General features: G+C 65.6%; 51 protein-coding genes and 1 pseudogene. 36 read left to right on the top strand and 16 right to left on the bottom strand.

All coding sequences use genetic code 11. The features are described from left to right. The first annotated feature begins 151 nt into the window (after positions 1–151). From H0X90_RS27635 to groL, 11 genes are all read left to right on the top strand, one after another. Positions 152–928: an ABC transporter substrate-binding protein gene (locus H0X90_RS27635; protein ID WP_077189936.1), complete on the top strand. Its 777-nt coding sequence runs from the start codon at positions 152–154 to the stop codon at positions 926–928. A 67-nt stretch (positions 929–995) separates the two neighbouring features. Then, positions 996–2,240, top strand: a complete 1,245-nt coding sequence (locus H0X90_RS27630; protein ID WP_062884060.1) for an FAD-binding oxidoreductase — start codon at positions 996–998, stop codon at positions 2,238–2,240. 512 nt (positions 2,241–2,752) lie between these two features. Continuing rightward, positions 2,753–5,695, top strand: coding sequence for a hypothetical protein (locus H0X90_RS27625; RefSeq protein ID WP_077215604.1), 2,943 nt, complete (start codon positions 2,753–2,755; stop codon positions 5,693–5,695). 322 nt (positions 5,696–6,017) lie between these two features. Further along, positions 6,018–6,377 carry a hypothetical protein gene (locus H0X90_RS27620; protein WP_077190971.1) on the top strand — a complete coding sequence of 120 codons (360 nt, stop codon included), beginning with the start codon at positions 6,018–6,020 and terminating at the stop codon, positions 6,375–6,377. Between the two features lie 27 nt (positions 6,378–6,404). Further along, positions 6,405–6,920 carry a sigma-70 family RNA polymerase sigma factor gene (locus H0X90_RS27615; protein ID WP_006496678.1) on the top strand — a complete coding sequence of 172 codons (516 nt, stop codon included), beginning with the start codon at positions 6,405–6,407 and terminating at the stop codon, positions 6,918–6,920. Then, a complete protein-coding gene (locus H0X90_RS27610) occupies positions 6,917–7,699 on the top strand; it encodes an anti-sigma factor (protein WP_060213797.1) in 783 nt (260 codons plus the stop codon). Before H0X90_RS27615 ends, H0X90_RS27610 begins: the two co-directional genes overlap by 4 nt. Before the next feature lie 26 nt (positions 7,700–7,725). Next, positions 7,726–8,148 carry a quinol oxidase gene (locus tag H0X90_RS27605; protein WP_077190970.1) on the top strand — a complete coding sequence of 141 codons (423 nt, stop codon included), beginning with the start codon at positions 7,726–7,728 and terminating at the stop codon, positions 8,146–8,148. After that, the gene (locus H0X90_RS27600) at positions 8,145–8,777 is read left to right on the top strand and encodes a DUF1571 domain-containing protein (RefSeq protein ID WP_069352989.1); all 633 of its coding nucleotides are present in this window, start codon (positions 8,145–8,147) and stop codon (positions 8,775–8,777) included. Before H0X90_RS27605 ends, H0X90_RS27600 begins: the two co-directional genes overlap by 4 nt. Before the next feature lie 42 nt (positions 8,778–8,819). Further along, positions 8,820–9,335 (top strand): SRPBCC family protein, encoded by a 516-nt coding sequence (locus tag H0X90_RS27595; protein WP_077190969.1) that lies wholly within the window; start codon positions 8,820–8,822, stop codon positions 9,333–9,335. 394 nt (positions 9,336–9,729) lie between these two features. Then, the gene (gene groES, locus H0X90_RS27590) at positions 9,730–10,023 is read left to right on the top strand and encodes a co-chaperone GroES (RefSeq protein WP_004186661.1); all 294 of its coding nucleotides are present in this window, start codon (positions 9,730–9,732) and stop codon (positions 10,021–10,023) included. A 46-nt stretch (positions 10,024–10,069) separates the two neighbouring features. Next, entirely contained in the window at positions 10,070–11,710 is a 1,641-nt protein-coding gene (groL, locus tag H0X90_RS27585; RefSeq protein WP_006485462.1) for a chaperonin GroEL, read from the top strand. A 190-nt stretch (positions 11,711–11,900) separates the two neighbouring features. On the opposite strand, the gene H0X90_RS27580 is transcribed toward groL, so the two are convergent. Beyond that, positions 11,901–12,767, bottom strand: coding sequence for a hydroxymethylpyrimidine/phosphomethylpyrimidine kinase (locus H0X90_RS27580; RefSeq protein ID WP_012492910.1), 867 nt, complete (start codon positions 12,765–12,767; stop codon positions 11,901–11,903). Between the two features lie 255 nt (positions 12,768–13,022). On the opposite strand from H0X90_RS27580, the gene H0X90_RS27575 reads away from it, so the two are divergent. The 8 genes from H0X90_RS27575 to H0X90_RS27540 all read left to right on the top strand — a co-directional run bounded on the left by H0X90_RS27575 (position 13,023) and on the right by H0X90_RS27540 (position 19,638). Continuing rightward, entirely contained in the window at positions 13,023–13,193 is a 171-nt protein-coding gene (locus tag H0X90_RS27575; protein ID WP_004186709.1) for a rubredoxin, read from the top strand. Positions 13,194–13,297: 104 nt separating this feature from the next. Further along, entirely contained in the window at positions 13,298–14,599 is a 1,302-nt protein-coding gene (locus H0X90_RS27570) for a hypothetical protein (RefSeq protein ID WP_058901972.1), read from the top strand. Positions 14,600–14,781: 182 nt separating this feature from the next. Beyond that, the gene (locus H0X90_RS27565) at positions 14,782–15,360 is read left to right on the top strand and encodes a YqgE/AlgH family protein (RefSeq protein WP_006491354.1); all 579 of its coding nucleotides are present in this window, start codon (positions 14,782–14,784) and stop codon (positions 15,358–15,360) included. After that, positions 15,357–15,806 (top strand): Holliday junction resolvase RuvX, encoded by a 450-nt coding sequence (gene ruvX, locus H0X90_RS27560; protein ID WP_006476737.1) that lies wholly within the window; start codon positions 15,357–15,359, stop codon positions 15,804–15,806. The genes H0X90_RS27565 and ruvX overlap by 4 nt, the downstream gene beginning before the upstream one ends. Beyond that, on the top strand, positions 15,793–16,317 hold the full coding sequence (pyrR, locus tag H0X90_RS27555) for a bifunctional pyr operon transcriptional regulator/uracil phosphoribosyltransferase PyrR (protein WP_006493013.1): 525 nt from the start codon (positions 15,793–15,795) through the stop codon (positions 16,315–16,317). The genes ruvX and pyrR overlap by 14 nt, the downstream gene beginning before the upstream one ends. Positions 16,318–16,390: 73 nt before the next feature. Beyond that, positions 16,391–17,422 carry an aspartate carbamoyltransferase catalytic subunit gene (locus tag H0X90_RS27550; RefSeq protein WP_006476735.1) on the top strand — a complete coding sequence of 344 codons (1,032 nt, stop codon included), beginning with the start codon at positions 16,391–16,393 and terminating at the stop codon, positions 17,420–17,422. Between the two features lie 61 nt (positions 17,423–17,483). Beyond that, the gene (locus H0X90_RS27545; protein WP_006485101.1) at positions 17,484–18,761 is read left to right on the top strand and encodes a dihydroorotase; all 1,278 of its coding nucleotides are present in this window, start codon (positions 17,484–17,486) and stop codon (positions 18,759–18,761) included. 19 nt (positions 18,762–18,780) lie between these two features. Then, on the top strand, positions 18,781–19,638 hold the full coding sequence (locus H0X90_RS27540; RefSeq protein ID WP_006485105.1) for a 1-acyl-sn-glycerol-3-phosphate acyltransferase: 858 nt from the start codon (positions 18,781–18,783) through the stop codon (positions 19,636–19,638). 37 nt (positions 19,639–19,675) lie between these two features. Here H0X90_RS27540 and H0X90_RS27535 read toward each other — a convergent pair whose 3' ends face one another. Further along, positions 19,676–20,515, bottom strand: coding sequence for a symmetrical bis(5'-nucleosyl)-tetraphosphatase (locus H0X90_RS27535; RefSeq protein ID WP_006496669.1), 840 nt, complete (start codon positions 20,513–20,515; stop codon positions 19,676–19,678). 352 nt (positions 20,516–20,867) lie between these two features. Between H0X90_RS27535 and rfbB the strand changes: the two genes are divergently transcribed. The 13 genes from rfbB to H0X90_RS27470 all read left to right on the top strand — a co-directional run bounded on the left by rfbB (position 20,868) and on the right by H0X90_RS27470 (position 34,892). After that, the gene (gene rfbB / locus H0X90_RS27530) at positions 20,868–21,929 is read left to right on the top strand and encodes a dTDP-glucose 4,6-dehydratase (RefSeq protein ID WP_077190968.1); all 1,062 of its coding nucleotides are present in this window, start codon (positions 20,868–20,870) and stop codon (positions 21,927–21,929) included. Between the two features lie 11 nt (positions 21,930–21,940). Beyond that, positions 21,941–22,834, top strand: a complete 894-nt coding sequence (gene rfbA, locus H0X90_RS27525; RefSeq protein WP_006496667.1) for a glucose-1-phosphate thymidylyltransferase RfbA — start codon at positions 21,941–21,943, stop codon at positions 22,832–22,834. Next, positions 22,819–23,370 (top strand): dTDP-4-dehydrorhamnose 3,5-epimerase, encoded by a 552-nt coding sequence (gene rfbC, locus H0X90_RS27520; RefSeq protein ID WP_059721600.1) that lies wholly within the window; start codon positions 22,819–22,821, stop codon positions 23,368–23,370. The genes rfbA and rfbC overlap by 16 nt, the downstream gene beginning before the upstream one ends. Positions 23,371–23,384: 14 nt before the next feature. Then, positions 23,385–24,311 (top strand): dTDP-4-dehydrorhamnose reductase, encoded by a 927-nt coding sequence (gene rfbD, locus H0X90_RS27515; protein ID WP_077190967.1) that lies wholly within the window; start codon positions 23,385–23,387, stop codon positions 24,309–24,311. Positions 24,312–24,394: 83 nt separating this feature from the next. Beyond that, a complete protein-coding gene (locus H0X90_RS27510) occupies positions 24,395–25,810 on the top strand; it encodes a mannose-1-phosphate guanylyltransferase/mannose-6-phosphate isomerase (RefSeq protein ID WP_006496664.1) in 1,416 nt (471 codons plus the stop codon). A gap of 3 nt (positions 25,811–25,813) precedes the next feature. Then, positions 25,814–26,632: an ABC transporter permease gene (locus H0X90_RS27505; protein WP_006496663.1), complete on the top strand. Its 819-nt coding sequence runs from the start codon at positions 25,814–25,816 to the stop codon at positions 26,630–26,632. A gap of 4 nt (positions 26,633–26,636) precedes the next feature. After that, positions 26,637–27,443, top strand: a complete 807-nt coding sequence (locus H0X90_RS27500; protein WP_006496662.1) for an ABC transporter ATP-binding protein — start codon at positions 26,637–26,639, stop codon at positions 27,441–27,443. A 106-nt stretch (positions 27,444–27,549) separates the two neighbouring features. Beyond that, on the top strand, positions 27,550–28,920 hold the full coding sequence (locus tag H0X90_RS27495) for a phenylacetate--CoA ligase family protein (RefSeq protein ID WP_006496661.1): 1,371 nt from the start codon (positions 27,550–27,552) through the stop codon (positions 28,918–28,920). Further along, positions 28,917–30,488 carry a polysaccharide deacetylase family protein gene (locus tag H0X90_RS27490; protein ID WP_006496660.1) on the top strand — a complete coding sequence of 524 codons (1,572 nt, stop codon included), beginning with the start codon at positions 28,917–28,919 and terminating at the stop codon, positions 30,486–30,488. Before H0X90_RS27495 ends, H0X90_RS27490 begins: the two co-directional genes overlap by 4 nt. Further along, a complete protein-coding gene (gene wecB / locus H0X90_RS27485; protein ID WP_006496659.1) occupies positions 30,485–31,606 on the top strand; it encodes a non-hydrolyzing UDP-N-acetylglucosamine 2-epimerase in 1,122 nt (373 codons plus the stop codon). The genes H0X90_RS27490 and wecB overlap by 4 nt, the downstream gene beginning before the upstream one ends. Beyond that, positions 31,599–32,831: a glycosyltransferase gene (locus H0X90_RS27480; protein ID WP_006496658.1), complete on the top strand. Its 1,233-nt coding sequence runs from the start codon at positions 31,599–31,601 to the stop codon at positions 32,829–32,831. Before wecB ends, H0X90_RS27480 begins: the two co-directional genes overlap by 8 nt. Next, positions 32,828–33,952, top strand: coding sequence for a glycosyltransferase (locus H0X90_RS27475; protein ID WP_006496657.1), 1,125 nt, complete (start codon positions 32,828–32,830; stop codon positions 33,950–33,952). Before H0X90_RS27480 ends, H0X90_RS27475 begins: the two co-directional genes overlap by 4 nt. Before the next feature lie 7 nt (positions 33,953–33,959). Next, positions 33,960–34,892, top strand: coding sequence for a hypothetical protein (locus H0X90_RS27470; RefSeq protein ID WP_306172366.1), 933 nt, complete (start codon positions 33,960–33,962; stop codon positions 34,890–34,892). A gap of 54 nt (positions 34,893–34,946) precedes the next feature. Here the strand turns inward: H0X90_RS27470 and H0X90_RS27465 are convergent, their stop codons facing one another. From H0X90_RS27465 to H0X90_RS27425, 9 genes are all read right to left on the bottom strand, one after another. Then, positions 34,947–36,020, bottom strand: a complete 1,074-nt coding sequence (locus H0X90_RS27465) for a phytanoyl-CoA dioxygenase family protein (protein WP_006496655.1) — start codon at positions 36,018–36,020, stop codon at positions 34,947–34,949. 172 nt (positions 36,021–36,192) lie between these two features. Further along, complete coding sequence (locus H0X90_RS27460) at positions 36,193–37,068, bottom strand: hypothetical protein (protein WP_006496654.1); 876 nt, start codon at positions 37,066–37,068, stop codon at positions 36,193–36,195. Continuing rightward, positions 37,065–37,655: a histidine phosphatase family protein gene (locus tag H0X90_RS27455; RefSeq protein ID WP_006496653.1), complete on the bottom strand. Its 591-nt coding sequence runs from the start codon at positions 37,653–37,655 to the stop codon at positions 37,065–37,067. Before H0X90_RS27455 ends, H0X90_RS27460 begins: the two co-directional genes overlap by 4 nt. A gap of 27 nt (positions 37,656–37,682) precedes the next feature. After that, positions 37,683–38,732 carry a glycosyltransferase gene (locus H0X90_RS27450; protein ID WP_006496652.1) on the bottom strand — a complete coding sequence of 350 codons (1,050 nt, stop codon included), beginning with the start codon at positions 38,730–38,732 and terminating at the stop codon, positions 37,683–37,685. 1 nt (position 38,733) lies between these two features. Beyond that, on the bottom strand, positions 38,734–39,717 hold the full coding sequence (locus tag H0X90_RS27445; RefSeq protein ID WP_043205450.1) for a glycosyltransferase: 984 nt from the start codon (positions 39,715–39,717) through the stop codon (positions 38,734–38,736). Between the two features lie 100 nt (positions 39,718–39,817). Then, on the bottom strand, positions 39,818–40,885 hold the full coding sequence (locus tag H0X90_RS27440; RefSeq protein WP_006496650.1) for a glycosyltransferase family 4 protein: 1,068 nt from the start codon (positions 40,883–40,885) through the stop codon (positions 39,818–39,820). Next, positions 40,882–43,437 (bottom strand): glycosyltransferase family 4 protein, encoded by a 2,556-nt coding sequence (locus tag H0X90_RS27435; protein WP_102898758.1) that lies wholly within the window; start codon positions 43,435–43,437, stop codon positions 40,882–40,884. The genes H0X90_RS27440 and H0X90_RS27435 overlap by 4 nt, the downstream gene beginning before the upstream one ends. Beyond that, positions 43,427–45,583, bottom strand: a complete 2,157-nt coding sequence (locus H0X90_RS27430; protein ID WP_043205449.1) for a glycosyltransferase family 2 protein — start codon at positions 45,581–45,583, stop codon at positions 43,427–43,429. Before H0X90_RS27430 ends, H0X90_RS27435 begins: the two co-directional genes overlap by 11 nt. A gap of 124 nt (positions 45,584–45,707) precedes the next feature. Further along, positions 45,708–46,676 (bottom strand): glycosyltransferase, encoded by a 969-nt coding sequence (locus H0X90_RS27425; RefSeq protein WP_006496647.1) that lies wholly within the window; start codon positions 46,674–46,676, stop codon positions 45,708–45,710. 489 nt (positions 46,677–47,165) lie between these two features. On the opposite strand from H0X90_RS27425, the gene H0X90_RS27420 reads away from it, so the two are divergent. From H0X90_RS27420 to H0X90_RS27410, 3 genes are read left to right on the top strand one after another with little or no spacing between them, the layout of a single operon-like run. Then, on the top strand, positions 47,166–48,137 hold the full coding sequence (locus tag H0X90_RS27420; protein WP_006496646.1) for an SDR family oxidoreductase: 972 nt from the start codon (positions 47,166–47,168) through the stop codon (positions 48,135–48,137). A gap of 5 nt (positions 48,138–48,142) precedes the next feature. After that, entirely contained in the window at positions 48,143–49,159 is a 1,017-nt protein-coding gene (locus H0X90_RS27415) for a glycosyltransferase family 4 protein (protein ID WP_043205448.1), read from the top strand. A gap of 12 nt (positions 49,160–49,171) precedes the next feature. Continuing rightward, positions 49,172–51,055, top strand: coding sequence for a nucleoside-diphosphate sugar epimerase/dehydratase (locus H0X90_RS27410; protein ID WP_077190966.1), 1,884 nt, complete (start codon positions 49,172–49,174; stop codon positions 51,053–51,055). Positions 51,056–51,133: 78 nt separating this feature from the next. Here the strand turns inward: H0X90_RS27410 and H0X90_RS27405 are convergent, their stop codons facing one another. From H0X90_RS27405 to H0X90_RS27385, 5 genes are read right to left on the bottom strand one after another with little or no spacing between them, the layout of a single operon-like run. Then, on the bottom strand, positions 51,134–52,240 hold the full coding sequence (locus H0X90_RS27405) for a glycosyltransferase (RefSeq protein ID WP_077190965.1): 1,107 nt from the start codon (positions 52,238–52,240) through the stop codon (positions 51,134–51,136). A gap of 27 nt (positions 52,241–52,267) precedes the next feature. Further along, positions 52,268–53,290 carry a UDP-glucose 4-epimerase GalE gene (gene galE / locus H0X90_RS27400; protein WP_034200914.1) on the bottom strand — a complete coding sequence of 341 codons (1,023 nt, stop codon included), beginning with the start codon at positions 53,288–53,290 and terminating at the stop codon, positions 52,268–52,270. Positions 53,291–53,305: 15 nt separating this feature from the next. Continuing rightward, positions 53,306–54,442, bottom strand: a complete 1,137-nt coding sequence (locus tag H0X90_RS27395; RefSeq protein ID WP_059721586.1) for a glycosyltransferase family 4 protein — start codon at positions 54,440–54,442, stop codon at positions 53,306–53,308. A gap of 51 nt (positions 54,443–54,493) precedes the next feature. Continuing rightward, a complete protein-coding gene (locus H0X90_RS27390) occupies positions 54,494–55,318 on the bottom strand; it encodes a glycosyltransferase (protein WP_077190964.1) in 825 nt (274 codons plus the stop codon). After that, positions 55,315–56,571: a lipopolysaccharide biosynthesis protein gene (locus H0X90_RS27385; protein WP_006485120.1), complete on the bottom strand. Its 1,257-nt coding sequence runs from the start codon at positions 56,569–56,571 to the stop codon at positions 55,315–55,317. The genes H0X90_RS27390 and H0X90_RS27385 overlap by 4 nt, the downstream gene beginning before the upstream one ends. Positions 56,572–56,815: 244 nt before the next feature. Between H0X90_RS27385 and H0X90_RS27380 the strand changes: the two are divergent. Continuing rightward, positions 56,816–57,473, top strand: a pseudogene (locus H0X90_RS27380) (phosphomannomutase/phosphoglucomutase); the annotation flags it as partial.

The following is a 57,473-nucleotide window of genomic DNA, read 5'->3' as shown; positions in this document are numbered from 1 at the left end:
TCTATAGTAGACTTTAAGTCTATATTTCTGCGTGCGGGACCCGACACGTCGCCATGCGGCGGCCACCTGCGTCGAATGCCGACCCGGCGCCCGACCCGGCGCGCCGTACGACCCGATCTTCATCGCCACACTCCAGAACAGAAGGACCGTCATGAACTGGAAACTTTCCCTCTGCGCCGCTGCGGCGCTCGCGTGCGCGGCCGTCACGGCCCATGCGGAAACCACGTTGCGCTTCGGGATCGAAGCCGCCTATCCGCCGTTCGAGAGCAAGACGCCGGCCGGCCAGTTGCAGGGTTTCGACGTCGACGTCGGCAACGCGGTGTGCGCGAAGCTGAGCATGAAGTGCGTGTGGGTCGAGAATTCATTCGACGGGCTGATCCCGGCGCTGCAGGCGCGCAAGTTCGACGCGATCAACTCGGCGATGAACATCACCGCGAAGCGCAAGCAGAGCATCGATTTCACGCCGGCGATCTACGTGGTGCCGATCGTGATGGTCGCGAAGCACGGCTCGCCGCTGAAGCCCGACGTCGCGAGCCTGCGCGGCAAGCACATCGGCGTGCTGCAGGGCTCGTCGCAGGAGGATTTCCTGAAGGCGCACTGGGCCAATGCGGGCGTGGCCGTCGTGTCGTACCAGGATCAGGACCAGATCTATGCCGATCTCGTCGCGGGGCGTCTCGACGCGGCCGTGCAGGAAGCGCAGACCGCGCAGGACGGGTTCCTCGACAAGCCGGCCGGCCGCGACTACCAGATCGTCGGCGAGCCGCTGAAGGATCCGGCGACGCTCGGCGAAGGCACCGGCTTCGGGATGCGCAAGAACGACAAGGCGCTGCAGGCGAAGATCGTCGGCGCGCTCGACGCGCTGAAGAAGGACGGCACGCTGAGCGCACTGTCGCAGAAGTACTTCAAGCGCGACATCATCGCGAAGTAAGCGCCGCCGCGTGCCGGCCGCGGGGCCGGCGCACGGCGCATCCCATCTCGACGCAGTGCGGGGAACCATGGATTTCGACGTGATCGTTCTGGGGGCCGGCATCGTCGGCGTGTCGTCGGCGCTGCATCTGCAGGATCGCGGGCTGCGCGTCGCGCTCGTCGACCGGCGCGCGCCCGGCGAGGAAACCAGCCACGGCAATGCGGGACTGATCGAGCGCTCGTCGGTCGTGCCGTATGCGTTTCCGCGCCGGCTCGGCACGCTGCTGCGCTATGCGCGCAACCGCTCCGTCGATCTCTATTGGGACTACCGCGCGCTGCCCGCGTATGCGGGCTGGCTCGCGCGCTTCTGGCGCGAATCGTCGCCGCAGCGGCTCGCGGCCGCCGCGCGCGACCTGCTGCCGCTCGTCGCGGCGAGCGTCGTCGAGCACGATGCGCTGCTCGCGCGCACCGACGCGCAGCCGCTCGTGCACGACGGCGGCTGGATCGAGGCGTTTCGTTCGCCCGCGTTGTTCGACGCGGAAGCGCGCGCGCAGCAGCGCGTGGCCGACGCGCACGGGCTGCGGATGACCGTGCTCGACGCGCATGCGCTGCGCGCGCGCGAGCCCGGTATCGGCGACGCCTTCTGCGGCGCGTTTCACTGGCAGGACCCGAAGACCGTGTCGAGCCCGGGCGGGCTGACCAAGGCCTATGCGCGGCTGTTCGAGCGTGACGGCGGCACGTTCGTGCGCGGCGACGCGACGACGCTCGTGCAGGTGGATGACGGCTGGCAGGTCCGGACCGAACACGGGCCGCTCGTGGCACGCTCGGCCGTGGTCGCGCTGGGCCCGTGGTCCGATCAGGTGTTCGCGCCGCTCGGTTACCGGATTCCGCTGCGCGCGAAGCGCGGCTATCACATGCATTACCGGCCGACGCGCACGCCGCTGAACGTGCCCGTGTGCGATACCGAGGCAGGCTTCGTCGTCGCGCCGATGGAGGGCGGCCGCCTGCGGCTCACGACGGGCGTCGAGATCGCGCCGCGCGACGCGCCGCCGACCGGCGTGCAGCTTGCGCGCGCCGAGCCGCTGGCGCGCGACGCGTTCGGCATCGGCGAGCGGCTCGACCCGGAGCCGTGGCTCGGGATGCGGCCGTGCACGCCCGACATGCGCCCGGTGATCGGGCCCGCGCCGCGCCACCGGCATTTGTGGTTCGCGTTCGGTCATTGCCATCACGGACTCACGCTCGGGCCCGCGACCGGCCGCCTGCTCGCCGAAATGATGACGGGCGCGCCGACCTATATCGATCCCCATCCGTACCGGCCCGCACGCTTCGGCTGAGCCTGCGGCGTGCAGATGCGGCTTCGGCCGCCGGCACGCGCCGGTGGCCATGCGCACGCTTCACAATTTTTCATTCTGCTATCCGGGTTATCGAAATCCACGCAATCGTAAATGATCTGCGTAATCGATAAGAAAGAAAATCGCGCGATAAAAAGAAAATCAGCAAATTCGCGATTTATCAATGCATTTTCATATTGCTGAAATGCGTAATGGGCAGTCCGTCATGGCGGTATGGGGTCTCATCGTGCCCGCGTGTTTCGACGTTACGCGGCATGTACCGGAACACGTTACTACGGGGCTCGCAAACGTTACGTTACATCCGCGCTCCGGCAACCTTTTTCATCAGACGATTCGGGCTCCGCAATTCAGGAATTTCGCCTGAAATCGATTAAAAAACGTTATTACAGGTCATTAGGCAGACGAATCAATCCCGTTTTTGGAATTGGCACGCTTCGTGCAATCCGTCCCCATGCTTTGTCAACGTAGTGCCAACCGAGATGGGGAAAATAAAGATGGGACAGAATTTTAAATTGACGGGTGTGGCGCTGTCGGTCGCGACGGTGTTCGGGGTGCTGGCTTCGGGTTCCGCGATGGCGGGGGCGCTCGACTCGCTGCCGATCCCGCAAGTGATCGTCAATCCGCCGACGAACAGCGTGTCGGTCGGGCTGGTCGCGACGGGCACGTCGCCGCTGGGCTCGGTCACCGTGACGGCGGGCGGGTCGGGGGCGATTCAGACGTCGCTCGGTGATCCGGGACACGTGCTGTCCGGCGCCGTGGGGGCGGTGACGGGCGCACTCGGCGGTGGCGGCGGGGTGCAGCCGCTGGCGCCGGTGCAAGGCGTGGTGAATCAGGTGACCGGGGCGCTCGGCGGTGGCAACCCGGCAGGCGCGCTGACCGGGGCGCTGAATACGGCGACGGGCGCGCTGAGCAATGCGGTTGGCACGGCCACGGGTGCGCTGGGCGGTATCGGCGGCGGTGCGAATCCGCTGGCGCCGGTTCAGGGTGTGGTGAATCAAGTAACGGGTGCGTTGAGCGGCGGCAACCCGGCCGGTGCATTGACCGGCGCGCTGAATACGGCAACCGGCACGCTGAGCAACGCGCTCGGCACCGCAACGGGCGCACTGGGCGGCATCGGTGGCGGCTCGAACCCGCTGGCGCCGGTTCAGGGTGTGGTGAATCAAGTAACGGGTGCGTTGAGCGGCGGCAACCCGGCTGGCGCGCTGACCGGCGCGCTGAACACGGCAACCGGTACGTTGAGCAACGCGCTCGGTACGGCAACGGGTGCGCTGGGCGGCATCGGTGGCGGCGCGAACCCGCTGGCGCCGGTTCAGGGTGTGGTGAATCAAGTAACGGGTGCCCTGAGCGGCGACAACCCGGCCGGTGCATTGACCGGCGCGGTGAATACGGCAGCCGGCACGCTGAGCAACGCGCTCGGCACCGCAACGGGCGCGCTGGGCGGCATCGGCGGCGGCTCGAACCCGCTGGCACCGGTTCAGGGTGTCGTGAACGGGCTCACGGGCACGATCGGCGGTGGCGATCCGGCCGGTGCGCTGACTGGCGCCGTGGGCACGGTCACCGGGGCGTTGGGCAACCTTGGCGGCGGCTCGAACCCGCTGGCGCCGGTGCAAGGCGTAGTGAACGGCGTGACGGGTGCACTTGGCGGCAGCAATCCCGCAGGCGCACTGACCGGCGCGCTCGGCACGGTGACGGGCGCGTTGGGTGGCGTTGGCGGCGGCAATCCGGCCGGCGCCTTGACCGGTGCCCTCGGTACGGTAACCGGCGCATTGGGCGGTGTTGGCGGCGGCAATCCGGCAGGCGCCTTGACCGGTGCCCTCGGTACGGTAACCGGCGCACTGGGCGGTATTGGCGGCGGCAATCCGGCCGGCGCCTTGACCGGTGCCCTCGGTACGGTAGCCGGTGCACTGGGCGGCGTTGGCGGCGGCAATCCGGCAGGCGCGTTGACCGGTGCCCTCGGTACGGTAACCGGCGCACTGGGCGGTGTTGGCGGCGGCAATCCAGCAGGCGCCTTGACCGGTGTCCTCGGTACGGTAACCGGCGCACTGGGCGGCGTTGGCGGCGGTAATCCGGCAGGCGCCTTGACCGGTGCCCTCGGCACGGTCACCGGCGCACTGGGTGGCGTCGGCGGCGGCAACCCGGCAGGCGCACTGACCGGTGCCCTCGGCACGGTAGCCGGCGCACTGGGCGGCATCGGCGGCGGCGCAAACCCGATCACCCCGATCCAGAACGTCGTGAACCAGGTCACGGGCACGCTCGGCAGCGGCAACCCGGCCGGCGCACTGAGCAACGCGGTCAACACGATCACGGGCACGCTTGGCAACGTCGGCGGCGCCGGGAGCCCGCTCGCGCCGGTGCAAGGTGCCGTCACGCAGCTCGCCGGCACGCTCGGCAACGGCGATCCTGCCGGTGCGCTGACGAACGCGCTGAACTCGGTGACGGGCGCGCTCAGCGGCGCGAACCCGCTGGCGCCGGTGCAGGGTGTCGTCAACCAGGTCGTCGGCACGCTGTCCGGTGCGGGCGGCGGCAGCCCGATCACGCCGATCACGAACCTCGTCAACGGTCTGCAGAATGTGCTGCCGGGCGGTAATCCGGCCGGCGCGCTGACCGGCGCACTCGGTTCAGTGACGGGCGCGCTCGGCAATCTCGGCGGCTCCAACCCGCTGGCGCCGGTGCAAGGCGTCGTGAACCAGGTCGTCGGCACGCTGGGCGGCAGCAACCCGGCCGGCACGCTGAGCAACGCGATCGGCACGGCCACGGGCGCCCTCGGCAACGCGGTCGGCTCGGCGGCGGGCGCGCTCGGCGCACTGGGTGGCACGAACCCGCTGGCGCCGGTGCAGGGTGTCGTGAACCAGGTCGTCGGCACGCTCGGCGGCGGCAATCCGGCCGGTGCACTGACGGGCGCGCTGAACTCGGTGACGGGTGCCCTCGGCAATCTCGGCGGCTCCAACCCGCTGGCGCCGGTGCAAGGCGTCGTGAACCAGGTGGTCGGCACGCTGTCCGGCACCGCGGGCAACAGCCCGATCGCGCCGATCACGAACCTCGTGAGCGGCCTGACGGGCGGCGGCAACCCGGCCGGCGCACTGACCGGCGCGCTCGGTTCGGTGACGGGCGCACTCGGATCCGGCCCGGCGGCACTCGGCCAGGCGGCCGGCGCGCTGTCGGGGGCGGCCGGTTCGACGGCAGCGGCGGGCGGCAGCCTGCTCGGCGCGGGCGCGAACGCGGCCGGCGGTACGGCCGGCGCGGTCGGTTCGCTGCTGACGACGGGGGCCAACTCGACGGCGACGGTCGTCAACGCGGTCGGCACGTCGGTGGGCACGGCGCTCGGTTCCGCGCCGAGCCTGTCGGTGACGCCGCATTCGGGCAACAGCTCGCCGAACAACCCGCTCGCACCGGTGACGACGCTGCTCCAGTCGCTGACCGGCGCACTGCCGAGGTAAGCGGCCGAAACCGGCCGAACCTGCACGACGGCGCTGCATCGGCCGTCGTGCGAAACGGACGTGCAATACGGGCCGTGCGATACGGTCGCGCAACGCGGCATGACAGCGATGTCATGCCGCGTTGTCGTTTGCGGGCTCCCGCTTTCTTTCGTCGCATGAACGATCGTCGCCGCTCGTCGCGCTGCCGGATGGAATAACCGGCCGTCGCCGTCCGTTTACATACCGAGTTCCGGCACCGCCGGCCGGCGGGATAATGATCGCGACGCAGCCGATCGTTCCGTCCGGCGGCACCGTGTCGCGACACGACGCCAAGGAGAACGGAATGAAACGGATGATCTTCGCTGCCGCGCTGACGGCGGCGATCGTGCGGCCGGCGGCCGCCGAACCGCCACAGACCGGCGACGGGAAACTGGTCGACGAAGCGCACATGACGCTGTACGTATTCGATCGCGATGCGCCGGGCAAGAGCATGTGCGACGGCACGTGCGCGGCCAACTGGCCGCCCGCGCTCGCCGACGCGTACGACAAGGCGTCGGGCGCGCTGAGCCTCGTCGCCCGCGACGACGGCAAAAAGCAGTGGGCGTACCGCGGCCGCCCGCTGTATCGCTGGAAGATGGACCACAAGGCCGGGGACGCGGGCGGCGACGGAATCGGCGGCATGTGGCACGTCGCGCGGCCATGACCGCGCGGCGACGCGCGAGGCATCCCGATGAGCTATGAGTCGGACCTGCTGGTGTGGCTCCCGCATCTCACGCGCTATGCGCGTGCGCTGACGGGCGAGCGCGCATGGGCCGACGACCTCGTGCAGGACACGCTCGAGCGTGCGCTGAACCGGCCGCCGCGCGACGGCGGCCACCTGCGCGCATGGCTGCTGACGCTGTTGCGGCACCGCTTCATCGACCAGTTGCGCGCGCGGCACGAGATCGCGGTCGACGACGCGACGGCGCCGTGGCAGACGATGGCCGCGCCTGCGGGCGCGGTCGGCGGGCTGGAGTTGCGCGACGTGCAGCGCGCGCTGTACCGGCTGCCGGTCGAACAGCGCGAGGTGCTGCTGCTGGTCGCGCTCGAGGAGTTGAGCTATCGCGATGCCGCGCAGGTGCTCGGCGTGCCGGTCGGCACGGTGATGTCGCGGCTCGCACGGGCGCGCGCGCAGATGCGCGCATTGCTGTCGGACGCGCCGCCGGCGCACGGCACGGCCACGTTACGGGTGATCGGGAAGCCATGATGGACGATCCGCGCAAGCCTTCGAACCAGCAGGACGACGATGCGTCGGCGCAACTGCTGTCCGCGTTGCTGGACGGCGAATTGTCCGGGCACGAACGCCGCGAGATGCTCGAGCGCCTGCAGTCCGATCCGCAGGAAGCCGAACGATTTGCGCATTACCGTGCGCAGCGCGATGCGCTGAAGGCGCTGTTCCCGTTGCCGGGTGCCGCGCCCGCGTTGTTCGTGCAGCGCCGCGCGCCGCGCTGGCGCGCCGTCGCGCATGCATTCGCGGGGCTGGCGGCCGGCCTGCTGATCGGCGTCGCGCTGCATGCGGGCTGGGCGGCATTCGGCCGCGCACCGGCGTTCGCCGCGCGCGCCGATGTCGCGTACGCCGTGTACGCCGCCGACCGCGAGCATCCGGTGGAGGTGGGTGCGGCCGATCCCGCCCGTCTCGCCGCGTGGCTGTCGGCGCGCATCGGCCGGCCGGTGCGCGCGCCGTCGCTCGACGAATACGGTTACGCGCTGCTGGGCGGCCGGTTGCTGCCCGGCGACGCGGGGCCGGCCGCGCAGCTCATGTACCAGCGCGCGGACGGCGCGCGCGTGACGCTGTACATGACCGCATACGACGCGCGCCGCCTCGCGCCGCGGGCGATGTCGGCCGACGGTCGCTACACGTATTTCTGGTCGGATCGCGGCATGGGTTATGCGCTGTCCGGTCGCGGCGACGAACGGCGTCTGCGCGAACTCGCGATCGACGCATGCGGTGCGCTGGGCGGCCCGACCGACGCGTGGAAGGGATGACGCGCGGCGCCCGCAGGGAGCAGGCAATGAAGACGGCGACGATGAAGGGGCTCGTGCTGGCGGCGTGCGTCGCGGGCACGATGCTTGCGCGAGCGCAGGGCGATGCGCCGGTGCGCGTGCCGGTCGATGCCGATGGCGTGCAGCGGGTGACGATCGTCGGCGGCAGCTATTTCTTCCGGCCCAACGACGTGATCGTCCGCGCGCACGTGCCGGTCGAGCTGACCGTATCGGCCGAACCCGGCGTCGTGCCGCACAGCTTCGAGATCGACGCGCCGCCGCAGGCGGGCATCGCGGTGCATACCGAACTCGGCACGACGCCGAGAACGTTTCGTTTCACGCCGCAGCAGCCGGGGCGGTTCGCCTACTATTGCACGCACCGGCTGCTGTTTTTCGGCAGCCATCGCGCGCGCGGAATGGAAGGCGTGCTCGATGTCGAGGCGGCGCCATGATCGCCGCGTTGCTGGCCGCGAGCCTGATAGGAGCGAGCATGACAGCCGATCCCGTGGCCGTCGCGCAGGCGCATTTCGACCACGTGCGCTCGTACCGCGCGACGATCCGCTCGTCGGCGCGCGACGGCGAGCACACCGAAATCCGCTACGCGTACCTGAAACCGGGCTTCGTCCGGATGGATTTCGTGTCGCCGCATCGCGGCGCGGTGCTCGCGTACGATCCCGGCGACGGCAAGGTGCGGCTGCGCCCGTTCGGTACGCATGCGCCGCCCGCGCTGACGCTGTCGCCGTCCAATCCGCTCGTGCGCGACCGCACCGGCCACCGGGTCGACCGCTCGGACGTCGGCGAACTGCTGCGCAACGTGCATGCGCTGCAGCAGGGCGGCGCGACGGTGACCGAAGGCGAGGAGGCCGTCGGCGGCCGGACCGCGCTGCGCGTGCTGGTCACGGGCGCGCCCGCGCACGCGGTCGACGGCGTGCATCGCTACCGGCTGTGGCTCGACGCCGCGGACGGTTTTCCGCTGAAGGTCATCAGCTACGCGAACGATGACGACACGCCGCTCGAAACCGTGACGCTCGACGACGTGGAGATCGACGTCGCGTTTCCCGAGCGTTTCTTCGCGCCCTGACGGCGCGCCATCCGCGTTCCTGACGCGCATGCCGGAGGCTGCATGGCGGAGTATCGGTTTTCGACGACCTGGCGGGTGGACGCGCCGCTCGCGGCGGTCTGGGACGCGATCTACCAGGTCGACCGCTGGCCCGACTGGTGGAAGGGCGCCGTGCGTACCGTCGAGCTCGAGCCCGGCGACGCGCGCGGCGTCGGCGCGCTGCACCGGTATACCTGGAAGGGCGCGCTGCCGTACCGGCTGACCTTCGACATGCGCGTGCGGCGCGTCGAGCGGCCGTATGCGCTCGAAGGCCATGCGAGCGGCGCGATCGAGGGCGACGGCCGCTGGTCGTTCGTCGCCGACGGCGCGCGCACCGTCGTGCGCTACGACTGGCACATCCGCACGCACGCGCGCTGGATGAACTGGCTGGAACCGCTCGCGCGGCCGCTGTTCCGGTGGAATCACGACGTCGTGATGCGCGAAGGCGCGAAAGGGCTCGCACGGCGGCTCGGTGCGGCCGTCGAGACGGACGGCCGGACCTTTCGGCCGCTGTCGGGCGCGGACTGCGCCGATGCGTGAGGATCGGCCCGGCGAAGCCGACTGACGGACGCGTCGCGACGGACGAAATCGGCGTCCGCGCGGTTTTTTCGATGCGATGTCAGCGGTCTCGGGAACTCCGGGCTTACCCGGTGTCCAAACGGGGCTGGATGAGATGCGCGGGCCGCACGAGCCCGCCGGCGGAGCTGGATGTGTTCGGTTTGTCTTTGTTTTAAAAGGGTTTTTTGTCGCTTTTGTCTGTTTTCCCCGCTGCGCCGCCGCCCCGAAAATTCCTCCGGTTCTCCTTCTTGAATTTGTCAAAACCCGTCCATATAATTAGCACTCGCTGCACGAGAGTGCTAACAATTCTCTGCCGGGCGATGAGCCGGGCAGATTCCCTAAGCGTTCTTCAATCTCAGTCAAGAGAGGAGTGAATATGAACCTTCGTCCTTTGCACGATCGCGTGATCGTCAAGCGCCTGGATCAGGAAACCAAGACCGCCTCGGGCATCGTGATCCCCGACGCCGCTGCTGAAAAGCCGGATCAGGGCGAAGTCCTGGCCATCGGCCCGGGCAAGCGCGACGACAAGGGTGCGCCGATCGCGCTCGACGTGAAGGTCGGCGATCGCGTCCTGTTCGGCAAGTACGCAGGCCAGACCGTGAAGGTCGACGGCCAGGAACTGCTGGTCATGCGCGAAGAAGACATCATGGCCGTGGTCAACGCCAAGTAAGCGTCATCCGACGGTACATATTCCCAAGAATTCAAGGAGTTAGAAGATGGCAGCTAAAGACGTCGTATTCGGCGATTCCGCCCGTTCGAAGATGGTCGAAGGCGTGAACATTCTCGCCAACGCAGTCAAGGTCACGCTGGGTCCGAAGGGCCGCAACGTCGTGCTCGAGCGCAGCTTCGGCGGCCCGACGGTCACCAAGGACGGTGTGTCGGTCGCGAAGGAAATCGAGCTGAAGGACAAGCTCCAGAACATGGGCGCGCAAATGGTCAAGGAAGTCGCTTCCAAGACCAGCGACAACGCAGGCGACGGCACGACGACGGCAACCGTCCTCGCGCAATCGATCGTTCGCGAAGGCATGAAGTACGTCGCATCGGGCATGAACCCGATGGACCTGAAGCGCGGCATCGACAAGGCAGTCGCAGCGGCTGTCGAAGAGCTGAAGAAGATCAGCAAGCCGTGCACGACCAACAAGGAAATCGCACAGGTCGGCTCGATCTCGGCGAACAGCGATTCGTCGATCGGCGATCGCATCGCTGAAGCGATGGACAAGGTCGGCAAGGAAGGCGTCATCACCGTCGAAGACGGCAAGTCGCTGGCCGACGAACTCGACGTCGTCGAAGGCATGCAATTCGACCGCGGCTACCTGTCGCCGTACTTCATCAACAACCCGGACAAGCAAGTCGCCGTCCTCGACAACCCGTTCGTGCTGCTGCACGACAAGAAGGTGTCGAACATCCGTGATCTGCTGCCGGTGCTCGAGCAAGTCGCGAAGGCTGGCCGTCCGCTGCTGATCATCGCAGAAGACGTCGAAGGCGAAGCGCTCGCGACGCTGGTCGTCAACAACATCCGCGGCATCCTGAAGACCGTTGCGGTCAAGGCGCCGGGCTTCGGCGATCGTCGCAAGGCGATGCTGGAAGACATCGCGATCCTGACCGGCGGTCAAGTCATTGCGGAAGAAACCGGCCTGACGCTCGAGAAGGCAACGCTGGCAGAACTGGGCCAGGCGAAGCGCATCGAAGTGGGCAAGGAAAACACGACGATCATCGACGGCGCAGGCGAAGCTGCAAGCATCGAAGCACGCGTGAAGCAAGTGCGCGCGCAAATCGAGGAAGCGACGTCGGACTACGACCGTGAAAAGCTGCAAGAGCGCGTGGCCAAGCTGGCAGGCGGCGTTGCAGTGATCAAGGTCGGTGCTGCGACCGAAGTCGAAATGAAGGAAAAGAAGGCACGTGTCGAAGACGCACTGCACGCAACCCGCGCAGCTGTGGAAGAGGGCATCGTGGCCGGTGGCGGCGTTGCGCTGATCCGTGCACGCACCGCGATCGCAGGCCTGACCGGCGCGAACGCCGACCAGAACGCCGGCATCAAGATCGTGCTGCGCGCGATGGAAGAGCCGCTGCGCCAGATCGTCACGAACGGTGGCGAAGAAGCGAGCGTCGTGGTGGCGGCAGTTGCAGCAGGCAAGGGCAACTACGGCTACAACGCAGCAACGGGCGAGTACGTCGACATGGTGGAAGCCGGCGTCGTCGACCCGACCAAGGTCACGCGTACCGCGCTGCAGAACGCAGCTTCGGTGGCAGGCCTGCTGCTGACGACCGACGCAGCTGTCGCAGAACTGCCGAAGGAAGACGCACCGATGCCGGGCGGCATGCCGGGCGGCATGGGCGGCATGGGCATGGACATGTAATCGACTTCGGTCGACGGTGCCCGGGACGCGCAGCGATGCGCGTTCCAGCCAAAAGAAAAGACCCGCAGCGATGCGGGTCTTTTTTTATGTGCGCGCGGTTTTCGATGCGTACGCGAGGCGGCCGGATACGCCACGCCTCAAAGCGTCGAGGCGCGGCATGCGACGGCGGGGTCTGCCCGCCGCGCGCGACTCAATGCCGGTGCGACGTCCTCGGCGCCGGGTCGGCCTTCACGGCCGGCGGCGTATCCGAATCGTCGTTGCTGCGCGCCCAGAAGAACCGGTCGGGCAGGTACGCGCCCATGCCGGGCCGGAACGCGTCGCGCACGGCCTGGTACAGGTATTCCTGCGCCTCGCGCACGGCTTCGGGCGGCTCCTGGCCGTTCGCGAGCAGCGCCGCGATGGCCGCGCCGAGCGTGTCGGTGATGCCCATCAGCCGGTGCGGCGAGCGATCCCACATGTCTTCGCGCAGCTGGCCTTCTTCGCCGTACAGCGTATTGACGAGCCGGTGCGAGCCGGTTTCCGACGACAGGATGTATTCGCAGCCCTGCGACAGCAGGTGCGACACGGCCGCGTCGAGATTCGGCGCTTCGGCATCGCCGTCCGGCTGGGCGAGCGCGATCAGCGTCGCGTGGTCGGCGACCAGCAGGGTGGTTTGCGGCGCCAGCAGGTCGGCGATCGATTCGCGCAGGTCGTCGGCGGCGAGCACGTGCTCGTCGTCGAGCGTGAAGTCCGGGGCGAGCACGAGCGGCACGCCGTCGTAGTCGGCGACGACTTCGGCGATCGCGCTCACGACTTCCGCACGCGTCGCCGCGCCGATCTTGAACGCGGCAACCGGCATGTCTTCGAGCAGCATGCGCGCCTGCGCGGCGACGACGTCGGGATCGAGGCCCGTGACTTCATCGCAGGCGGCCGAGTCGCGCACGGTATAGCCGGTCAGGACGGACACGCCGTGACAGCCCATGCTCGCCAGGGTCATCAGATCGGCTTGGAGGCCGGAGCCGCCGGTGGGATCGGACAGGCCGAAGGTGAGGACGATCGGAGGGGCGTTGCTGGACATGTAAAAATGGGGCAAGAGAAAAACGGACAAGCGACGGAAATGCGGACGGCGAGGCGAATGGGCTTTTTTTGCCCTGTGTTGCCCGGCAGGCCGCACTTTTCAACCATTATGCGGTGGAATCCGGCCGGTACGACGGAATTTTTAGCGCAGCGCAACGTAGTTGCCGTCCTCCAGCGCGATTGCTAGGCAGTCCGGCCCCGACACGGTACCATCATGGCTCCCGAATTTACCGACTTTTCCCCGACGCGGCTTAAGATGGAATACAAGAGTTGGATGTGCCTGATTTGTGGCTGGATTTACGACGAAGAAGCCGGGCTGCCGGAAGAGGGCATCGCCCCGGGCACGCGCTGGGAAGACGTCCCGATCAATTGGACGTGTCCCGAATGCGGCGCCCGCAAGGAAGACTTCGAGATGGTCCAGATCTGACCGGGCCGCTGGCCCACGGACACTCCGCTCAGGCCTCGCACCGGCCCGGCGCTCGCGCGCCGCGGTTCGCGCGAGCGACTTGACGATGACAGGCGCGCGTGTCCATGACGTCCGATCCGGCGAACGTTCCCCACCCTGACGCATTGCCCAACCCGCGTGGCGGAGCCGTGCGCGCGGCCGACGCGTGGCTGGCGGCGGCCGCCGACGCATTCGAGCGGCGCGATGACGCAGCGGCGCCGCTTTCCGCGGCCGCGGCCGTGCTGGCGGAAGCCGGCTGGTTGCCGGCCGCACGGTTTGCCGGGCAACTGTCGGCCGCCGTGCCGCTCGTCGCCACCGAGCCGACCTCGGCCGGCTGGCGTGCCGCGCTGCGCGATTTTCGTGCGGCCGTCGGACGCCACAACCTGCGCGAGCTCGCGTGCTCGCCCGTTCTCTTCGAGCATTTCCGTGCGTTGCGCGCGCAAAGCGCCGCCGACCTGCGCACGCACACGCCGCCGGATGCGCTCGCGCTGGTCGGTCGCGCGGTGCCGCCTGCCACGCTGCGCGCGTTGCCCGGCGCATTCGCGCCCCGGATTCGCGCCCGTTACGAGCAGGCGCTGCTCGGCGTACTGCGGGCCGAACACGGCGCCCCGGGCGCCGCACTCGACGAACTCGACGCGCTGCTCGCCGCGCTCACCGACGACGGGCCGTACGATTTCTGGCGGCTCGCGGCCGCGTGTACGCGCGCGCTGCGCGCAAGCGGCGCGCCGGAGCTGAAGCGCTTTCTCGCGCGGACCAACCTGCTGCTCGGCGAACACGCGCAGGGCCGACGCAGCGCGCCGCCCGAATTGGTGCGCGAGACGGTGGCGCTGCTGTGGCGCGATTTCGCGCTGTTCGGCGCCGCGGCCGAGGACGTCGCGCTCGTCGACGTATTGCACGACTACGGATTGACGGTCGACTGGCACGTCGCCGGCACGCCCGCGTCCGAAGCGTTGTGGGAGGCCGATGCCGCGCGGGCCGAGCGCGATGCGGTCGCGGCCGCGCCCACTCGCGCGCTCGGCGTCGTGACCGTCAACGCGCATGCCTATGAGGATTTCCTGCAGACCGCCGATGCGTCGATGGCCGATCTGGCGGCCGACCCGGCCACGGCCGACGCCGGCGCCGCGTGGCACGCGTCCGGCGCGGCCTATCGGGTCGGCACGGCCGCATGCGCGCTCGGGCTCGGCCACGCGGCGCTGCTCGCCGACACGCTCGGCCTGGCGTGGCGCCGCGCGGCGCACGGCGTGCCGCTCGCCGACGGCGGCCTCGACGCGCACCGCCACGCGTCCGACATGCTGCGCGCGGCGCTCCTGAAGATCGCGGCCGGGGTCGCGCCGCCGGATCTCACCGCGGCGTCCGCAGCGCTCGGTACGGCGCTCGGCCGGAGCTGACGAACAAGGGGACGGACACGCGACGGCGGCCCTTGTCGCGCGGGCCTGCAACACGCTGCCGACAGCGCCCGCGCGCGTGTTAGAGTGCCGTGTGATCCGCGCGCGCCGTTGCCAGCGTGGCGCGGCGTTGCTTGTTGATCGCGGCCCGGTCAGGTCGCGGCGTCTTTGCTAAAATTCAAACCATGTCAAAGCCTTCCGATCGCATCAATCTCACCAACCAGTTCCTGATCGCCATGCCCAACATGGCCGATCCGACGTTCTCGGGAACGGTGGTCTATCTTTGCGATCACAGCGAGCGCGGTGCGCTCGGCCTCGTCATCAATCGTCCTACCGACATCGACCTCGAATCGCTGTTCAACCGCATCGACCTGAAGCTCGACATCGAGCCGCTGCTGCACATTCCCGTGTACTTCGGCGGCCCGGTCCAGACCGAGCGCGGCTTCGTGCTGCACGAGCCGGTCGAGGGCGCGAGCTACAACTCGTCGATGTCCGTCGACGGCGGGCTCGAGATGACGACGTCGAAGGACGTGCTCGAGGCGGTCGCGACGGGCACCGGCCCGAAGCGCTTCCTGCTGACGCTCGGCCATGCAGGCTGGGGGGCAGGGCAGCTCGAGGAAGAAATTTCCCGCAACGGCTGGCTGACGGTCGCCGCCGATCCGCGCATCGTGTTCGACACGCCGGCCGAAGAGCGCTTCGAAGCCGCGCTCGGCCTGCTCGGCGTCAGCTCGTCGATGCTGTCCGGCGAAGCAGGGCACGCATGAGTGGCGCGAGCGCGCGCGATGCGACGCTCCTGGCGTTCGACTACGGCGAAAAACGGATCGGCGTCGCGATCGGCAACGCACTGACGCGCTCGGCCCGCGCGCTCGTCGTGATCCAGAATTTGAACCGCGAGCACCGCTTCAAGGCGGTCGGCGACCTGCTGGCCGAATGGCGGCCGGACGCGCTCGTCGTGGGCCTGCCGATGCATCCGGACGGCACGCCGCACGACATGACGCAGCAGGCGAAGCGCTTCGGCAACCAGCTGAACGGCCGCTTCGGGCTGCCCGTCACGTGGGTCGACGAGCGCTATTCGTCGGTCGAGGCCGAGGCCGGACTGCGCGAGCGCAACGTGCGCGGCCGCGCACGCACCGACATGCTCGATGCCGAAGCCGCGCGCGTCATCCTTCAACAGTATCTCGATCAATTGTCCGACCATGAGCACCATTGACGCCGAGGCGCTTTACCGCGTCCTGCTCGACCAGATCCGCGCCGCGTACGGCACGACGTTCGCCGCACCGGGCGGCCCGCGGCTCGCCGGCATTCACAGCGGCGGCGCATGGCTCGCCGAGCGCCTCGCACGCGATCTCGGCGCACCGGCGTTCGGCGTCGTCAACGTCGCGCTGCATCGCGACGACTACGCGAAGAAGGGGCTGCACAGCCAGGCCAGCCCGACGTCGCTGCCGTTCGAGATCGACGGCGCGCGCATCGTGCTCGTCGACGACGTGCTGTACACCGGGCGCACCGTGCGCGCGGCGCTCAACGAGCTGTTCGACTACGGCCGTCCGGCCGCGGTCGAGCTCGCGGTGCTGGCCGATCGCGGCGGTCGCGAGCTGCCGGTCGCTGCGCGCTTCGCGGGCGGCGCGCTCGACGTGCCGGCTGACGCGACGCTCGTGCTCGCGCGCGACGATGCGCGATTCACGCTGCGTATCGAGGCCCAGAGCGAGTCGCACGGCGCCTGAACGACACGCGAACCGTATCCCGGGCCGCTGGTTTGCACCGCGGCCCGTTTGCATAGTTGGAATCACGCACACCATGACCACCGACACCACTGGCCGCACCGGCAATCCCGCGGCGGCCGCGAGCCCCGACCGGTTTCGCTACGGGTTCCTGAAGGGCAACCCGCAGCTCACGAAAAACGGCGAGCTGAAGCATCTGCTGTCGATCGAGGGCCTGCCGCGCTCGATCGTCAATCACATCCTCGATACGGCCGAGCAGTTCGTCAGCGTGACGGACCGCGAGGTGAAGAAGGTGCCGCTGCTGCGCGGCAAGTCCGTGTTCAACCTGTTCTTCGAGAACTCGACGCGTACGCGCACGACCTTCGAGATCGCCGCGACGCGCCTGTCGGCCGACGTGCTGAACCTGAACATCAACGCGTCGTCGACGAGCAAGGGCGAATCGCTGCTCGACACGATCAACAACCTGTCGGCGATGCATGCCGACCTGTTCGTCGTGCGCCACGCATCGAGCGGCGCGCCGTACCTGATCGCCGAGCACTGCGCGCCGCACGTGCACGTGATCAACGCGGGCGACGGCCGCCACGCGCACCCGACGCAGGGCCTGCTCGACATGTACACGATCCGTCACTACAAGCGCGACTTCACGAAGCTGCGCGTGGCGATCGTCGGCGACATCCTGCATTCGCGCGTCGCGCGCTCCGACATCCACGCGCTGACCACGCTCGGCGTGCCGGAAGTGCGCGCGATCGGCCCGCGCACGCTGCTGCCGGGCGGCCTCGAACAGATGGGCGTGAAGGTGTTCCACAACCTCGACGAGGGGCTGAAGGGCGTCGACGTGATCATCATGCTGCGCCTGCAGAACGAACGGATGAGCGGCGCGCTGCTGCCGTCCGCGCAGGAGTATTTCAAGACGTGGGGCCTGACGCCCGAGCGCCTCGCGCTCGCCGCGCCCGACGCGATCGTGATGCACCCGGGGCCGATGAACCGCGGCGTCGAGATCGATTCGCAGGTCGCCGACGGGCCGCAGTCGGTGATCCTCAACCAGGTCACGTTCGGCATCGCGGTGCGGATGGCGGTGATGGGCATCGTCGCCGGCAACAGCGACTGAGCCCGCTTTCGCGCCTCCTCGTTCAGGCATTCAACGCAATCAACGCATTCACAGACAGCGCATGAAGATTCATATCAAAGGCGGCACGCTGATCGACCCGGTCGCCGGTACCGAAGGGCAGGCCGACGTATTCGTCGCGGACGGCAAGATCGCCGCGCTGGGCAGCGCGCCCGCCGGTTTCAACGCGGACAAGACGATCGACGCGTCGGGCCTGGTCGTCGCGCCCGGCCTCGTCGACCTGTGCGCGCGGCTGCGCGAGCCCGGCTACGAACACAAGGCGACGCTCGCGTCCGAGATGGCCGCGGCCGTCGCGGGCGGCGTCACGACCCTCGTGTGCCCGCCGGACACCGATCCCGTGCTCGACGAGCCGGGCCTCGTCGAAATGCTCAAGTTCCGTGCGCGCAACCTCCACCAGGCGAACGTGCATCCGCTCGGCGCGCTGACGGTCGGCCTCAAGGGCGAGGTGATCACCGAGATGGTCGCGCTGACGGAATCCGGCTGTGTCGGCTTCACGCACGCCAACGTGCCGGTGCGCGACACGCAGGTGCTGCTGCGCGCGCTGCAGTACGCGAGCACCTATGGCTACACGACGTGGCTGCGTCCGCTCGACGCGTTCATCGGCCGCGGCGGCGTGGCCGCGAGCGGCGCGCTTGCGTCGCGGCTCGGGCTGTCCGGCGTGCCGGTCGCGGCCGAGACGATCGCGCTGCACACCATTTTCGAACTGATGCGCGTGACGGGCGCACGCGTGCACCTCGCGCGGCTGTCGTCGGCGGCCGGCCTCGCGCTCGTGCGCGCGGCGAAGGCGGAAGGGCTGCCCGTGACCTGCGACGTCGGCGTGAACCACGTCCACCTGATCGACGTCGACATCGGCTACTTCGATTCGCAGTTCCGGCTCGACCCGCCGCTGCGCAGCGAGCGCGACCGCGAAGCGATCCGCGTGGCGCTCGCCGACGGCACGATCGACGCGATCTGCTCGGATCACACGCCGGTCGACGACGACGAGAAGCTGCTGCCGTTCGGCGAAGCGACGCCGGGCGCGACGGGGCTCGAACTGCTGCTGTCGCTGACGCTGAAGTGGGCGGACGAGACGCGCACGCCGCTCGCGCAGGCGCTGCGCCGCATCACGTCCGCGCCGGCCGACGTGCTGCAACTGCCGGCGGGCCGCCTCGCCGAAGGCGGCGCGGCCGACCTGTGCGTGTTCGATCCGCGCGCGCACTGGCGCGTCGAGCCGCGTGCGCTGAAGAGCCAGGGCCACAACTCGCCGTTCCTCGGCTACGAACTGCCGGCCACCGTGCGTACCACGCTCGTGGCCGGGCAGGTCGCGTTCGAGCGCCACTGAACCTCGCCGGATCTTCGCCATGATCGCCTTTCGCAAGCTGCGTCTCGTCTTTCACCTGTTGCGCGGCATGGTGATCGTCGCGCTGCGTTTTTCGCATGTCACGCCCGCGCGCCGCGCCGAGATGACGCGCCGCTGGTCGATCAAGATGCTGCGGATCTGCGGGATGCGCCTCGTCGTCCACAACGACGGCGCGCGGCTCGACGCGAGCGCGCTCGTCGTCGGCAACCACGTGTCGTGGCTCGACATCTACGCGGTCAACGCGTGGCGGCCGACGCCGTTCGTGTCGAAGGCCGAGGTGCGGCAATGGCCGGTCGTCGGCTGGCTCGCCGAGAAGCTCGACACCGTGTTCCTGCAGCGCGAGAAGCGCACCGAGGCGATGCGGATCATGCACGAGATGGCCGAGCGCCTGCGCACCGGCGGGCTGATGTGCGTGTTTCCGGAAGGGACGACGTCCGATGGCCAGGAACTGCTGCCGTTCCATGCGAACCTGTTCCAGGCCGCGGTCTCGGCCGGCTGCGCGGTGCAGCCGATCTGCCTGATGTACGAGGACGCGAGCGGGCGACAGTCGGTCGCGCCGGCCTACACGGGCGACCTGTCGCTCGGCAAGTCGCTCGACATGGTGCTGCGCGGTGGCCCGCTCGTCGCGCATCTGTACGTGTGCGAACCGATCGCGCCGGGTGGCGACCGGCGCGCGACGTCCGCAGCGGCGCGCGACGCGATCGCCGCTGCACTGGCGACGCTGCAGGAGAAGGTCGGCAAGCCGACGGCCGAATCGCTCGCCGAATTGCAGAAGCATGCGTATCCGGCGACCGAGCTCGGTGCCGGTGCGGCGGGCGAGGCGACGACCGACGCGCCCGTGCCGGGGCGCGAGGGCTGACGCGCCGCCCGGCCGGGGCCGGCCAATCAGCGTGCCGTCACTCGCCGCCCGGCGAGCGGCACGCTTCGCACTGCACCTGCGTGACCGTGCGCTGCGCCGGATCGGCCGTGAGCCGCACGGCCGACAACTGGTTTCCCCATACGCATCCCGAATCGAGCGCGACGACGTTGTCGCGCAGCATCAGGCCGAGCGCGGCCCAGTGCCCGAACACGACCGTCACGTCCTCGGTGCGGCGCCCGGGCACGTCGAACCACGGCAGGTAGCCGGGCGGCGCGCTGTCGGGGCCGCCGTTCGCCTTGAACTCCATCGCGCCGTCGGGCGTGCAGAAGCGCAGGCGCGTGAACGCGTTGAACGCGACGCGCATCCGGTCGCGTTTTTTCAGGTTCGGACTCCATTGATTCGGCTCGTTGCCGTACAGGCCTTGCAGTGTGTCGCGCCAGTCGGGGGCACGGAGCGCGCGCTGGAGTTCGTCCGCGAGCTCGAGCACGAGCGTGGCGTCCCATTGCGGCAGCACGCCCGCGTGCACGAGCAGCATTCCGTGCTCCGCATGCACGAACGGGCGGTGGCGGACCCAGTCGAGCAGCGCGTCGGCGTCGGGCGCATCGAGGATCTCGCCGATGGTGTCGCCCGGGCGCTCGGTACGCAGCCCGGCGGAAACCGCGAGCAGGTGGAGGTCGTGATTGCCGAGCACGACGGTCGCGCGCGGGCCGAGGTCGACAACGGCGCGCAGGGCGGCGAGCGAGCCGGGGCCGCGGTTGACGACGTCGCCGGCGATCCAGAGCGGCATGTCGGCGGGGGGCGAGAGCTTTTCGTACAGCGCCTGGAAAGCGGAGTGACAGCCTTGGATGTCGCCGATGGCGATGGGGGGCGGGAGCATGAGGGTCATGGGGCAGCGGGTTTTGCGAGCAACGGTAGAACGCGGAAAATCATCCATTTAACGCGGCTTTGCGCAAAATTTATTCCTCAATGGCCGATCGATATGGCAAGGAATTTCACGTTCCGAAAGGGTTCGAGCCGCTGTATCAAGTTGTTAGCGGCATGGCTTTTGCAGGGGGCGGCTACCTATAATTGTCGCTTTCCCCAACAAAATTAGCATTTCATGACTTTGGATGCCATGTCGACCGGTTAAAATTCCCGGTCTAACGTGGCAATCACAAGCTACTAGCATTTGCGAATCTGATGTGGCAGGCGCCTGATGGCGTCTGCCGCACGTTATTTGAGGGAGCCTCATGATCCTGGTTACGGGCGGCGCGGGTTTTATTGGTGCCAATTTTGTACTCGACTGGCTGCGCGCATCCGACGAAGCCGTGCTCAACGTTGACAAGCTGACGTACGCGGGGAATCTGCGCACGCTGCAGTCGCTGGACGGAAACCCGAAGCACGTGTTTGCGCGCGTCGACATCTGTGACCGTGACGCACTCGACGCACTCCTGGCCGAACACAAGCCCCGCGCGGTGCTGCACTTCGCCGCAGAAAGCCACGTCGATCGCTCGATCCACGGTCCCGCGGACTTCGTGCAGACCAACGTCGTCGGCACGTTCACGCTGCTCGAGGCCACCCGTCAGTACTGGAACGGCCTGAACGATGCCGACAAGGCTGCGTTCCGCTTCCTGCACGTGTCGACCGACGAGGTGTTCGGTTCGCTGTCGGCCACCGACCCGCAGTTTTCGGAGACGACGCCGTACGCGCCGAACAGCCCGTATTCCGCGACGAAGGCGGGTTCCGACCATCTGGTGCGTGCGTACCACCATACGTACGGCCTGCCGGTGTTGACGACGAACTGTTCGAACAACTACGGCCCGTTCCAGTTCCCGGAAAAGCTGATCCCGCTGATGATCGCGAATGCGCTCGCGGGCAAGCCGCTGCCGGTGTACGGCGATGGCCAGAATGTGCGCGACTGGCTGTACGTCGGCGACCACTGCAGCGCGATCCGCGAAGTGCTCGCGCGCGGCGTGCCGGGCGAGACGTACAACGTCGGCGGCTGGAACGAGAAGAAGAACCTCGAAGTCGTGCATACGCTTTGCGACCTGCTCGACAAGGCGCGCCCAAAGGCGGCCGGCTCCTATCGTGACCAGATCACCTACGTGACGGACCGTCCCGGTCACGATCGCCGCTACGCGATCGATGCACGCAAGCTCGAACGCGAACTCGGCTGGAAGCCTGCAGAAACGTTTGAGACCGGCCTGGCGAAGACAGTCGACTGGTATCTCGACAACCAGGTCTGGGTCGACGAGGTTGCATCGGGCGAATACCGCAAGTGGGTCGAGACGAACTACGCGAAACGTACTTGAGGAGAGAAGCGATGGCACGTAAAGGCATCATTCTCGCCGGCGGTTCCGGCACCCGGCTGTATCCGATTACGCATGTCGTCTCGAAGCAGCTTCTGCCGGTGTACGACAAGCCGATGATCTACTACCCGCTGTCGACGTTGATGGTCGCGGGCATCCGCGACGTGTTGATCATCTCGACCCCGCAGGACACACCGCGTTTCGAGTCGATGCTCGGCGACGGCAGCCAGTGGGGGATGAACATCCAGTACGCGGTGCAACCGTCGCCCGATGGTCTCGCGCAGGCGTTCATCATCGGCAAGGAGTTTGTCGGCAACGATCCGTCGGCGCTGATCCTTGGCGACAACATTTTCTACGGTCACGACCTTGCGAAGCAGCTCGAGCGTGCGCATGCGCAGGAAACGGGCGCGACCGTGTTCGCGTATCACGTGCACGATCCGGAGCGTTACGGCGTCGTCGAATTCGACAAGTCGTTCCGCGCGCTGTCGATCGAGGAGAAGCCGGCGAAGCCGCGTTCGAACTACGCGGTGACGGGCCTGTACTTCTATGACAACCGCGTATGCGACATCGCGGCCGACATCAAGCCGTCGCCGCGCGGCGAACTCGAGATCACCGATGTCAATTCGCGTTATCTCAAAGATGGTTCGCTCAATGTCGAAATCATGGGGCGCGGGTACGCGTGGCTCGACACCGGCACGCACGATTCGCTGATCGAAGCGGCCAGTTTCATCGCGACACTGCAGAAGCGGCAGGGTCTCGTGGTCGCGTGCCCGGAAGAGATTGCGTATCGCCGCGACTGGATCGACGCGGAGCAAGTGCTGAAGCTCGCACAGCCGCTTGCGAAGAACGCGTACGGGCAGTACCTCAAGAACATTCTCACGGATCAAGTCGCATGGCCATCCAAGTAACGGCAACGGCGCTGCCGGAAGTCAAGATCATCGAGCCGAAGGTGTTCGGCGACGCGCGCGGGTTCTTCTACGAAAGCTTCAACGGGAAGGAGTTCGCCGAGCAGGTCGCACCCGGTGTCGAATTCGTGCAGGACAACCATTCGCGCTCGTCGAAGGGCGTGCTGCGCGGGCTGCATTACCAGATCCAGCACGCGCAGGGCAAGCTCGTCCGCGTGGTCGAAGGCGAGGTGTTTGACGTCGCCGTCGACATTCGCAAGAATTCGCCGAACTTCGGCAAGTGGGTCGGTGTGGTGCTGTCGAACGACAACCACCGGCAGCTGTGGGTGCCGCCCGGTTTCGCGCATGGTTTCGTCGTACTGTCGGAGGCCGCGCAGTTCCTCTACAAGACGACCGACTACTGGTTTCCGGAACACGAGCGTAGCATCGTGTGGAATGACCCGGAGATCGGGATCGAGTGGCCGATCGATTTCGAACCGCTGCTGGCGGCGAAGGATGCGGCGGGCAAGCGTCTGAGCGAAGCCGAAGTCTACGCGTGAATGCAGGGGGCGACATGAGCTTGAACCGTAGCGCACATCGCATTCTGGTGACTGGCGTCAATGGCCAGGTCGGGTTCGAACTCGCACGCACGCTGCAAGGGCTCGGCACGGTCGTCGCGCTCGATCGCGGCGCGCTCGATCTGTCGAATCCGGATCGTATCCGCTCGGTCGTGCGCGAGATCCGGCCAACGCTGATCGTCAATCCGGCTGCCTACACCGCAGTCGACAAGGCCGAGCAGGAGCGCGACCTCGCGATGGCGATCAACGGTGTCGCTCCCGGCGTACTCGCCGAGGAGGCCGGGAAATTGGGTGCGCCGCTGATTCACTATTCGACCGACTACGTGTTCGACGGCACGAAGAACGGTGAATATGTGGAAACCGATCCGACGTGTCCGCAAAACGTGTACGGAGAATCGAAGCTGGCAGGCGAGGCGGCGATTGCCGCTTCGGGCGCCGCGCATCTGATCTTTCGTACGAGCTGGGTATATGGCGCACGCGGGCGCAACTTCCTGCTGACGATGTTGCGTCTCGGCCGGGATCGGGACGAACTGAAAGTGGTGTCGGACCAGATCGGCGCGCCGACCTGGAGCAACACCATCGCCACGCTGACCGCCCACGCCGTCGCCCAATCGCGCGGCGCAGCCGATCCGGCTGAGTGGTGGGCGAAGCGCGCCGGCGTCTATCATCTGAATGCCGCGGGCTCGACCTCCTGGCATGGTTTCGCGTCGGCGATCTTCGAATTGGTCGGCCAGCCGAATACGCCGCGCGTGCTGCCGATTCCGGCGAGCGATTATCCGACACCGGCAAAGCGGCCCACGAACTCCCGCATGTCGAACGACAAGCTGTACGAAGTATTTGGGGTCGCCGCGCCGGACTGGCGCGAAGCGTTGCGGTTGTGTCTGGCGGGTGGCATGCTGACGACTCCGGGTGGCGCTGCATGAATCTGGAACGCCACGATCGCGAGGCCGCCTCGGCCTCACCGGCGGCGGGTCGTACGGACGATGTTGGCGCAAGTGAGGAACATGTGCGTTTGCTACCGGTAATCATGTGCGGCGGTGCCGGGTCGAGGCTCTGGCCCGTTTCCCGGGAAGCCCATCCGAAGCCGTTCATTCGGCTGTCCGACGGCGAGAGCCTGCTTCAGAAGGCATTCCTGCGCGCCGCGGCGCTGGACGGCGTCGACGAAATCCTGACCGTGACCAATCGCGAGCTGTTCTTCAAGTCCGAAGACGAGTTTCGCGAAGTCAACCAGCGACAGTTGGCGATGTCGTTCATCCTCGAACCGTTCGGACGCAACACCGCACCCGCGGTCGCGGCGGCGGCGCTGCACGTCGCGAGCGCGCATGGTGAGCAAACCGTGATGCTGGTGCTGGCCGCCGATCACGTGATCACGCAATTCGACGCGTTTGCGGATGCCGTCCGGCGTGCGCAGGCGCTTGCGCTGCAGGGCAAGATCGTGACGTTCGGCGTGCATCCGGATGCGCCCGAGACCGCTTACGGCTACATCGAGACGAATGGCGAGAGCGTCGTGCGATTCGTTGAGAAGCCGAAGGTCGACGACGCGCGGGCCTATCTGGAATCCGGCCGGTTCCTGTGGAATTCGGGGATGTTTTGCTTCACCGCGGGCACCATGCTGAAGGAAATGGCACAGCATTGTCCCGACGTGCTCGAGCAGGTGAGGGCGAGCCTCGAACAGTCGCCGTCGTCGGCCAGCCCACACGGCGTGCAGATTCGCCTTGATCCGGACAGTTTCGGCGCGGTGCCGGATATCTCCGTGGATTACGCGGTGATGGAGAAGTGCCGCCACGCTGCCGTCGTGCCGTGCGACATCGGCTGGAGTGATGTCGGATCGTGGGCGTCGCTGAGCGAGTTGTCGGAGGCGGACGAACGCGGCAACCGGATCGAAGGGGAGGCGCTGCTCGTCGACGTCGACAATACGTTCGTGCACAGCGATAGCCGGTTGATCGGCGCCGTGGGTGTACGCAACCTGCTCGTGATCGATACGCCGGACGCATTGCTCGTGGCCGATCGCGACCGCGCGCAGGACGTCAAGCATGTCTACGCGGAACTCAAGGCGCGCGGCCACGAGGCATACAAGGTGCATCGCACGGTGCATCGTCCGTGGGGCACCTATACCGTGCTCGAGGAAGGCCCGCGCTTCAAGATCAAGCGGATCGTCGTCAAGCCGGGGGCGAGCCTGAGCCTGCAGATGCATCATCATCGCAGCGAGCACTGGGTGGTCGTGAGCGGAATGGCCAAGGTGGTCAATGGCGATCGGGAGTTCCTGGTCGCCATCGACGAATCGACCTATATTCCCGCGGGTCACAAACATCGGCTGGAGAATCCCGGCATCGTCGATCTCGTGATGATCGAAGTGCAGAGCGGCGAATACCTCGGCGAAGACGATATCGTTCGCTTCGAGGACAATTACGGACGTACTTAAAACGTGGAAACGACTTTCTTGAACGATACCGATGATCTCGGTAATCACACTGGCGAGAACGACCTGATGGTCGGGATGCGTGCGACGCGTGTATGGGGCACGCTCGGTTGGCACGATATCCGCCAACGCTATCGCCGTTCCATTCTCGGCCCGTTCTGGTTTACGCTCAGCACGATCATCATGGTGGGCGTGCTCGGCGCGCTGTACTCGACGCTCCTGCATCAGGAGATTGCCGACTACTTGCCGTACCTCGCGGTCGGGCTCGTCGTCTGGGCGTATCTCGCGGCAGTCGCGAACGAAGGGTGTCTCGCATTCATCGGCGCGGCCTATCTGATCAAGCAGATCCGCCTGCCGCTGACCGTTCATGTGTGCCGGATCGCGTGGCGCAATTTCGTGATCCTGTTGCACAGCCTGCCTGTCGTCGTCGTGTTGCTGCTGGCCTTTGGGCACTGGCCGACCTGGGAGTTCCTGCTGGTGCCGTTCGCGCTGGTGATCCTGTTCCTGCATGGCGTGTGGCTGTCGGCCGCGCTCGGCATTCTCTGCGCGCGCTTTCGCGATATTCCGCCGATCATCACGAACCTGATCCAGGTCGTGTTCTTTTTCACGCCCGTGATGTGGTCGCCGGAAATCCTGAAGGACCGCGCATGGGTCGCCGAATACAACCCGCTTTATCACCTGATCGAGACCGTGCGCGCGCCGTTGACCGGCCGACCGACGCATTGGGAGTCATGGGCCTGGTCCGTCGGCCTGCTGGTGTTCGGTTTTGCGTTCGCGCATTTCCTGATGAAGCGTTTCCGCAACCGTGTCCCTTACTGGCTTTGATACCGTGAGTTCCTCGATTACCGCGCGCGACATTTCGGTCGAATTTCCGATCTACGAGAATTCGCACCGGTCGCTCAAGAAGACCGTCCTGAACCTGACCACCGGCGGGCGCATCGGCCAGGACAGCGGGCGCCACGCGATCGTGCAGGCGCTGTCCAATCTGAACTTCAAGTTCGAGCACGGCGAGCGCATCGGGCTTGTCGGTCACAACGGTTCCGGCAAGACGACGCTGCTGCGCACGCTGTCGGGCGTCTATGCGCCCGTGCGTGGTGAACTCAAGGTCCAGGGCAAGATCGCCTCGTTGCTCGACGTCTCGATGGGGCTGGACCCCGATGCCACCGGCTTCGAGAACATCTATCTGCGCGGCATCCTCGACGGCCTGAAGCCGGAGCGGATTCGCGGCAAGATCGATGAGATTGCCGATTTCAGCGAGCTTGGCGATTATCTGAACCTGCCCGTCCGCACGTACTCGAGCGGGATGATGCTGCGTCTCGCGTTCGCGATTTCGACGAGCATCGAGGCGGACATCCTGATCATGGACGAATGGCTGAGCGTCGGCGATGCCGAATTCAGCCGGAAGGCCGCGCAGCGGCTCGAAAGTCTTGTCGGCCAGGCGTCGATCCTTGTGCTGGCGTCGCACGATCCGGAACTCGTCGCGCGCGTGTGTACTCGCAAGATTTCGATGGAGCACGGACAGATGGTCGCCGACGAGCCGGTGATTCGCCCCGAGCCGACCGGCGACACGGTGCTCGAGGGCTTGCCCGTGGCGGATCTGGTGCCGGACGATCGTCCGAAGCACGTTCCGCAATGACGTTCGTCGGCCGTCGGTATCTCCCGATAGCGGCCTCGATGCAACCGGCGCACGGCGCGATGTGCGACGCCACTGCGATGATGCCAGGCCAATACGATTAAAACCGATGAAAGCAGATCATCCATTCCTCCGGTATTCCGAAAGCCTGTTCGTGCACCAGCCCTTGCGTACGCTCAAGGGCCTCGCGGCAGGCTATATTGCTTACCCGATTGCGGAAAGCCGCGAGCAGCGCATCGTGCGGCCGAAAATCGACGCGCTGCGCAGGCATTACCGTTTGCCTGCCGCCGAGCGGCGCCGGATCGCGCTTGATCGACTCGTCGATATCCTACAGTTCGCCGGCACGCACGTGCCGTACTATCGCGACCTGTTCGCGGAGCGGCAATTCGATGCGGAAAAGGTGCGGCGCGATCCGCGTTACCTCGAAGCGTTGCCGTATCTGACGAAGGACATCATTCGCGAGCAGGGCGCACGGCTTTTGTCGAAGCCGCTCGAGCAGATTCGCCACCACGCCTGCAAGACGGGCGGCTCGACCGGCTTGTCGTGCACGATCTATTACGACCAGGAGGCAGCCGACTATTCGTCTGCCGTCACGTTCTATGCACGCGAGCGGATCGGCAAGCTGCGTCATCGCAGCGAGCTGCATTTCGCGTGCCGCTTCCCGGAGCAGTCAGTTCCGGAATGGCCGTCGCGCGAGGATTTCAAGTGCTTCGCGATGAACCGGAGCAACATTTTCTTCGATCGAATCGACGACGACGGGCTCGAGGAGATGTGGCGGACGCTGAAACGCCGGCGGCCTTATCTTGCCCATTCGCATCCGTCGACGATGTATGCGCTCGCGTGCTACATCCGGCGCAAGTACGGCGGCGGCAACGCTTTCAAGGTGTTCGAGTCGAGCGGCGAACTGCTCGAACCGCATGCTCGCGCAATGATCGCGTCGGCGTTGCGGTGCCGGGTCGTCGATCGCTACGGTCTTGCCGAACTTGGCGTGATGGCGTACGAGCTCGACGGGCACGAAGGCGGGTTTCAGGTGCTCGAATCGGAGGGCTGGCCCGAAAGCAGGGGCGTGGACGGCACCCATGAGCTGGTACTGACCGGCTTTCGCAATCGGCTGATGCCGTTGATCCGTTATGCGACTGGCGACCTCGCGCGGGTAGAGGAGAAGGGCGACCGGTTCTTCCTGACCGACATCGTCGGGCGGATCCACGATGTCGTCCCGATCAACGGCGTTGCACATCCAACCCATCATATCCAGGACATGCTCGATCATCGCGTCGGCGGGATCCAGGAGTTTCAGATCGACCTGCGCACGACACCGCCGACGTTGCGTATCGTCCTCGAGCCGTGGGCGAACGCGGAAGAAACGACGAACAAGCTGCGCCATTACTGGCAGGATGCTTTCACGATCGCGTACGTCGGCCATGACGATTTCGTGCGGGTCGGCCATCGCGCCAAGTTTCGGCACGTGGTGACCGCATGATCGGCGTGCTCTTTACAGACGCATCATCCGAAGCCGGGCGCCACGTTCTTGCCGCGCTGCGACGCTCGGTCAGCGTCACGCAGGCGCAGGCGGTATCGCGCAACGCGTTGCGCGACGGCGCGGTGGACATTGCCGTTGCGGTCGACTTGCCCGATATCTGGGGCGCCGCACTGCTCGAATGGCTGCATGCGGGGCCGCGCAAGCTCATCGTATTCGGCCGGCTGCCGTCCGCCTTCGCCGCTCATCTGGGGCACCGTGACGGTACGTGGCCCGCAGGCTGGCCCGCGGCGAGCCGCTGCGAGCCCGCGCCTTCGCACGAAGCGCGTGAAAGCCGGGCCGCGGTTCACTACGGTGCTCGTGCACAGGTGCTTGGCGGCGACGCATGGCGGCGCCCGCTGGAGCGCTTCGATTTCACCGACGAATGGAACAACCTAGGGTACGGCGCGATTCGCGGCGACGGATCCATCTGGGCGCTTAAGCAGCCGGTCGATGCGCCCGCCGACACGGAGCTTGCCGCGCTGACTGTGGACGGCGAGAGAGTCGGGACGTATGCCTCGCTGACGGAGTTCGGCGATGCGAGCGTGTTGTGGTTCAACCGCGCAGTCGGCCCGCTCGATTCGTTTGAATGGCGGCTCATCGAGACATTCGTGGCGGACCATCGGCACGATGCACTGCCGTGCTGCCCGGTATTGAGCGAGATTCCCGCAGGCTGCGACGCGGTGATCACGTCGCGGCTCGACTGCGACGAGGACGTCGAATCGGCGCGCCCATTATGGGACGCCTATCGCCGCCTCGGGGTTCCGTTTTCGCTTGCGGTGAACACCAGCAATCTCGACGATCCCGCACATCATGGAATCCTGCGCGAACTGCTCGCCAACGGTGGCGCCGTGCTGTCGCATACGGCGACGCATGCGCCGAACTGGGGGGGCAGCTACGAGCGAGCGCTCGCCGAAGGCGGCCATTCCGCGGCGATGATCGAGCGCGCGACGGGGCTGCGGGTCCGATACGCAGTGTCGCCGTTTCACCAATCGCCGCCGTACGCGTTGCGCGCGCTGGCGGATGCGGGCTATGACGGTTGTGTCGGCGGGATTATTCGCAACGACCCCGAGTTCATGCTGGCACGCGGCGGCATGCTGACGGGCCTGCCGGAGGGATTCGTCGGTCATAGTCAGCAGTGCATGCTGCACGGCGAATGCATGCTGGGCTGCGGCGATCCGCTCGCGGTGTTCAAGCAGGCTTTCGATCTCGCTTACGCAACACGCACGCTGTTCGGCTATCTCGATCATCCGTTCTCGCCGCGTTATCGATACGGCTGGCCCGACGAGGCGACCCGGATCGACGCGCACGAACGGTTCGTCGCGCACATCCGGACGAAAGCGGCCAGTCCGCTGTTTCTGCACGAAGCGGCCGCGCTCGATTTCCTGCGCTTCAAGGCATCCGTTCGGGTGACGGGTGCGCGCGGCAAATTCCGGGCCGAGTTGCCGGATTGGTGCTCGACGCCACATGTGGTCGTCGCGGAATATCGCGGCGAGCGGCGGGCCATAGAAAGCGGAGTGCTGTTCCAATGAAAGTCATGGTTGTCGTCGGGACGCGTCCCGAGGTCATCAAGCTTGCGCCGCTCATCGAGGCACTGCGCGCTGACACGCAGACGATCGTGTGCGCGACGGGGCAACATCGCGAGATGCTCACGCAGGCGTTGGGCGCGTTTGATATCGTGCCTGACATCAACCTCGACGTGATGCAGCCCGGGCAGTCGCTGAACGCTCTCGCGGCGCGGCTGCTGGCCCAGCTCGACGAGGCGATTGCAAGTGCGCGGCCCGACTGGGTGGTGGTGCAGGGCGATACGACGACCGCGATGTGTGCGGCGCTCGCGGCCTTTCATCGCGGCGTGCGCGTCGGCCACGTGGAAGCCGGCTTGCGCACGCGCGATCTGACGAGCCCGTTCCCGGAGGAGGCGAACCGCGCCCTGATCGGACGAATCGCGTCGCGCCATTTCGCGCCGACGTCGCTCGCTCGCCAGCATCTGCTCGATGAAGGCGTGCCGGCCGAATCGATCGTCGTTGCCGGGAACACCGTGGTTGATGCGATCGCGCGCGTGCGCGCCGACTGGTCGAGCGCGTTGCCGGCGGATCCGTTGCCGCCGTGGCACGGCGCCGAGCAGCAGCATATTCTCGTCACGTGTCACCGGCGCGAGAACTTCGGTGACGTGCTCGACAGCATCTGCCGCGTACTGCGGGATCTGTGCGCGCGCTATGCCGACTACCGCTGGGTTTTCCCAGTGCATCTGAATCCGGCCGTGCGAGAACCGGTGATGCGCGAGCTGGCCGGCATTCCGAACCTGTCGCTGATTGAGCCCGTCGACTATCCCACGAGCCTTTACCTGATCAGCCGCAGTGCGCTCGTCGTTAGCGATTCCGGCGGCATTCAGGAGGAGGCACCGACCTTCGGCGTGCCGGTCGTCGTCATGCGCAACCATACCGAGCGCAGGGAAGGTGTCGACGCCGGCTATGCGACGCTTGCCGGGCAGGCGCCCGAGCGTATCGAACAGGCGGTGGTCGGCTGGCTCGACGACCGTTCCCGACGCGACGCGCTGCGCGATCGCCCGAATCCGTATGGCGACGGCTTCGCATCGCGCCGCATCGTCGACAGTCTGCTCGGCCGGCCATTCGAGGCGTTCGGTGACTGATCGCGCGCATGACGTTGTCGCCGACTGCGTACTGTTCTCGACTGCCGACTGGGACGAACCGTACTGGACCAACAAGCAGCACACGGCGAGCATACTGGCGAGCCGGGGGTGGCGCGTGTTGTACGTCGAAAGCGTAGGCTTTCGTGCGCCGAAGGTCGGCAGCGGCCGTGACTGGGCCCGCTTGTGGCGGCGGCTCTGGCGGGGCGTGCAGTCGCTCGTGCTCGGACCGCCGCGCCGCGCACCGAACGTGTGGGTGCTGTCGCCGTTGATGGTGCCCGCCAAACATCACTGGCCGCTCGTGCGTGCGCTGAACCAGACACTGCTGCGCTGGACCGTCACGCGTTTCGCACGCGGCCGCCGCTTCGTCGCGCCGGTCGTCTGGACCTACCATCCGTACATGCTCGATGCGATTTCGCGACTCCCGCACGGGCCGCTCGTCTATCACTGCGTCGACGACATCGGTGCGATTCCGGGTGTCGATGTCGACGCATTCGAATCGGCGCAACGTGAGCTGCTTGCCGGGTGCGACGCGGTGTTTACGACCGCGACGGCGCTGCTCGACAAATGTCGGCCGTACAACGCGAACACGCATTTCTTTGGCAATGTCGTCGATGCAAGCCACTTCGGTGCCGCATTGCAGGACGATGGGCCGCTGCCGGCCGAGCTTGCTGCGATTCCGTCACCGCGCATCGTCTATCACGGCGTGCTGTCTGACTTCAAGGTCGACTTCGCGTTGCTGCACGATGCGGCCCGCATGCGGCCTGACTGGCACTGGGTACTGATCGGCGAGGAACGCGAAGGGCAGCGTAGCGATCTGGTGGCGCGCGTCGCCGCGCTGCCGAACGTGCACCGGCTCGGCTATCGTAGCTACGATGCGTTGCCGGCGTACTTGCGCGGCATGCAGGTCGGGGTGCTGCCGACGCTGCTGAACGATTACACGCGGTCGATGTTTCCGATGAAGTTCTATGAATATCTCGCGGCCGGATTGCCGGTCGTGTCGACACCGCTCGATTTTGCGAAGGTGCCGCGCGTAGGCCTTCTCACCGGTGGGGATGCCGCGTCGTTCGTCGCAGCGCTCGACGCGCAACTCGCGCGTGGCCGGCTTACGCCGGGCGAGGCGCGCGAGGCGGTCGGTGACAACACATGGGAGCGGCGGCTCGACAAGATGCTGGCGATCACGTTCCGGCACGATGGCGCGCAGGCGCGCAGTGGAGGTGCTGCATGAAAGTCGTGCACGTCTACCGCACCTACTTCCCCGATCCGCCTGGCGGCCTGCAGGAAGCGATTCGCCAGATCGCGCGCGCGACGCGCACGTGCGGTGTCGATGCGCGGATTTTCACGCTGTCGCCGACCCCCGAGCCTATGCGCGTCGAATTCGACGAAGGCGATGTCGTGCGCGCGCGCTCATGGGCGGCACCTGCATCGTGCGACCTCGGCGGCCCCGGTGCGCTCTTGCTGTTTCGCGAGATGGCCGAGTGGGCCGATGTACTGCATTTTCACTTTCCGTGGCCGTATGCGGATCTGCTTCATCTGCTCGGCCGCGCACGCCGACCTGCCGTGATGACCTACCACTCGGACATCGTCCGGCAAAAATGGCTTGGCGCCGTGTACGGGCCGTTGATGCGCTGGATGCTGGGCAGCATGGACGCAGTCGTCGCGACGTCGCCGGCTTACGCCGCGACGAGCCCGATCCTCAACTCTTGCGTGCGCCCGGAACGGCTCCACACCATTCCGCTCGGCATTGCGGACTATCGCGATGTGCCGGCGTCGGCCGACGGCGACGCGATAATCCGGCGGCTCGGGCTGCATGACGAGCCGTTCTTTCTTGCGCTCGGCGTGCTCCGCTACTACAAGGGGCTGCATACGCTGGTCGAAGCTGCGTCGCGCACCGGTGCGCGTATCGTGATCGCCGGATCCGGCCCTGAGCGCGAGAATCTGGCCGCGCTCGCGCAGCGGCTGGGGGCGCGCAACGTCGTGTTTGCGGGGCAGGTCACGCACGACGAGAAGGTCGCACTGCTGAGGGCTTGCCGGGCGATGGTGCTGCCGTCCCATCTGCGTTCCGAGGCGTTCGGGATGGTGCTCGTCGAAGCGGAGATGTTCGGCAAGCCGATGATCTGCTGCGAGATCGGATCGGGAACGTCGTACGTCAACGAGCACGGCGTGACCGGACTGGTCGTTCCACCGGAGCAGCCGGACGCGCTGGCCAAGGCGATGCAGGCACTGCTTGCCGACGATGCGCTGGCCGGGCGCATGGGGCAAGCCGCGCGCGCGCGGTACGAGGCGATGTTCTCGGGGCCGGCGCTCGGCGACGCCTATCGCTCGCTGTATCGAAGCGTTGCATCGTGACGCGCGGGTGGGTTCGAGCCGGTTCTTTTTGCCGGCCGGGGGACTGGACAGGCACTGCAACGCTGATGGAGCGATGATGGTGATGATTTATGAGCCGCTGTACGAGCAAGGGCAAGTCCTGTCCGAGCCGGCGTTCCATGAACTGAGGCTCGCGGACAACTCGCATGCCGCTTGGCGGGAGTTTCGCATCCTCGTCGATTTCTGGCGGCGCGGCGATCATCGACGAAAAGGGAAGGTCGGCATTTTCTCGCCGAAGTTCGGTTTGAAGACTCGCGTCGACGCAAGCCGGTTTCTGACGTTCGTCGATCGTCATGGCGACGTCGACGTTTGTCTGATTAATCCGTTTCCGCAAATCCCGTACTACTCGTACAACGTGTGGATGCAGGGGGAAATCAACCACCCCGGCCTTACCGCGCGCTCGCAGGCACTCGTCGACGCGGTCGGCCTGAAGTGGGATCTGCACGCGGTGCCACGCCACGGTCATCAGGTGTTGTGCTATTCGAATTTCTGGGTCGGCACCGAGCGGTTCTGGGACGCGTACGTTGGCGGTGTGCTGGACCCGCTCGCGACGTTCCTCGAACGGAATTCGGACGACGAGGCCGCGCGCGCCGTAATGGGCGACACATGGCACAGCGATGCCGCGCCGTTCCTGCCGTTCATCGTCGAGCGCCTGTTCAGTACCTTCCTGTCGCTGTGCCCGGAATTGAAGGTCGCGGCGTATCAGTTCGACGACGTGTTGCCCTACTGCTTGACCGACTACGAGCGTGAACTCGTCGACGGAATGAGGCCGATCGTCGATGCCGCCGATGCGTCCGGGCAATTCCCTCGCGACCTGATCGCGATGCAGGATCTCGCGTGTCGGCTGTACGTACGATACGCACGCGAACACTTTGCGGCGAATCAGCACCCGCACACGGGGCGGACCGTCTCGTCTGCCTGAGATCGGGGCCGCCAGTCATGCCGGCCGAGCCGGCAGGCATGCTGCACCGCGCGTTCAGACCCAGCGACGCCCCTCGCGCCGGCCATACTCGAGGTAGTGCCCGACCGGATCGACACCGGCGTCGGCAACGTCCGGGTTCAGCGCCAGATACCTAGCGGGATCGAAATCGTCCGGAACGCGGTTGAAGTACTTGTCGAACGTGTTCGACATGCTGCGTTCGATGACTTCGCTGTCGACCTCCTGCCCGGAATAGATATTGGGCTGGACGTTCCCGGTGGTGACGTCTTTGATCTGGCGATAGTGAGTCTTGCCGAATGCGGGGTCCGAAATGACCGGCGTGAAATAAACGCAATTCTCAAAATAATAATGTGTCACCTGGCTCCAGCGGGTCCTTGCCGGATCGGTCTGCTTGGATCCGCCGTGCAACAGGTTGGCCGCCCATATCAGGGCCTGCCCTTTCCGTGCGTGGAAGGTATCCGCCTCGATGCCCGCCTTTTTGATCAGCTGCTTCCAGAGATCCAGATACTGTCCGTAGTGGCCGGTTCGTTTGTGCTGGGTGGCGGAGCACACACCCAGATGCTCGTTGACATAGATCGGCAGCGAATGGCTGCCCGGATAATATTCCAGCGCACCGTTGGTGCCGTCGATATCTTCCATCGCCACCCATACACCGCACATGAATCGCTCGGGGACGCAGGAGAAGTGAATGCTGTCGCTGTGAATCGGCTGCTGTGTCCCGACCGGGAAATTCAACGTTTGAAACGGTATCGCGCGGCGTCCGTACAACTGGCCGAGCAGGTCGAGGATGGCCGGGTTCGATGCAATGGCGCGGACATCGTCGTCGGTTTGCCACGCATCCTGAATGCGAAGCCCTTCATTGATTTTCCACAGTTCGTTGCGCCAGTGATCGAAGTCGAACTGCGCGGAAAACCTGGCCTTTATCCGGTTGGCCCGTTCATTGAAGTGCGGATCCGGGAAATCGATGATGGCATAGCCCTTTTCGCGCAAATCCCGGGCCACTCGCATGACCTCGTCGGTCGCATTCTTGGTTGCGAATATTTCGTCGAAAAATGGGGACTCCACATCCGGCACGCCCGGAAGCGGATTGATGAAAGGCGTTTGCGACATTGTCTCCTCACTTTCATTATTCAACCGTAAGCGAGGATATTACATCGTTCCAATATGTTCCGACATACGCGGCGCGGGGTCAATGCGGTCATGACGAACCGTGCATGAAACGCCCGCCGGTTTGCCGGAACGCGCGGCAATGGCTCGACATTGGTCCGCGGCCGCGTGCCTGTCACGACGGAGCCAGTGGGCGGCCGGTATGGGGATGCGGGTGGACGCTGTAGAAGTCGAAGAAATGCTGTTGCCACAGGCTGCATACCAAATCCATGCGTCCGACCAGTTCGGGCGGAAAGACGGGGCCGCGGTCGGCTGCGTCCACGTCGTCGCGCATGCGCTCGAACAGCAAGCGCTCGAACGCGTTGATGCAATGCGATTCGATCTGCGCGGGGGTGAACGGATAGGCTCGCACGTCCAGTTCAGGACAGCTGGCCAGGTAAGTGCTGAATAGTCGTTCGACGATAAATGGCAGATACGGCGCCTGATCGGTGTGGATCGTATCCTGCATCACGTCTTGTGCGGCGGGGTGTTCCGGCTCGTTTTCGAGAAAGGCGGCGATCGGCTCCAGTACGCGACCCACGTATCGATCCCAGAATGCCTGATTGCCGACCCAGAAATTGCAGTAGGCGAGGGACCGGAGATCGTTACGCGGCACGTTGCGCACGTCCAACTCGATGCCGCTTGCGTCGAGCAGCGCTTGCGCCGTGTCGACGATGCCGGGATGAGCGCATTCGCCCTGCATCCAGACGTTGTACGACCAGTAGGCGATCTGCGGGAATGGATTGATGAACAGGACGTCCGCCGCCGCGTTGTCGTGCACGAAGTGCAGGAACTGCTCGCCGGGAATCCCGGTCTTCAGGCCGAATTTCGGCGAAAACAATCCCGTATGCGTGTGGCGTCGATGGGTGTCGCTGCGGTAGAGCTCGAGGATGATCTGCAGTTCGCGCCATTCCGGTCGGGCATTCTCGAACGGCAGCGGCACGAATGCGGGATCGACACGCTGCGTGCCTTCGCCGAAAACGGGCTCGAAGATTGCGACGTCGGCGCTCATACGTGTCCCAGGCGCTCGACGCAGAATCGTTCGAGATCCGGACGCCACTTCAGGTAGGTGAAGGACGCATTGGGCACGGTAAACGTCGGGTAATGCGATTCGATCGGTACGCCGAGCAAATGCTGGAGGATCACGCTGATCGGGCCGCCGTGCGCGACTACCGCCATCAGACCGGGTGCGGCGGCGGCGGGGCGAACGGTTTCGTCTGTCCATGAGCGAACACGCACCGTCATGTCCCAGTGAGATTCGCCGCCTTCGTACGTATTGCGGATGTCGCGGTTGAATTCCGGGTAAGTGGCGTTGAAATCGCGTTCGAGCCATGTACCGAAGATGCCCGGATGTGTTTCTGCTAGCCGTGCATCGAATTCGATCGATTGACGCTGGAAGATCGTCTCGGCCGTTTGCCGCGCCCTGCGCCAGGGGCTGCTGATGACACGCGACGGTGCGTAGTCGAGCTGAGCCAGCGTGTCGCGCAGTCGCTCCGACTGACTACGTCCCAGTGCGGACAATTCGTCCTGATCGTCAGAAATCAGCAGGCCGTTCGCGTTCGCGTTCGACTGGCCATGACGAATAATCAACAGATCCATACACACCTCGATTCCATCGGTCGGAAATTACGCATCCTGGAGCAACAGTTGCATGAATGTCTGCGCGGGACGATCGAGCCCGAAGCGCGCCCGCGTATCTTCATGCGCGGCCTCGCGCAGGGCGTTTCGCAGTGCCGGGTCCCGGTACATCTCCTCCAGCGCGTCTTGCCAGTCGTCCACGTTGTTGTCGACCAGCAATGCCGTCCGGCGATGCGTGATCGCATCCTCGTAGACCGGCGTGCGCGAATAGATACCGGGGATGCCGAGGCTACCGTAGTCGATGTACTTGATGCAGGACTTGCAGCTGTTGAAGAACAGCGCATCCGGATCTTCGCGCCCGCCAAGCGGCACGATCGCGAACAGATAGCCGGCATCGCGAATCGCTTGCTTGTACGCGACATTGTCCAGGAAGCCGTTCGCCCGCAAACGGGGGATGCGCGACATTTCCGGGAACCGGTCGCCCCAGAAATCGAGTTCGGCCTCCGGATGACGTTCCATGAATTCGGACACGACACGCAGAAAGCCCTTCTTGAAATGAACCAGCTTGATGCCGTCCGTGTTCGAGAACAGGATGCGCGGCGGGCGGGCTTCGTGCCAGGGTGCGCAGTGCTGCTCGAACAGGTGATGGTCGAACCCGTTCGGAATCACGACGACGGTTGATCGAATGCGCGTGAGGCGCTCCTGGAGCACCCGGTTCGAAACGGTTGCGACGGACGCGTGGCGTACCATCCACATGATGTTGGCGAGCAGGTCGTCGCTCAGATCCGTGACGCTGTACATCGGCAGGTCGATGATCCAGTCGTCCATGTCGTAGATCGTCTTCAACCCGAGATCATTCGCCATCTTCATGATGTCGACCGCGCGCGCCGACGTGTGCTTGTTGAAGAGTACTGCATCGAAACGTCGCAACTGGCTGATCGTGACGTCGCTTTCGACGATCTCTTCCCATTCGATCATTCCCGCATTGGCCATGTAGGTCAGCAGCGGGCCGAAACGCGCGGCGATCGACCGCGACATCAGCTTGTCATGGGACAGCGAAATCCGCTGGACAACCAGCAGCCGAGGAATACTGCTCATGTCAGATGTCCTCTCGTTCCAGTAGCTCAACGAGTTGTTGCCCGACCGTCGTTGCCGAGTGGCGGCTGACAGTGCGTTCGTACGTCGCCAAAATCTTGCGGTCGCGATCGGGATCGTCGAGGCTCGCCCGGATTGCTGCGGCCAACGCTTCGGCGGAGTCCGGCGGTGCGTACCCGACGTCGCTGCCGAAGTGCTCCCGTTGCCACGGACCATCCGCCAGCACCATGGGCTTCTTCATGATCGCCGCTTCGAGGCTGGAGCGCCCAGGTGGATCGTTGCTGACTTCGACCATGACGCTGCAGTTGTCGATGATCGACCGGAGCAGCGCGCTGCATGGCTGCACGAACGGCAGGAACACGATGCCGGCGTGCGCTTCCTGCACACACTGCTCGTAATAGGCGTCATCGCGGGCACCGCCGACAAACACGCCGTTCATGCCAAGGACGTTGAGCGCGCGGATGAGCTGCAACTGATTCTTGATCGGCTCGATGAGGCCAAGACACAGCGCGTAGTCGCTTGCGCTGCACACCGCCGAGGCGAGATCGCGATCGGTGGGGGCCAGGAAGCGCTGCGATACGCACGCCGGAACGATCTCCGCCTTGCCCGCGGGCACGTCCACGTAACGGCTGAAGTTCTGGAGTTCCGACTCGGACTTGAACAGCAGTTTGGTCGCCGTGCCGCAAACGTTCGGGATCCGCTCGAGCTCCGATGCCGACGGTCGCTCATTCCACCAGACGTTCGGCCACAGGAAGATCGGCTTGTCGCGGTGCCGCGCTTCGCGGATCATCGCGTCGCCATCCGCGTGCACCGAGAAATGCATGATGCTGTCGTAGAAGCTGAACGGGCGGCTGCCGATGCCGTAGATGTCCGCATGCACGCCGGATGCGTTGAGGATTTCCGCCACCTGGACCATCTCGGATTCGCCGCCGCCGCTGGTTGCAAACGCCGTGCTGTAAGTGGTCAATAGTATCTTCATGCCGCTCATGTGCGACGCCCCTTTCTGGTAAAGACCGGCATTTCTGTTCCGCCCGTATCGACGTACCCGGTCCGGCGGCCACGGACGGCGCCGCGATGTCGCGAAACGTTCACGACGCCTCCTTGCCGTGCAAGGCGCGCTCGAGCACGCGTTCCCAGTGCCGGGATGCGGTCAGTTTGAGCAATTCGCCCGCGCGCGCGCGCGCGCGATTCGTCAATGCACCCCAGCTCACCGTGTCGGCGCGCAGTGTGACGATTCGCCCTGCGACCTGGTCGACCGTTTCGGATTCGCCGATCACGAGCCCGGCGTCACCTACCACTTCGGCCGCGGCGTGTCCGGCCCGCACCACTGCTGGTATGCCGCGGTACATAGCCTCGAGCGCGGGGATGCAGAACCCTTCGTGCCGGCTCATCGACAGCAGGAGCGACGCACGGTCGTAGCTGGAAAGCAGATCGGCGTCGTCGACCATGCCCGTGAAATCGACACGGGCCAAGACGTCGAGCGTGCGCGCGCGCTTGAGGAGGAGCTTGCTATATTCGTAGTTCGGCATGCTGCCGACGATCGTCATCGTCGCGTCGACGCCATCGGCGACTACCCGCGCGAGTACCTCGATCGCATCTTCGACGCGCTTGTGCGGGACGACGCGGCCCAGCACCAGCATGTTGAATCCAGTGTGTGGATGGAGTACGGCCCTGTTGTACCGGAAGGTCGGCAAGTTCGTGAACACGGGCGGAATGACGACGATATCCGACACGTCGACGTGATCCGCGAGACCGCGCGCCACATAGGCAGAATTTGCCACGACGGTATCGAATTTCGCCAGCTGCGGGAGTTGCGCGAGCGCCTGCTCACAGTATCCGGCCGTGACAGGCTCGAATTCACGCAGGAGGGCGGGATCGGTGACGCCATGGAAATAGCAGATCTTCCGGCACGGCAGCGCGAGCAACCGTTCGAGGTAAGGATCGAAAATCGAATAACTGACGAACAGCAGATCGTCGCTCGTCACGTCGTCAAATAGCGATTCGATGGGATGCACGTGGGGTGTCGCGGCATCGAAGCACTGCGCGTACGTGCGCGGATTCCAACCGGCACGAGCAGCCGTCTCGGCCAGTCCGAGACAATGATTGCCAACGGCGTCGCCGTCGAAAATGTCGGGGGCGCAGATCAGCAGTCTCATTGGCTCGCCACCATCTGCCGGATATCGTTCAGGCGCTGTTCATAGGCACGCGCAACGGCGGCCATCGAATAATCCCGTTCGATGCGCGCGCGACCCGCGCGGGCAATACGTTCGCGCAGCGCTGCGTCGCCGAACGCCCGCGCAATCTGTTCGGCCGCGATTCCGATGTCGGGATCGCACCAGTATTGCCCTTCATGGAACAGATAGTCGCCGGCACGCAGCGGTACAAGTTCGCCTTCGACCAGGAGCGACGTTTCCTCGTCGCAGAAATCGACGTTGCCGGAGAAATTGGTCGCGATGACCGGCTGGCCCAGCGCCATCGCTTCGGCTATGACGCGGCCGAAGCCTTCGCTGCGGTGCAGCGAAACATAGGCGTCGCAACTTGCCATGAAGTCGATCGTGTCCTGCCGGTCGAGTCGTTCGGACACGATATGGATACGGTCATCCGCGACGGCCAGCTCGCGGACCTGCCGCCATGTCGGATCGTCGTCGCGCACGTTCATTGCCTTGACGACGAGACCGACACCGCTCTTCTCCCGGGCGAATGCCTGCTTGAATGCCATCACGCCGGCGACCGGGTTTTTCCGTGTCAGCCACGAGTTGCCGTCGAACATCAGGTAGAACAGGAAGTCATGCTCGGGCAGACCGAAGCGCTTTCGATTGATCTCGCGGGGCTCAGGGATCACGACGGCCATCGGCATATGCCGTACGCGGGGCGAGCCGAGCCGCGTATAGGCGGCTTCGACGAAATGGCTCTGAGCCCAGATCTCGTCGACGAATGCATCCGCCGGGCCGAACGCGCTCGGCCAGTGAGGCAACTCCCACGGCCATGCGCCGATTCGGTAGGTGTCCGATTCGACGAGCCGGCGTCCGCCTTCGAGCGTAAGTCGGACCATTTCGGGCGGCGGAAGGCAGAACAGGCTGACCTGATACGCGAGATCGTCGCGCAGCAAATGGTTCATCGACATGTCGATCCTGCCCGGGCCGCTCATCGGCGCGTTGACGAGCGCCACGTCGAAACCGCCGAGCTGCATTGCTTGCGCGGCCATCCGCGCGTCCTCGCCGAGGCCGAGGACGCCCTGCGGGAAGCCGACGATATTCACGCCGAACGGGCGCGCGAGCGCGTGCAGCGAGCCACCGCTGATCGAGACGACGGGCTGCTCGCTGCCGACGGGCACCACCACGTCGAGTTGCTGGAGGAGCGGATATTCGTTCTTGCCGCACGCTTGCCACCAGGCGACCAGCGCGCGTGCGCCGTCTGCCGTCGCAACGTCGAAGGCAGCCACCAGATCCGGCCGGCTCGCATGAATCGACGCGAGGAAACGGGGCAGGGCGATCGCCGCGCCGGATGGCGCGGCTGTCTGCATCAAGTCGTCGACGCTGTCCTGGACGTGCCATTCGAGCCCCGGATATTCGCGCTTGCCGTGCTCGGTCCACCATCTCATCGCATTGAGCCGTCCCTGGAACGTTTCGACGTCGAACAGAGGTCGCAGATCGGGACGGCTGTCGATCAGCCGCGACAGGAACGCCGGGACGCGGAACAGGCCGCGCGTATCGCCGTCGTCGAGCTCGTTAAGCCGATCGAAGATCCGTGCGGTCGACCAGCGCAGTCGCGGGTACGCGCGCTTGCTGTGCGCATTCCACCAGAACAGCATGTTCAGGCGGCCGGTAAACGTCGACAGGTCGAACTGCAGACGCAAGTCCTCACGGCTGTCGACCAGGGGCGCCAGAAAACGGGGGACGTCGATGAGCGTCCCCTGATCGCCGGGCTCGATCTCGTTCAGGCGATTGATGACGGGTTGCGTCTGCCATACGAGCCGCGGGTATTCGAATCGGCCGTGTTCGCCCCACCAGAGCAGCGCGCTGAAGCGGCCACCGAAGGTCTTCGTGTCGAGGTTCGCGCGCAGATCGGCGCGACTGTCGACGAGCAGTTCCAGGAACGCGGGAACGCCAATGGAAGTTGACTCCTGCTCGAGGCCCAGTTCGTTCAGCCGATCCCATACGGGGCTGGATGACCAGGACAGTCGCGGATACTCGAACTGGCCGTGCGTTTCCCACCAGCTCAGGGACGCAAGCTGGCCGGAGAAGGTGCCGAGATCGATGTGCGCGCGCAAATCCGCACGGGAATCGACGAGCAGAGACATGAAGCGCGGCAGCCGCGCCTGGGTCGGCCCGATCGCCAAGTCGCTCTCGAGCAGTGCGTCGAGCAGGGCGCGGTCATCCAGCAGGCCAGTCGCGTGGCCAGCCAGCCAGAAGCTCACCGCGCGGGGGAATTTCTCGAGCAGTGTCGTGATGCTCAGTTGCTGCATGTACGCGGTATCCGCGTCGTCCAGCAGCCATTCGAAGTCCGGATAGTCACGCTCACCATAAGCCTTCCACCAGAAATACAGCGTCACCCGGCCTTCGACAGTGCGGTGTTCGAAGGACGCGAGATCGGATCGGAACTTCAGCAGGAAGTAGACCGCATTCGGCAGCGAGAAAAGCGCGTCGGGTGACGGATGTCTGTGTTCGGTCGCCCAGTCTCTGGTCAAGTGCATGGTGTTATTCGGCATTGGCAAGACGCGGGCTCATCGTGATCACGAATTCCGTCGAATCGATGGAAAGGTTCGGCGAGTAGAACGGGTCGTTCCAAAGCGCATCGCCCCAGCGATTCTTTACGAAATCGATTTCCTTCACGAAGCGCTCCATCTTCTCTGGCGTGTCTTCGTAGCCGCGCGATACGGATTCGTGGTGATACAGCTCGGCGAACGGCGTCCACACGTTGCGGTAGCCGGCTTCGCGTACGCGCAGGCAGAAATCGACGTCGTTGAACGCGACGACGAGGCCCTCATCGAGACCGTTTACCTCGCGATAGATGCTCGTGCGGATCACGAGGCAGGCTGCCGTCACCGCACTGACCGCGTTGCGCAGTGCCGCGCGGCAGAAGTAGCCGGGCGCGTGGCGCGGCAGGTGCTTGTGGCCGTGGCCGGCGAGCCCGCCCATGCCGAGGAACACACCGGCGTGCTGGATCGTATCGTCGGGGTAGAGCAGTTTGGCACCCACGGCACCTACGCCGTCCTGCAGCGCGATCGACACGAGTTCGCTCAGCCAGTCTGGCGTGATGACTTCGATGTCGTTGTTCAGCAGACACACGAAATCAGCGCTGCTCGCGAGCGCGACGCGATTGTTCAACGCCGAATAGTTGAACGGCGAGTCGTCACGCACCACACGGATACGCGAATCGCTGTCGTAACTCTTGAACAGCTCGAAGGTTTCCAGCTTTTCCGAACCGTTGTCGATGATAGTGATCCGGTAGTTTCTGTACGTCGTCAGGTTCCGGATCGAGTCGATGCATTGTCTGACGAGGCCCGCTCCGTCGCGGGTCGGGATGATGATTTCGACGAGCGGTTCGTTTTCCGGCAACGTGTAGATGACCCGCTGGTACATCGATGCGCCATCGGCGGACTGTACCTTCGCTGCGATGTTGCATCGCGTCAGGTGCTCCTGAACGGCGCGGCCGGCCGCGATGACGGCATAGGGTTTTGCGTCGACGCTCGATGCAGTGCTCTCCGGCAGCACGCGCCAGTGATACAGGACGCGCGGAATGTGCCGGATCGCGCCCGGCTTGATCGCCTCGATCACGCGCAGCGCGAGGTCGTAGTCCTGCGAACCCTCGAGCCCTTCCCGGAATCCACCGATCTGGCGCAAGATGTCGGTCTTGTACACGCCGAAGTGCGAAATCATGTTCTGACCGAGGAAGAGGTCGTAATTGAAGTCGCACTTGAAATACGGTTCGTAACGTCGGTCGTCGACCGTCAGCTTGTCCTCGTCGCTATAGATCAGCGCGGCCTGCGGATCCTGCTCGATCAGCTCGGCGACATAGTAGAGTGCGAGCGGATGCAACTCGTCGTCGTGATCCAGCAGGCCGACGAAATCGCCAGTGGCCAGTGCCAGCGCGCTGTTGCTTGCCGCGCTGATGTGGCCGTTGGTGGTGCGATAGGCAATCTTGATGCGCGGATCGTGTGCGGCGTATTCGTCGAGGATCGACTTCACGTGGGGCTGCGTCGACTTGTCGTCGGCAATGCAGAGCTCCCAGTTCGTATAGACCTGATTGCGCACGGAGTCGATCGCCTTGCGCAGGTATTGGGCCGGAGAGTTGTACGTCGGCATGACGATGCTGATCAGCGGCTGGCGATGCCACTGTTGCATCGATTCGACCAGCGCCGGGTAGCGTTCCGCTGCCACTTCGTTGATCGAAATCCAGTTCTCGTACGTCGGTGCGAGTGCCGGGGCAGCTATTTCGGCAGCGTCGGATTGCGCGAGCGCCGCAGCATTCGGTTCACCGAACGGCAACGATGCTTCGTCGACCGTCAGCGTGAAATCACCGAGCGAAAACGGTCCGGCGAACGCGATCGGATCGAAGCGCACCGCCCGCAGAGTCCACGGGAAAGACATGGTCTGATCGACCTTCCCGTCGGCGTCGACACGCAGCCAGACTGCGTTTTGCTCCGACATGCCGTCGCCCTTGTCGACATAAAGCATACACGGCGTACGCGGCATCTCGCCGGTCGACAGCGTGAACGACACGTGGACGGTTCGTCCGCGCATGTGCTCCCAGCCAACTATTGCGAACTGCGGGTCGTTCGTCGTAGCGTTCCACGAGTATGCGGCATCCGAAGAGGCCTCAACGTTGTTTAGCGGTTGCAGTTCGAGTTTCATGTTCGATGAAGTGCGATGGATGGCTGTTAGGGGCGGCGGGAGACTGCCTCGCGCGCGCAGCGTGCGGATCAGGACGACGAGCGTACAGTGCGTTCGGCGTAGCTGGCTGCGTGGATCACGACAATCATGCCGTCGAAAGCGACGTGTAGAGGGTCTTCAACGGGGCGAGCACGGCCTGCCACGACAGGTCCCGTTCGGGACGTGCGGCGACGGGTTCGAGCGTCATGGCGAGCCGGATCGACTGGGCGATGCTGGAGACGTCGTTCGGATCGAGATACGTCACGTGGTTTCCGAAATACTCTTGCGTTGAGCCGACTTGCGTGATCGCGATGCGCGCGCCCGCCGCATGTGCTTCGAGGGCTGCCAGTCCGGGCGTTTCTAGCGTGCTGGGCAGACAGAACACCTCGCACGCCGCGTAGGCGGCACGCAGGACCGGCGACTCGTGCGGCAGTGCGCCCAGATAGATGACCTGGTCGCCGCCCTCTTCGAGACAGGCACGTGCGTAGGCCTGATCGCGCTGATGCCCGATCAACACGAGCTTCAGTTCGGGGAACGATTTCATGGCACGAACGAGCGCGAGCTGGTTCTTGCGCGGCTCGATATTGCCGACGTTCAGAATGAAGCGTCCGCGCAGGTCGAACGCGTCCCTGAATGCCGATGCGGGCTGGCGGTCGTAGAAAATCGGTTCGACGCCGTTGAGCACACTGACGAACTTTTCGCGCGGCAGTTCGAACACGCGTGCGAGCGTATCGGATTCGATGTCCGAATTGGTCACGACGCGGTCGGCGAGGGAGAACTGGTGATGGATTTCGCCCATCGGGTACAGGTGCTTCGTGTCCTCGGTGACCCACAGGCTCGACGACACGACGAGCGGCAGTTGCAGTTGCTTGACGAAGTTGCAGAAATGTACCGAGCCGCCGACGCACGAAAAGAAATGGACCACGTCGTGTTCGAGAAAACGCGGGTTCCAGGGGTCGAGAAGCGTCACATCCACGCCATGAGCAGGCAGATGCTTGCGATAGGCCAATAACTGGATTTCTCCGCCGCCGGGGGTATGGAACGCCATCGGATACGTGGCAAACAGCACTTTCATAGACGGCTCGATCTCTGGAATTCTGATTTAGACCCAATTATCCGCATGTGTGACGAGATACTACATCCGCGAATTCCGGGGCCCGAAAAAGTTCACATTGTAGGTGCGCACGGGACGGCTGAGAATGGGGCGCGTTGCCGGGGGCGCATACAAAGCGTCGGCAAAGGCCGTAAACGGAGGCGGAAAGCGGGGATTACGAACGACACAGCGTGCAGGAAAACACTCATGGCGTCGAGCGATGCAACGTCCTGTTACCTTTGGCAGCACGGCTCGCATGGCGTTCACGCACGCCCGAGCGACGGAAGCGGCCGGCCCGGAATGCCGCCGCGGCGGCCGGTGCAGCATACAATACGCGCTGATTGTTCTAACGGGAGCGCCGATTCGACCGCAGGCTGGGCCGGCACGCCGCTCGGTGTGCGTTCGTTTTGTTCAGATGAAAGCCGCTGAATCTTACATTTTCCGGTGGCAACGCCGTGTCGAGGGAAGTCGATGAGTCGTCGCGTCCTGATTACCGGGGCGAGCGGATTCGTCGGCAAGGTGCTTGCACGTGCGTTGCGCGCCGAAGGTATCGTAACGGTCGGGCTCGTGCGCACCGCGGGCACCGCCCCAGACGTGGATGTCGAACGCGTGCTCGATGCAAGCGACTTTGACGGCATCGACGAACGGTGGATGCAGGACATGCGCTGCGACAGCGTCGTGCATCTTGCCGCACGCGTGCACGTGATGCACGATACCGCGGTCGATCCGCAGGCGAGCTACCGCGCGACCAACGTCGAAGGCACGTTGCGGGTCGCGCGCGCGGCCCGTCAGGCGGGCGCCACGCGCTTCGTGTACGTCAGCAGCGTCAAGGCGATCGCGGAAAGCAGCACGGGCCGCCCGCCGCTCGACGAACAGTGCCCCGCCGCGCCGAGCGATCCTTACGGCCTGTCCAAGCTCGAGGCGGAGCAGTCGTTGCTTGCCTATGGCGCCGAGTCGGGCCTCGAGATCGTGATCGTGCGGCCCCCGCTCGTTTATGGCCCGGCCGTTCGCGCGAACTTCCTGCGGATGATGGACGCGGTGGCGCGCGGGATACCGCTGCCGTTCGGCGCGATCACCGCGCGGCGCAGTCTCGTCTATGTCGGCAACCTTGCCGATGCGTTGTTGCAGTGCGCAACCGACCCACGCGCGGCCGGCGAGTGCTTTCACGTCGCCGACGACGACGCTCCGTCGGTCACCGGCCTGCTTCGCATGGTCGGTGACGTGCTCGGCAAGCCCGCGCGCCTGTTACCCGTTCCGCCAATCGTGCTGCAGGCGATCGGTGCCGCGACCGGACGCCGAGCGGCCATCGATCGCCTGACCGGCAGCCTGCAGCTCGATACGGCCAGAATCACGCGCGTGCTCGGCTGGCATCCGCCTTATACGACTCGGCAGGGCCTCGAAGCGACGGCAGCGTGGTATCGTTCGCGCGACGCACAACAATAATCGCCATGTATCTCCCGATATCCACGTGGCCCGCTGCGCTCGCAGTGGCGCTAGCCGCTGCTGCCGCATCGACGGCCATCCTGCGTGTGCTGCTCGCCACCGGCCTCGCGTGGCGTCTCGCTACCGACGTTCCGAACGATCGCTCGCTTCATGCGCTGCCGACGCCGCGGGTCGGCGGGTGGGGCATTGTGCCGGTATGCGTCGTCGCGCTACTCTCGCTGGCGCCACGGCTATGGCTGATCGCGGCAGCAGCGGCAGGGCTCGCCGCGATGTCTCAGATCGACGACCGGCGCGGGTTGCCGGCCCGTGTGCGGTTTTCCGCGCACCTCGCGGCAGTGACCGCGCTGATCGTCGTGTTTCCGGCTGACGCACCCTGGTGGCTGCTAGCCTGCGTGGGCTTCTCTATGGTCTGGCTGACGAACCTGTACAACTTCATGGACGGCGCGGACGGGCTTGCCGGCGGCATGGCGTTGTTCGGCTTCGGGGGGTATGCGGTCGCGGCGCTCGGCGGCGCACAGGTGTCGCCCGATCTCGTCGTCTCGGGCGCAGCGGTCGCCGGCGCGGCGCTGGGCTTTCTTCTGTTGAATTTCCACCCGGCCAGGCTATTCCTTGGCGACGCTGGCTCGATCCCGCTCGGATTCCTGGCGGGCGCATTGGGTTACTGGGGTTGGCGCACCGGCGTGTGGCCAATCTGGTTTCCAGCGATGGTATTTGCGCCCTTTATTGCTGATGCATCTGTAACACTTCTGAGACGTTTGTTACGTCGCGAAAAGTTCTGGCAGGCGCACCGCGAGCACTATTATCAAAGAATGGTCCGATCGGGCGTCAGCCACAGTCGGACCGCTCTTTATTGGTACCTCATCATGCTCGCGGGCATAATTGTCGCCGTGTGGGCCAAGGGTCGCCCCGAATTGCAGCAATGGCTGTCGTTCCTCGCGTGGTATGGCGTCCTGGCATGGTTCGGGTGGTTGATCGACATGCGCTGGCGCCGGTTTCAGGCGGCCGCCGAAAACAACTATTGAGGTTTCCTGCCGATGTTGCGATCCAGAGCGTCGTGGCTGTCGCTGAGTGCTTTCCTGTTCGACCTGACGGCGGTTGTCGCCGCATGGTTATTCGCCTATCTCGTCCGTTTCAACGGCAGCGTTCCGCATGACTTCTTGAGCGGTGCGTTGATGGCGCTGACTTGGGTGCTACCCGTCTATGCACTGATGTTCCACGGGTTCGGCCTGTATCGCGGGCTATGGGTATTCGCGAGCCTGCCCGACCTGATGCGTATTTCGAAGGCGGTGGCCGGCGGCGGCATAATCGTGATGATCGGTGCCGTGATGTTCCAGCCGCGGCCAATCATCCCCCGCTCGGTGCTGCTCGTGTCGCCGCTGATGCTGTTCCTGGCGATGGGCGGCGCGCGCGCACTGTATCGCGCGACGAAGGAGTACTACCTGTACGGCGGGCTTGTCGGCAAAGGCAAGCCAGTGCTGGTGCTCGGCGCCGGCACGGCCGGCGCGAGCCTCGCGCGGGAACTGTCGCGCTCCGGCGAGTGGCGCCTCGTCGGGCTGCTCGACGACGACGTCACGAAGCAGGGCCGCGAAATCTACGGCTACAAGGTGCTCGGCTCGTTCAACGACCTCAAACACTGGACCGATGCGATGAAGGTCGAATACGCGATCATCGCGATTCCGTCGGCGTCGGTCGAAACCCAGCGTCGCGTCGCGACCCTGTGCGTGCGGGCCGGCGTGAAGGCGATGGTGCTGCCGTCGCTGACCGCGCTGATGCCGGGACAGGGCTTCCTGTCGCAGGTACGGAACATCGATCTCGAGGATTTGCTCGGCCGCGAAGCCGTGACGATCGATACGCCGCACGTCGAAGCACTGCTGCGCGGCCGCGTCGTGATGGTGACGGGCGCGGGTGGCTCGATCGGCTCCGAACTGTGCCGGCAGATCTTGCGCTTCGCGCCTGCACAGCTCGTTGCGTTCGACCTCTCGGAATACGCGATGTACCGGCTTACCGAGGAATTGCGCGAGCGCTTTCCGGATTTGCCCGTGCTACCGATCATCGGCGACGCGAAAGATTCGCTGCTGCTCGATCAGGTGATGTCGCGCCATGCGCCGCACATCGTGTTCCATGCGGCCGCCTACAAGCACGTGCCGTTGATGGAAGAGCACAACGCATGGCAGGCGCTGCGCAACAATGTCCTCGGCACCTATCGCGTGGCGCGGGCGGCGATCCGCCACGACGTGCGTCACTTCGTGTTGATCTCGACCGACAAGGCGGTCAATCCGACCAACGTGATGGGCGCGAGCAAGCGTCTCGCCGAAATGGCCTGCCAGGCGTTGCAGCAGACGAGCGGGCGCACGCAGTTCGAGACGGTGCGCTTCGGCAACGTGCTCGGCAGCGCGGGCAGCGTGATTCCGAAGTTTCAGCAGCAGATCGCGAAGGGCGGCCCGGTCACGGTCACGCATCCGGAGATCACGCGTTTCTTCATGACGATCCCGGAAGCGTCGCAGCTCGTGCTGCAGGCGTCGAGCATGGGGCACGGCGGCGAGATCTTCATTCTCGACATGGGCGAACCGGTGAAGATCGTCGATCTCGCATGCGACCTGATCCGCCTGTACGGTTTCTCGGAAGAGCAGATCCGGATCGAGTTCACCGGGCTGCGGCCGGGCGAGAAGCTTTACGAGGAACTGCTCGCGGACGACGAGGCGACGACGCGCACGCCGCACCCGAAACTGCGGATCGCCCGGGCGCGCGAAGTGCCGGACAATTTCCTCGACGAACTGCTGCCGTGGCTGATGCAGCATCGTGTGCTGCCGGATGACGAAGTGCGGCGCGACCTGCGGCGCTGGGTGCCGGAATACCAGACGGCGGTTGCTCCCGTGTTGCAGAGTGTGCCGTCGGTGCGCGTCGCATCGAACGGGTGACGTGGCTCCAGGCCGGAACCCGAGTGGTAAAAAAAGCGCCCGGCTGGGCGCTTTTTTGTTCGGAAGCGAGCGTATCGCTCAACGGCTCTGTCGATGCTTCCTCACCACCATCCACCTCGGCGCCTTGAACCGCACGATGCTGAGATAAAGCCACACATAAGTCACCGCGAACAGCACGACGAACGCGAACAGGTGCACCGTATGCCGCCAGAACAGCGTCGCCGGTATCACCGCGACGAGGCACAGCAGCCACAGATAAGGTGAAGTCAGCGAATTGCGCCGCGTCAGGTCGTGCGCATGCTTCGTGCCGACGGCCCAGCGCATCAGCCGCTTGTACACGAGCATGTGCAGATGCACGCCGTCCGGAATCCCTGGTGACATCCCGCGAATGAACTTCTTCCGGTAGATCGAGAAGCAGGTCTCGAAGATCGGATACATGAACAGCAGCACCGGGTACCACGCGGACACTTCGCGGTTGCGCATCACGAGCATGATCGCGAGTTCCGCGAGCATGAAGCCGATGAAATACGCGCCGCCGTCGCCGAGGAAGATCAACCCGGCCGGGAAATTCCACAGGAAGAAGCCGAGCACGGCGCCCATCATGATGATCGACGCGGACATCACGACCGGGTCGTTGACGTGGAATGCGACATACGCGAGCGACGCGAACATCATGAAGCTGACCATCGACGCGAGCCCGTTGAAGCCGTCGATGATGTTGATCGCATTCGCGAGCGCGGCGACCGCGAGCACGGTGACGAACGCCGAGATGGCGACGTAGCCGAGCAGGAAGTCGAGCGGCGGCACGCTGATGCGCGTGACCGCGATGTGCATCAGCCAGAATGCGAGCGCGGCCGCGCCCATCGTGCAGAGCAGCCGCGCGCGCGGCGACACGCGCTTGGTCAGATCCTCGACGAGACCGGACAGGAAAGCCGGCATCCCGCACGCAACGATCCCGAGAATGCTGCCGGAGATCGTCGGATAGCGCCGGAACAGCACCAGCGCGGCAACGACGACCCCGGCGAGGATCCCGATGCCGCCCACCCGCGGCACCGGCCGCACATGGAATTTCTGCACGCTGGCCAGGTCGCTGTCGATCGAGAATTTCTCGTGAAGGTGCGCGTAGCGCACGATGAACAGCGTGACGAGCAGGGAGACGATGAAGCCGGACGCGAAGCTGAGCATGGGACCGCTCGGAAAATGGACAGCGGATTATACAAAACCGCGCGGGTTCCCCTCCTGCCATCGCCAGTGGTCGGCACACATTTCCTCGATGCCGAGCGTCGCGCGCCAGCCGATGATGTCGGCCGCAGCCTGCGGGTTCGCATAGCACTCGGCGATGTCGCCCGGGCGGCGCGCGACGAGTTCGTACGGCACCGGGCGACCCGACGCCTTCTCGAACGCGCGCACCACTTCGAGCACGCTGTAGCCTTGCCCGGTGCCGAGGTTCACGACGAAGCTCGCGTCGCGCTTCGCGAGCGCGTCGAGTGCGGCGATGTGCCCCTTCGCGAGATCGACGACGTGGATGTAGTCGCGCACGCCGGTGCCGTCCGGCGTCGGGTAGTCCGAGCCGAACACGCGCAGCTTTTCCAGCTTGCCGACCGCGACTTGCGCGACATACGGCATCAGGTTGTTCGGGATGCCGGCCGGATCCTCGCCGATCAGCCCGCTCGCGTGCGCGCCGACCGGGTTGAAGTAGCGCAGCGTCGCGATCCGCCACGACGGGTCCGAGACTTCGAGATCGCGCAGAATCTGTTCGGCGATCAGCTTCGACTGGCCGTACGGGTTCGTCGCGGACAGCGGGAACGATTCGTCGATCGGCGAGCGCTCGGGCACGCCGTACACGGTCGCGGACGAGCTGAACACGAACTGCCTGACGTTGCGCTCGCGCATGACCTTGAGCACGGCGAGCAGCCCGCCGATGTTGTTCTGGTAGTACTCGAGCGGCTTCGCGACCGATTCGCCGACAGCCTTGAGCGCCGCGAAATGAATCGTGCCGGTGATCGGATGCGCGTCGAACACTTTCGCGAGCGCGGCTTCGTCGCACACGTCGACCTGGTGGAACGCAGGCGTCTTGCCCGTGATCCGCTCGATCCGGCGCACCGATTCGGCCTTGCTGTTGACGAGGTTGTCGACGATCACGACGTCGTAGCCGTTGTCGAGCAGCTCGACGGTCGTGTGCGAGCCGATATAGCCCGCGCCGCCGGTAACGAGGATGGTGCCTTTAGCGGTCATTGCTGATGCGCTCCTTCAGAGTGTGAATCCTGTCAACGAATGGATGGTCTCCCTGTAGCGTTCGACGACCTGCTGTTCGTCGAATTCCGCCGCGACCTTGTGCCGGCCGCGTGCGCCCATCGTCGCCCGGCCTTGCGGCCCGAGCGCGATCATGCGATTCAATTGTTCGGCGAGGCTCGCGCTGTCGCGCACACGGCACAGGTAACCTGTTTCGCCGTCGGCGACGACGTCGCGGCAGCCCGGCACGTCGGTCGCGACGATCGGGCGGCCCATCGCCGATGCTTCCATCAGCGTGCGCGGCACGCCTTCGCGGTACGACGGCAGCACGACGCAGTCGGCCGCCGCGATGTGCGGTCGCACGTCGTGCGCTTCGCCGAGATATTCGACGATGCCTTCGTCGACCCACGCGTCGACATCCGCGCGGCCGATCGCGCTCGGATTGTCGACGCCGAGCGGCCCGAGCAACTGGAAGCGCGCGTTCGGGAAGCGCTCGCGCACGAGACGCGCGGCCTCCACGTATTCGCGCACGCCCTTGTCCCACAGCAGCCGGCCGATCAGGATGAACACGGGCGCGTCGCCGGCGGGCAGCGGCACGGGCGCGAACTGTTCGAGATCGACGCCTTCGCCGTGCAGCAGCCGTGCGCGATCGGGGTGCGCGAGCAAGCGCTCGTCGGTGAAGGTCGCGAGATCGTCGCGGTTCAGGAACCACACTTCACGCGGGAAGCGGAACGCGAACCGGTACAGGCGCTTCGCGACGCTCGCCGCGCGGCTCTTCTGGATAAACACGTAGCCGAGGCCCGTCGTCACCGCGATCGACGGCACGCGCGCGAGCCACGCGGCCACCGAGCCGTAGATGTTCGGCTTGATCGTGTAATGGAACACGAGGTCGGGCCGCAGCGCGCGATAGTGGCGCACCAGCGCGGCGAGCGTGCCGAGATCCTCGCGCGGGCTCGTGCCTTTCGACGCGACCGCGAGCGCCACGTAGCGGCAGCCCATCTGCTCGAGCAACGGCACGGTGCGATCGTGCGGCGCGATCACGACGACCTCGGCGCCGCGCGCGACGAGCGCACGGATCAGCCCGTGGCGATACGTATGGATCGCCCAGGCCGTGTTGCAGACGAGTGCGATGCGCAGCGGGGAGGTGGCGGACATGAAAAAAAGAAAAAATAAAGCGTCGAAATTGCCGAACGGGCCGGATGCACGTCAGGCGGACGGCCGCGCGGCGAACAGCGTCTGCTTGATGCGCTGCAGCGTACGGTACGGCGTCACGAAATGCAGCAGGTTCTTGGCGAGGCCGGCCCAGTCGTACGGGTTCAGCACGTTGAAGTGGCGCAGCAGCAGCGTGAGCGTCGACACCAGCTGGCGCCGGCGTTTGGTCGCGCTGATCCCGCCCTCGTTAAGCTCGTAATACAGGCCGAGTTCCGGCAGGTTCGCGCAATCGTAGCGTTGCATTAACCGTAAAAAAAGATCGAGATCCTCGGCCGCGCGGTACTTTGCCCGATAGTTGCCCACTTCGCGCACGGCGTCGATGCGCAACATCACAGACGGATGCACGAGCGGCGAGCGCAGGAAGCGCGTGCGGCGCAGCGTGCGCGGATCGGCGGCCGGCGTCAGCATGAAGCGCGGCTCGCCGGCGCGCGACACGACCTGCGTCCACATGCCGACGCAGGCTACGCGCGGATGGGTGCCGAGATAGGCGCGCTCCTTCGCGAGGCGCTGCGGCGCGGCGAGATCGCCCGCATCGATACGGGCCGCGTAGCGGAAGCCGCGTGCCGCGAGCGCGTCGATGCCGGCCGCCAGCGCGCGTTCGATGCCGCCGTTCCGGGGCATGCGCAGCACGTCGATCGACAGGCCCGGCAGATCGGGCGCGACGATCGGCGGCGTGCTGCCGTCGTCGACGATCAGCACGTGCACGGGCGCGTCCTCGCGAAACGACGCGAGGGTCCGGACGACGTCGTCGTGCCCGTTGTAGGCCGGCATCAGCACGGCCACGTCGTCGAGCGGGGTCGGGCAAGCAGGGGACGTCATGTTCGCAGCTTGAAACGGATGTAATAAAAGTTGACGGCGGCCGCGGCCAGGTAGCCGGCCGCCAGCCCGACGAGCGCGCCGTACAGGCCGAGCCGCGGGATCGCGAACAGGTTGACGAGCGCGGCGATGGCCAGCGCGAGCAGCCATTTCGACAGCAACACGAATTTTGCTTGATATTTGAGAACGATAAGATTGCCTATCGCCTCGATGCCGGCCGGCACGGACAGCCAGACGGCCCAGCGGAAGATGTCGACCGACGCCTCGTAGCCGCGGCCGAACACCTTGCCGACGATCAGCGGGGCGGCGGCGTCGAGCACGAGCGCGCCGGCCGTCATCAGGCCGGCCGTCATCGCGATCAGCCGGACGATGTTGCGGCGCAGCCGCGCGACGTCCTGCACGCGGTAGACGAAGGCGGGCGCGATCGTCTGCGCGAGCATCAGCGCGAGCGTGATCCAGTTCTCGTTGAGCTGCTGCGCGGCCGAATAGCGGCCGAGATCGGCGAACGACACGTGGCGCTCGAGCATCAGGCGGTCGAGCTTCAGGAACAGGTACATGCAGATGAGGCCGAGCCAGAACACGGTGCCGGCCGTTGCAAAGTGCCGGAACAGCGGCTTGTCGAACGTCCAGCCGAGCGCACCGCCGTTACGATGGCGGTAGTACAGCAGCAGCGCGAAGCCGATCGCGGCGGCTTCCAGCGCCCACAGCCACGCGAAGCGGGCGGGGCCGGCGGCCGCGCGGACCAGCAGCCAGACGAGCAGCGCCTTGGCGAGCGCGGTGACCATGCTGGTGACGAGCTGCGGCTTGCTGTAGGTCATGCTCTGCAGCCACGCGTTGATCACGCCGACGAACGGCTCGCGGAACACCATCGTGACCGCGAGGCCCGCGAGCATCGCGCCGACCAGCGGGTCGAAGGCGCCCGCGGCGATCGCGATCCAGGTCGCGGCGAGCGCGGCGGCCGACACGGCGATGCGCAGCACGAACGCGCTGCCGAGCACCGCGCCGAGCTGCGCGGGCGGGCGCTGGACGATGGTCGGGACGAGGATTTCCGCGCCGCACACCCAGGTGAGCGGCGCCAGTACCAGGAGAAGCGTATTCGCATACTGCCATTTGCCGAACAGATCTGGCCCGAAATAACGGGCCAGCAGGCCGCTGATCGCGATCGCGACGCCGATCTGGGTGAGCCGTTCGAGCCCCAGCCAGACGAGGTTCGCGACGGCCTTCGCGACGTCCGGGTTGCCGAAGCGCTTCAGCATGCGCGGCAGCGGCGGCGCGCGCGAGGGGCGGCCGGAGGCGGCAGGTGGGCGGCGGCGGGGCGGCTAGGCATTAAAATGGGCGACATGCGCGTCATCGAAACCCGCGATTATAAGTGGGATCGCGGCCGCTCCAGCCGTTGCGCCCCGTGTTCCGCCGGCAGGCATGTATCATGCGCGGCACCCGCGAGCGGCGGCCGCGCAAGCCAGACAATTTTTCATGCACGCAACCGAGAGAAGAGAATCGATGATCTCCCAATCCATCTTCAAGGCATATGACATTCGTGGCGTGGTCGGCAAGACCCTCGACGTCGACACGGCGCGCGGGATCGGCCGGGCATTCGGCAGCGAAGTGCGTGCGCAGGGCGGCGATGCGGTCGTCGTCGCGCGCGACGGCCGCCTGTCCGGACCGGAGCTGGTCGGCGCGCTGGCCGACGGCCTGCGTGCGGCCGGGGTCGACGTCGTCGACGTCGGCATGGTGCCGACGCCGGTCGGTTATTTCGCGGCGAACGTGCCGCTCGCGCTGAAGGGCGGCGAGCGCCGCGTCGATTCGTGCATCGTCGTCACGGGCAGCCACAACCCGCCCGACTACAACGGCTTCAAGATGGTGCTGCGCGGCGCCGCAATCTACGGCGAGCAGATCCAGGCGCTGTACCGCCGCATCGTCGACGAGCGGTTCGAGACGGGCAGCGGCACGTATGAAGCAATCGACGTCGCGGATCAGTACATCGCGCGCATCGTCGGCGACGTGAAGCTCGCGCGGCCGCTGAAGCTCGTCGTCGACGCCGGCAACGGCGTCGCGGGCCCGCTCGCGACGCGCCTGTTCAAGGCGCTTGGCTGCGAACTCGTCGAGCGCTTCACCGACATCGACGGCACGTTCCCGAACCACCACCCCGATCCCGCCC

It is taken from the genome of Burkholderia sp. 9775_39 (genome assembly GCF_015712225.1).
Taxonomy (GTDB): Bacteria; Pseudomonadota; Gammaproteobacteria; order Burkholderiales; family Burkholderiaceae; genus Burkholderia; species Burkholderia cenocepacia.
Note: the sequence above shows the minus strand (reverse complement) of the source record. Positions and strands in the feature narration are given on the sequence as shown.

Excerpts from the sequence above, each read along its gene's own strand:
- H0X90_RS27635 (WP_077189936.1), top strand. The coding sequence starts at position 152 with ATGAACTGGAAACTTTCCCTCTGCGCCGCTGCGGCGCTCGCGTGCGCG.
- H0X90_RS27630 (WP_062884060.1), top strand. The coding sequence starts at position 996 with ATGGATTTCGACGTGATCGTTCTGGGGGCCGGCATCGTCGGCGTGTCG.
- H0X90_RS27625 (WP_077215604.1), top strand. The coding sequence starts at position 2,753 with ATGGGACAGAATTTTAAATTGACGGGTGTGGCGCTGTCGGTCGCGACG.
- H0X90_RS27620 (WP_077190971.1), top strand. The coding sequence starts at position 6,018 with ATGAAACGGATGATCTTCGCTGCCGCGCTGACGGCGGCGATCGTGCGG.
- H0X90_RS27615 (WP_006496678.1), top strand. The coding sequence starts at position 6,405 with ATGAGCTATGAGTCGGACCTGCTGGTGTGGCTCCCGCATCTCACGCGC.
- H0X90_RS27610 (WP_060213797.1), top strand. The coding sequence starts at position 6,917 with ATGATGGACGATCCGCGCAAGCCTTCGAACCAGCAGGACGACGATGCG.
- H0X90_RS27605 (WP_077190970.1), top strand. The coding sequence starts at position 7,726 with ATGAAGACGGCGACGATGAAGGGGCTCGTGCTGGCGGCGTGCGTCGCG.
- H0X90_RS27600 (WP_069352989.1), top strand. The coding sequence starts at position 8,145 with ATGATCGCCGCGTTGCTGGCCGCGAGCCTGATAGGAGCGAGCATGACA.
- H0X90_RS27595 (WP_077190969.1), top strand. The coding sequence starts at position 8,820 with ATGGCGGAGTATCGGTTTTCGACGACCTGGCGGGTGGACGCGCCGCTC.
- groES (WP_004186661.1), top strand. The coding sequence starts at position 9,730 with ATGAACCTTCGTCCTTTGCACGATCGCGTGATCGTCAAGCGCCTGGAT.
- groL (WP_006485462.1), top strand. The coding sequence starts at position 10,070 with ATGGCAGCTAAAGACGTCGTATTCGGCGATTCCGCCCGTTCGAAGATG.
- H0X90_RS27580 (WP_012492910.1), bottom strand. The coding sequence starts at position 12,767 with ATGTCCAGCAACGCCCCTCCGATCGTCCTCACCTTCGGCCTGTCCGAT.
- H0X90_RS27575 (WP_004186709.1), top strand. The coding sequence starts at position 13,023 with ATGGAATACAAGAGTTGGATGTGCCTGATTTGTGGCTGGATTTACGAC.
- H0X90_RS27570 (WP_058901972.1), top strand. The coding sequence starts at position 13,298 with ATGACGTCCGATCCGGCGAACGTTCCCCACCCTGACGCATTGCCCAAC.
- H0X90_RS27565 (WP_006491354.1), top strand. The coding sequence starts at position 14,782 with ATGTCAAAGCCTTCCGATCGCATCAATCTCACCAACCAGTTCCTGATC.
- ruvX (WP_006476737.1), top strand. The coding sequence starts at position 15,357 with ATGAGTGGCGCGAGCGCGCGCGATGCGACGCTCCTGGCGTTCGACTAC.
- pyrR (WP_006493013.1), top strand. The coding sequence starts at position 15,793 with ATGAGCACCATTGACGCCGAGGCGCTTTACCGCGTCCTGCTCGACCAG.
- H0X90_RS27550 (WP_006476735.1), top strand. The coding sequence starts at position 16,391 with ATGACCACCGACACCACTGGCCGCACCGGCAATCCCGCGGCGGCCGCG.
- H0X90_RS27545 (WP_006485101.1), top strand. The coding sequence starts at position 17,484 with ATGAAGATTCATATCAAAGGCGGCACGCTGATCGACCCGGTCGCCGGT.
- H0X90_RS27540 (WP_006485105.1), top strand. The coding sequence starts at position 18,781 with ATGATCGCCTTTCGCAAGCTGCGTCTCGTCTTTCACCTGTTGCGCGGC.
- H0X90_RS27535 (WP_006496669.1), bottom strand. The coding sequence starts at position 20,515 with ATGCTCCCGCCCCCCATCGCCATCGGCGACATCCAAGGCTGTCACTCC.
- rfbB (WP_077190968.1), top strand. The coding sequence starts at position 20,868 with ATGATCCTGGTTACGGGCGGCGCGGGTTTTATTGGTGCCAATTTTGTA.
- rfbA (WP_006496667.1), top strand. The coding sequence starts at position 21,941 with ATGGCACGTAAAGGCATCATTCTCGCCGGCGGTTCCGGCACCCGGCTG.
- rfbC (WP_059721600.1), top strand. The coding sequence starts at position 22,819 with ATGGCCATCCAAGTAACGGCAACGGCGCTGCCGGAAGTCAAGATCATC.
- rfbD (WP_077190967.1), top strand. The coding sequence starts at position 23,385 with ATGAGCTTGAACCGTAGCGCACATCGCATTCTGGTGACTGGCGTCAAT.
- H0X90_RS27495 (WP_006496661.1), top strand. The coding sequence starts at position 27,550 with ATGAAAGCAGATCATCCATTCCTCCGGTATTCCGAAAGCCTGTTCGTG.
- H0X90_RS27490 (WP_006496660.1), top strand. The coding sequence starts at position 28,917 with ATGATCGGCGTGCTCTTTACAGACGCATCATCCGAAGCCGGGCGCCAC.
- wecB (WP_006496659.1), top strand. The coding sequence starts at position 30,485 with ATGAAAGTCATGGTTGTCGTCGGGACGCGTCCCGAGGTCATCAAGCTT.
- H0X90_RS27475 (WP_006496657.1), top strand. The coding sequence starts at position 32,828 with ATGAAAGTCGTGCACGTCTACCGCACCTACTTCCCCGATCCGCCTGGC.
- H0X90_RS27465 (WP_006496655.1), bottom strand. The coding sequence starts at position 36,020 with ATGTCGCAAACGCCTTTCATCAATCCGCTTCCGGGCGTGCCGGATGTG.
- H0X90_RS27460 (WP_006496654.1), bottom strand. The coding sequence starts at position 37,068 with ATGAGCGCCGACGTCGCAATCTTCGAGCCCGTTTTCGGCGAAGGCACG.
- H0X90_RS27455 (WP_006496653.1), bottom strand. The coding sequence starts at position 37,655 with ATGGATCTGTTGATTATTCGTCATGGCCAGTCGAACGCGAACGCGAAC.
- H0X90_RS27450 (WP_006496652.1), bottom strand. The coding sequence starts at position 38,732 with ATGAGCAGTATTCCTCGGCTGCTGGTTGTCCAGCGGATTTCGCTGTCC.
- H0X90_RS27445 (WP_043205450.1), bottom strand. The coding sequence starts at position 39,717 with ATGAGCGGCATGAAGATACTATTGACCACTTACAGCACGGCGTTTGCA.
- H0X90_RS27440 (WP_006496650.1), bottom strand. The coding sequence starts at position 40,885 with ATGAGACTGCTGATCTGCGCCCCCGACATTTTCGACGGCGACGCCGTT.
- H0X90_RS27435 (WP_102898758.1), bottom strand. The coding sequence starts at position 43,437 with ATGCCGAATAACACCATGCACTTGACCAGAGACTGGGCGACCGAACAC.
- H0X90_RS27430 (WP_043205449.1), bottom strand. The coding sequence starts at position 45,583 with ATGAAACTCGAACTGCAACCGCTAAACAACGTTGAGGCCTCTTCGGAT.
- H0X90_RS27425 (WP_006496647.1), bottom strand. The coding sequence starts at position 46,676 with ATGAAAGTGCTGTTTGCCACGTATCCGATGGCGTTCCATACCCCCGGC.
- H0X90_RS27420 (WP_006496646.1), top strand. The coding sequence starts at position 47,166 with ATGAGTCGTCGCGTCCTGATTACCGGGGCGAGCGGATTCGTCGGCAAG.
- H0X90_RS27415 (WP_043205448.1), top strand. The coding sequence starts at position 48,143 with ATGTATCTCCCGATATCCACGTGGCCCGCTGCGCTCGCAGTGGCGCTA.
- H0X90_RS27410 (WP_077190966.1), top strand. The coding sequence starts at position 49,172 with ATGTTGCGATCCAGAGCGTCGTGGCTGTCGCTGAGTGCTTTCCTGTTC.
- H0X90_RS27405 (WP_077190965.1), bottom strand. The coding sequence starts at position 52,240 with ATGCTCAGCTTCGCGTCCGGCTTCATCGTCTCCCTGCTCGTCACGCTG.
- galE (WP_034200914.1), bottom strand. The coding sequence starts at position 53,290 with ATGACCGCTAAAGGCACCATCCTCGTTACCGGCGGCGCGGGCTATATC.
- H0X90_RS27395 (WP_059721586.1), bottom strand. The coding sequence starts at position 54,442 with ATGTCCGCCACCTCCCCGCTGCGCATCGCACTCGTCTGCAACACGGCC.
- H0X90_RS27390 (WP_077190964.1), bottom strand. The coding sequence starts at position 55,318 with ATGACGTCCCCTGCTTGCCCGACCCCGCTCGACGACGTGGCCGTGCTG.
- H0X90_RS27385 (WP_006485120.1), bottom strand. The coding sequence starts at position 56,571 with ATGCTGAAGCGCTTCGGCAACCCGGACGTCGCGAAGGCCGTCGCGAAC.